Genomic DNA, 52,394 nt, shown 5'->3' on the forward strand with positions numbered 1-52,394 from the left:
AGCGCTTAACACGAACAGGCACTATTTCAGTTCCTGAAACGCTGGATTGCTTTCGCTGGTGATTCTGCACATCGACGGCGTGATTCATCATTCATCCCATCAGCGCGATGAATGCCTACGCAGACGTCCCGCCGTGCAGACCTCAACCCACGATCCGCCAGGAGCCTTCCAATGACTGCCATCACTCTTCACCACTTTCCGTTGTCCGGCCACTCTCACCGCGCACAGCTGATGCTGTCGTTGTTGGGCCTGGAGCCGCAGATCCAGTTCGTCGACCTGGCCAATGGCGCCCACAAAACCCCTGAATACCTGGCCATCAACGCCTTCGGTCAGGTGCCGGTGCTTGAAGACGGTGACACGGTCATCGCCGATTCCACGGCTATCCTGGTGTACCTGGCCAAGAAGTACGACACCACCGGCCAGTGGCTGCCTGCCGACGCCGACGCCGCTGCCCAGGTGCAGCGCTGGTTGTCGGTCGCGTCCGGCCAGATCGCGTCGGGCCCTGCGCGCGCTCGTCTGATCACGGTATTCGGTGCGGATTTTGACCCCAAGGACACCATTACCCGTGCCCACGCCGTGCTGCAGGTCATCGAAAAGCAGCTGACCGGCCGTGAGTTTCTGGTCACCGATCACGCCACCATCGCTGATGTGAGCGCCTACAGTTACATCGCCCACGCGCCGGAAGGCAATGTCTCACTGGAGGCGTATCCTAATATTCGCAACTGGCTGGCTCGCATCGAAAGCCTGAAAGGTTTCGTGCCGATGCCGACGACCAAAGCGGGTCTGGTGGTGTGAGGCGGTAAAGACCTCTTTTAACGCACCGGGGTGTGAAGCGATATCGCTTCACACCCGTTGGTGGTGGTACTGGAATCGTAGCGTCCTCATCCCTGGGAGCCTGCGCCATGAATACTGTCACGCTGGAAAAAAACTCGCCTTGGCACGCCGGTGAGCTGCACGTGCAAACCCATGCGGGCGTCGTCGAGCGAATGGATGCCGTGGGCCGCAGAGTGGTCCGCGACTTCATGCCGGATCAGCACCGCGAATTCTACGAGCACATTCCGTATCTGATCGTCGGTGCAGTGGACGGCGAAGGCTGGCCCTGGGCGAGCATGATGGATGCGCACGAGGGCTTCATCACGTCGCCCGATCCCAAACGCTTGGCCATCGGCTGGGCCCCGGACGCTGACGATCCGGTCGCCAGCGCCTTCGAACCCGGTGCGGCGCTCGGGCTGTTGGGAATCGACCTTCACACGCGTCGACGCAATCGCCTCAATGGGCATATCGAAGCGCGGACTGAGCGTGGCTTTTCCCTCGCCGTCGACCAGTCGTTCGGCAACTGCCCGCAGTACATTCAATTGCGCCCGCTGCAAAGCGGCAAACGCCCGTCCACAGCCCTGCGGCCGCCGGTTGAACGCCTGAACGCGCTGGACGAAGCGGCGGTGACCGCCATTCGCGGCGCCGACACCTTTTTTGTCGCCAGCTACGTCGACCTTGAAGGCGATCCTGAGCGTCGATTCGTCGACGTGTCCCACCGTGGCGGGCGCGCCGGATTTGTCCGAGTCGAAGGCGATCTCCTCACGATCCCGGATTTTGCCGGCAACCTGTTTTTCAACACCTTGGGCAATTTGCTCGTGAATCCCAAGGCCGGTCTGTTGTTTATCGACTTTGCGACCGGCGATGTGCTGCACGTCGCCGGGCACGCCACCGTCATCCTCGAAGGCCCTGAAATCGCAGCGTTCCAGGGCGCCGAGCGGCTGTGGCAGGTCAAGGTTCATCAGGTGCTTCGTCGGCCAGCGGCCCTGCGTTCCCGTTGGGGCTTCGAAGGATTTTCTCCCAACAGCCTGATGACGGGTGACTGGGATCAAGCGGCGGCCCGGTTGCAGGCGGAAACGTTGCGCGATCAATGGCGGCCCTTGCGGGTGGCGCGCGTTCATGACGAAAGCGAGGGCATTCGCTCGTTTTACTTCGAGGCCGTCGGTGGCGGGGGGCTGCCGGTCTACAAGGCAGGCCAGCACTTGCCACTGCGCCTGTCGTTGCCGGGGCAGGCGAAGCCGGTCATTCGCACGTACAGCTTGTCGAGCGCACCGTCCGATGACTTTTTCCGCATCAGCGTCAAACGCGATGGTCTGGTCTCCGGGCATTTGCACGACCAGCTCAAGGTGGGCGATGTGATCGACGCCCGGGCGCCTCAGGGCGGCTTCTTCGTCGAGCCGCTGGAGACGCGCCCGCTGGTGCTGTTGGGCGCAGGGATCGGGGTCACGCCCATGCTGTCGATGCTGCGGGAGGTGTTGTATCAGAACAAACGCAAGCGTCGTTCACGCCCGGTCTGGTTCATTCAAAGTGCACGTCGTCTGGTGGATCTGGCTTTTCGCGAGGAATTGGACACACTGATAGCCAACGCCGGAGAAGAACTAACGGTCGTTCGCCTGCTGAGCCAGCCCGAGCGCACGGCCCGCCCCCGCAAAGACTTTCACCTTGCAGGTCGCATTGACCTGAATCTGCTCAAGACGCTGTTGCCGTTCGATGACTTCGATTTTTATGTCTGCGGACCGGCCAGTTTCACCCAGGGCCTGTATGACGAACTGAGGGCGATGCACATCCGTGACGAGCGGATTCACGCGGAAACCTTCGGCCCCTCGACCCTCAAACGCACGCACGACCCACAGGCGGTGGTGCTGCAGCAGCCGCCTGCCGCCACCACGTCGGTGCCGGTGGTGTTCGAGCGGTCCGCCAAGGAGGCGCGCTGGCAGCCCGACGGCGGTACCTTGCTGGAGCTGGCCGAAAGCCGAGGCCTGGAACCCGAATACAGCTGCCGCAGCGGTTCGTGCGGCACCTGCAAGACCCGGCTCGTCAAGGGCCAGGTGCATTACCCCGTTCCGCCTGCGGAAATGCCGGCGGAGGGCGAGGTGCTGATCTGCTGTGCAATCCCGGCTTCAGGGCCGCTGGTGCTTGATCTCTAAGCTGCTTGATCTGTGAACATCCATGTGTCAACGACATGCTGTGACGGGAGGTGCCGAAATGAGTGAATGGCCTGCGTTCGAGAAAGAAGACGACCCCAATCTGTGCCATGCCAGCGAGCAGGAAGTGTCCTGGCTGTTGCCGCAATCATTGGCGTCCCTGGCGGGTGAGCTGGCCTCCGATCATGAGGAGCACGACAACCCCGCCACCTTGCGGCTGATCAGTTGGGTGCGTTCGGTGTCGACGTTCCATCGCCATCGGTGATTGTCATGCGCGTTTGAACGAAGCGCCCGTAAAGTGGTTGAAACAGCACGTGCGCAACGTGGATGATGTGCGTCGGTTCAAAGTCCTCACACACCGTCCTCAACCATCGAGATTTCGCATATAAAAGTCAGCGCGCGCAACGTATTCAAAGGCACCGTGAAGGCGATTCAGGAAGGCGCGGTCAACGCCGAAGTGGCCCTGACCTTGCCGGGCGGGGAAGACCTTGTTGCCGTCGTGACCCTGCAAAGCGTCAAGAGCCTGGGCCTGGCGGTGGGCAAGGAAGCGGTGGCGCTGATCAAGGCGCCGTGGGTCATGCTGATGACCGACGACAGCGGATTTCGTCTCTCGGCACGCAACACCCTGAAAGGCACCGTGACCCGCGTCAGCGACGGTGCGGTCAATGCCGAAGTGGTCGTCACCCTGGCTGGCGGCACCGAGGTGTTCGCCATCGTCACCCGCGAAGCCGTGACGGAACTGGGCCTGGCCACTGGCGTGAGCGCGACCGCGATCATCAAGGCGTCCCACGTCATTCTGGGCGTGCCTGCCTGACCCTTAAGGGTCGCCGAAGTGTGATGGTCGTCGTGGCAGACGGCGGCCGTTTCGGTGATCATGTCGTTCATCTGCCACAACAAGGACGTGCATTTTGATCACTCGCAGAACCCTCCTCAGCGCCTCGCTGCTCGCGGTGCCTTCGCTGTGGAGCCTGAAGGCTCTGGCCAGCGATGCCGACGGCTCATCCGACGCTTCCCTCCAGCAAAAACTTGCTGACCTCGAACACCGCCACGGCGGACGTCTGGGCGTGGCCATCCTCGACATCGGCAGCCAGCGCCTTGTCAGCCATCGCGGCGATGAACGCTTCGCGATGTGCAGCACGTTCAAGGCACTGGCAGCCGCCCATGTACTGGCCCGCGTCGATCGCAAGGAAGAGGAACTGTCGCGGCTGATCGTCTATGGCAAGGACCAACTGGTGCCGTATTCGCCCACCACCGAAAAACACACGGGGGAGGGTGGTCTGAGCGTGGGTTCGATCTGCGAAGCCGCCGTGACCCTGAGCGACAACACCGCCGCCAACCTCCTGCTCGACAGCTTCGGCGGGCCCCAAGGCCTGACTCAATGGCTGCGCTGGACCGGCGATGAGGTGACCCGACTTGACCGCCGCGAACCCGAACTGAACGAAAACCGCGCGGGTGATCCGCAAGACACCACCACCCCGATTGCCATGTTGCAGACCCTGCGCACATTGATTTTTGGCGACGTGCTGACCGGCGCCTCGCGGGATCAACTGATCGCTTGGCTGGTCAGCAACACCACGGGCGACAAAAAGCTGCGAGCGGGGTTGCCGAAGAAATGGCGGGTCGGCGACAAGACCGGCTCCGGCGCGAACAATGCCAGCAACGACGTGGCGATCCTCTGGCCCACACACCGCGCTCCGCTGATTGTAACGGTGTACTACAGCGAGTCACGGGCGACCGCCGAACAGGTCAACGCCGTCATGGCCGACATCGGCCGGATCGTGGCGGAGTTGTAAACCAGAGGCGTGTCGTGCCACGCCTTCAGTGACTGGGGTTGGCAGGAAGCCTTCATCCCACGATCAACGCCGTCCAATACATGCCAATCGCAAACACCACATGGCCCACGACGTTCTGCATGCGCGCCATGTTCGGGTTTGGCGCCTTATTGCACGCGACGCCGACGCCCATGCCCGGTTGCAGGATGTACCAGCCCGCACCGACGGTGACCAGGCCAACAATCAGTGCCGGAAAGAAGGTCGGCGAGTGCGCCCACTGCACGCCCCAGATCATCAGCAACACCGCCGCGAAGACGATGCCGACCACGTAGTGCATGGTCCAGCCGATTTTCAGCTCGTTGTGGACTTCAGGGGAGTTGCCAATGCCTCGGTGGTGCACGAAATGACCCTCGCGCATGCCCGCGAACCAGCGGCCCACCAAATGCCATGGCGGCGTTGGCAACCCAAACGCCTTTTTCAGAAACAAGGCCCAGAGGTCGAGCAGGGCCGTGCCACCGATGCCAATCAGTACAGCAAGAAAGATGAACTTGAACATGGCGTTCCTTACGTCTTGTCGTTGATCAATGGGTCCGCAGTGGCGGCCACGTTAGCAGTTTTGACGGGACAAGACGCCAGGAAAAAAGAAGACGGACGCGAAAATTCATCCGTCCGGATGCAGGGTCAGGCAGCGGTCCATTCCACGTGAGTCAGGCCCAGTTGCTCGGCTTGGCGCTGGGTCAGACGCGGCACTTTGTCGGAGCGGTACTTGGGAATCTGGCCAATACCGGCATCGACCGTCGCCCAGTGCCAGGCCTCACTTGCGTCCATGGCCGGGGAGTGGATATAGAACGTTTTATAACTGCCATGGATCAGGTAATCGATGCGGAAGTGGGTGCTGTTGGCCATCTCGGTTCTCTCACAAAAAGCTTTTTAAAAGGACGCATTGAAAGTGCTGCCTGAAAAAGAGAGTCCCCATCGCGGAGATAATTCAGCGAATCTGCTCGGCTGCTGCCGAAGGGTGTTCATCTTTCTGCAACATCCGGAAACATTCAGCCATGCCCGCAGGTCCATAGGACTTCTCCTCTCCAAGACGACTTCATGAAAACCCCTCGTCCCACGGCACGGCTGGAACCTCTCACTCAACTCCGCAACTTGAAAATGGCCCGTTCCGCCCACGCGTATGTGCGCGGCAGCACGGTGCAGTTTTACGAGTGGCTGCATTCCCAGCCCGGCAGACGCCTGCCCAGTGGGCCGCCGGTATGGATTTGCGGCGACTGTCACGCGGGCAATCTGGGGCCGACTGGCGACCTCAAGGGCAAGATCGACATTCACATCCGCGACCTGGACCAGACCGTCATCGGCAACCCGGCCCACGATCTGGTACGCCTGGCGCTGTCATTGGCCACGGCAGCCCGCGGTTCTGATCTGCCGGGAGTCGCCACAGCACGGATGCTTGAAGAAATGATGCTCGGCTACGAACAGGCCTTCGAAGCCAACGACGAGGAAGAACCGCAACGACCGGCGCAGGTGAAGGCCGGGATGCGCAGCGCCGTGCAGCGCACCTGGAAGCACCTCGCCCAGGAACGCATCGAAGACATGAAGCCGACCATTCCACTGGGCAAGCACTTCTGGCCGTTGTCCAAGGATGAGCGGAGTGCGTTGAAAACCCTGTGCGCGACGGACGAGATTCACGCGCTGGTGACCTCGCTGAAAGGCCGGTCGAGGGATGACCGCGTCGAGCTGCTGGATTCGGCCTATTGGGTCAAGGGCTGTAGCTCGTTAGGCCTGTTGCGCTATGCCGTGCTGATTGGTGTGGGCGATGACGACGATCAGGATTTTTGCCTGCTCGACATCAAGGAAGCCGTGGCCGCCGCCGCGCCGCGTACGGTCAGGGCGGGCATGCCTCGGGATAACGGCAAGCGCGTGGTCGAAGGCGCACGAAGCTTGTCACCCGGTCTGGGCAATCGCATGGTCGCGACGCGTATGCTGGACCACGGGTTTTTCATTCGCGAGCTGCTGCCCCAGGACATGAAGCTGGAGCTGGATCAACTCAGCCAGCCGGAAGCCATGCGTGCGGCGGGGTATCTGGCAAAAGTGGTGGGCGTTGCCCACGCGCGGCAGATGGACCTGGCGACCCGTGCCGCGTGGATTCGCGAACTGCAAGCCAACCGCACACAAACACTGGATGCGCCGTCGTGGCTGTGGTCCAGCGTCGTGCAACTGGTGGGCAGCCATGAGCAGGGCTATCTGGAACATTGCCGACGGTACGCGCTGCAGAACTGAACGGAAGCAGAGTCGTTCTCGGCAGGCCGCCACGCCATTCATTTCCGTGGGAGCAGCCGGAGCAGTGCGAAGGCCGCGAAGGCGGTGTTTCAGGCAGCCTTCAAGTCACTGACACACCGCATTCGCGGCCGTCGTAACTTCCTGCTGCTCCCACAGGTATCGGGATCGACGCTGAACGTGTGGGAGCTTCTGGAGGTTACGACAGTGGCGAAAGCGGCCTGCCTGACACACCGCTTTCGCGGCCGTCGTAACCTCCTGCTGCTCCTACAAATATTGAGATCGACACTGGACGTGTGGCCATGCCGCTAAAGACCCTCGCTCAATTCTGAATCGCCTGCACCGACCCGCCGTCGACGCGCACGTTACTGCCGTTGATGAACGACGCGCGATCCGACACCAGCAGGGCGATGGCCGACGCGACTTCCTCAGGCTTGCCCCGGCGTTTCTGCACGATGCCGGGACGTTCTTCGTCGAGGAAGCTCTTGATCGCTTCATCGAACGACACGCCCATTTCCTCGGCACGTTTTTTCATCATGCCGTCGGTCATGCCCGTTTCGATGAAGGCAGGCGCCACGGTATTGCACAGCACGCCGTCGGCCGCTTCTTTATAGGACAGGTTCTTGATGAACGCACCCAAGGCTGCCTTGGCCGTGTTGTAGACCGCCTCTTCCCAATAGGGCTGTACGGAGTTCTCCGACGTGATGCAGACGAAGCGCCCCCACTTGCGCGAACGCATCGCCGGAATCGTCGCCCGCGCCACCCGGACCGCCGAGAAGAAATCGGTGTTCCAGGCCTCTAGGTAATCGTCGTCAGACAGCTCCAACGGATCGCCCTTGGCCCCAGTCACCCCGGCCGTGTGCACGACAATGTCCACTTGGCCGAACTTCGCTTCACCGGCCTTGATCACCTTTTCGACCTCATCCTGACGGGTCAAATCGGCGGCGACGAATACGCATTCTGTCCCAAGGCCTGCGCAGGCCTTTTCCAGCTTGTCCTGGTCGATATCGCTCAGCACCAGCCGCACGCCTTCTTCGCTGAGCAATGTGGCGGTCGCCAAGCCGATGCCGCCACTGGCGCCCGTGATCAGTGCCACGCGGCCTTTGATTCCCAAATCCATATCCACCTCGATGGTTGTCATGACGAAAAAACAGGACCGGCGCGTCCGCGACGAACACGCCGGTGTTGAATCAGCCGCACTGTTGGCGGGCGAAGTCGAGCATCAATCTGGCCAGCGCCCTTGGCGTTTGCAGCGGCATCAGGTGCCCGGCGTCTGGAATGATTTCAAGCTGGCTGTGAGGGAAGGCCGCCAGCGTGGTGCGACGCTGTTCGTCCGGGCCAGGCACTTGCTCGTCAGCCTCGCCACACACCAGCAACACGGGGTAATCGAGCGTCCCGAGGCGCTCGCTCCAGTCCTCGCGACTGCCGTGATCGACCCACGCACGCCAGGCGTTCAAGTTGACCCGCTGTGCGTCGGCGATGGCCACTTCGCGAACATCGTCCGGCAGGCGAAACGCGCTGGATTCATCGACGAAGGCCTCGGCTTCCGGACGCGTCTTGCCATACGCGCGCTGCTGATCACGGTCCGCCTCGCTCATGGGTTGCGGGCCAGGTGGGGAGGGCGCCACCAACACCAGCCCTTTCAAATACTCGGGTGAGCGCGACGCCAGTACCACGGCCACTTTGCCGGTCATCGAGTGGCCGACCAGTACGACGTTTTGCAAGCCGAGGCCGCGAATGAAACGGTCCACGTGCTCGACCATCGCCTCGACGCTGTAACCCTCCACGTCGGCGGCGTCGCCAAAACCGGGGGTGTCCAGCGCCACGCATTCATGCTCGTCGTCCAGATACGGCAGGGTCGGAAACCATGTCCGATGCGAGCCGCCAAGGAAATGCATGAGCACGAACGTCACGGCGTCGGAATGTTGTCCGCGGCGTTGTCCGCGGCCTTGGCGACTGTGTGGAAGGCTGCTGTGGGATGGCATCGCAATCGCTCGCACTGGGTTTGCCAGTGGAGGGAGCGCACGCCGACAAAGTTCAACGGGATTGAAGGCCGGACGTGTATTTCGAATCGCCCCTACCACCGGTCGTCAATATCCGCGCACGCGCTGAACAATGGCAAATGGTCAGCAGTCATCTGCTGTGAGTTCGCTGAATCAGCGCGCGGCCACAGTGCGCGACGAGGCACCGAATCCCTACCGTGATTGAACCGATGATGAAGCGGAGATAACGCTGATGACCGAATTGCCTGTGACCCGTTTGCCGGTGGTGCCGCTGCCGTTCGAGCAGTCTTTCGAAGAGATCCCCGACGACGAGGCCGAGACCAGCAAAGAGTTGGCCGAAACGCTGCACTCGATCATGGAAACCACCTTCAAGGATGAAGGTCATGCCAACCGCAGCGTCCACGCGAAATCCCACGGGCTGCTGAAAGGCCGCCTGATCGTGCCGGAAGGTTTGCCGCCTCAGCTTGCCCAGGGCGCGTTCGCCAAGCCGGGCACGTTCCCGGCCGTGATGCGGTTCTCGACCAACCCCGGCGACATCCTCGACGACAAGGTCTCGACCCCACGCGGTCTGGCGCTGAAGGTCATTGGCGTTGAAGGCCCGCGCCTGCTGGGTTCGGAAGGTGACGTGACTCAAGACTTCGTGATGCAAAACGCCAAGGCGTTCACCGCTGCCAACCCCAAGGCGTTTTTGCGTACGTTGAAACTGTTGGCGAAAACGACGGACAAGGCGCCGGGCATGAAGAAAGCGTTCTCGGCGTTGTTGCGTGGCGTCGAGTCCACCATTGAAGCCATGGGCGGCGAAAGCGGGACCCTGAAAAGCCTCGGCGGCCACCCGCAAACTCACATCCTCGGCGAAACTTTCTACACCGTGGTGCCACTGTTGTACGGCCCGTATTACGCCAAGATTTCTGTCGCGCCGGTGTCGGACACCTTGACCGAGCTGACTAACAGACACGTCGATTTCGGCGGCAACCCCGATGGCTTGCGTCAGGCCGTGATCGACTACTTTACCCAGCATGGCGGGGTGTGGGAGGTACGCGTTCAGCTCGCCAGCGACCTGAAAAAAATGCCCGTCGAGGACGCATCGGTGGTCTGGCCGGAAGACGTCAGCCCCTACGTCACCGTGGCCCGCGTCGAGGTCGATCCGCAGCCTTCGTGGAGTCAGGAACACGTGCGCGAGATCGACGACGGCATGGCGTTCAGTCCGTGGCACGGCTTGCAGGCCCATCGTCCGATTGGTGGCGTGATGCGGGTGCGCAAACCGTCGTATGAGATGTCGTCGGGTTTCCGAGCAGCGCACAACGGTTGCCCGGTTCACGAACCGCGCTGATCCAGTAACGCCTTAGAGCTGATTCTGTCACGCCTTGGAACAGGGGTTCCCCATGCAGCTTCTTCATCCCGCCGCCCACTCGACCGCCCATTACCGGCCCTACACCTCCGCTTCGGGAGGCTGGGGGTCGGCGCATTCGGTCATGAACATCCTGTGGCGCGAGCAGGCGTACGCCAAGGCGCCCGCCGCGTTGATGCGGCAGAACAAACCCAAGGGTTTCGCCTGTGTCAGTTGCGCCTGGGCCAAACCGGGCAACCCTCATGCGCTGGAGTTTTGCGAGAACGGCGCGAAGGCCACGGCCTGGGAATTGACATCGCTGCGCACCGGGCCGGATTTCTTCGAGCAGCATTCGTTGACGGATTTGCGCACCTGGGCTGACCACGACCTGGAGCAACATGGTCGCCTGACGCACCCCCTGCGTTATGACACTGCGACCGACCGCTACCAGAAAACCAGTTGGGAAGAGGCGTACGCAGAAATCGGCGCGCAGTTGCGCCAGTTGCAGCCGGAAGAAGCGGTGTTTTACGCCTCGGGCCGGGCGTCGCTGGAAGCGTCGTTCATGTACCAACTGCTGGCCCGCGCCTACGGCAACAACAACCTGCCGGACAGCTCGAACATGTGCCACGAAAGCACGTCGGTGGGTTTGCAGGAGAGCATCGGCGTGCCAGTAGGCACGGTCACGCTGGCAGATTTCGAATACACAGACTGCATTTTTTTCTTCGGCCAGAACGTCGGCAGCAACAGCCCGCGCATGCTTCACCCGTTGCAGGAAGCCCGCAAGCGCAACGTGCCGATCATCACCTTTAACCCCCTGCGTGAACGCGGCTTGGAGCGCTTCGTCAATCCTCAATCTCCCCGGGAAATGCTCGGGCCGGCCTCCACGGTGATCAGCACTCAATACCATCAGGTAGCGATTGGCGGCGACACGGCCGCGGTGATGGGCATCGCCAAGGCGCTGCTGAACATGGACCGGGTGTCAGGTGGTTCGGTGCTCGATCATGATTTCATCGCCGAGCACACCGACGGTTTCGACACCTTCGTCGCTGACGTGGATCGGCACACCTGGCCGGAGCTGGAAAACCGCTCGGGCCTGAACCGTAGCGCGCTGGAAGCCGCGGCCACGGTGTACGCCCGCAGCGAGCGGGTGATGATCATCTACGGCATGGGCATGACCCAGCATCGTCATGGCGTCGAGAACGTGCAGATGCTGGTCAACCTGCTGTTGATGCGCGGCAATATCGGTAAAACGGGGGCGGGGATCTGCCCGGTGCGCGGGCATTCCAACGTGCAGGGCCAGCGCACCGTGGGCATCACCGAAGACCCGGCCAAAGTGCCGAAGGACAAGATCGAGGCGCTGTTCGGCTTCAAGGTGCCGGAGCGCAAGGGCCTGGCCACGGTCGATACGTGCGTGGGCATTCTCGACGGCAGCGTCAAAGCGTTCATCGGCCTGGGCGGCAATTTTCTGCGTGCGATTCCGGACACGGACCGCATGGAGCCTGCCTGGTCGCGGCTGGAAATGAACGTGCAAGTGGCGACCAAACTCAACCGCACGCACCTGTTGCCAGGCAAACGGGCGTGGCTGCTGCCGTGCCTCGGACGGATTGAGAGGGATATGCAGGACGGCGTCGATCAGGTTTACACCACCGAAGACAGCACCGGCTGCATCCGGGCGTGGCAAGGGCGGAGCGAGCCGGGCGGCGAACAGTTGCGCTCGGAAGTGGCGATCATCGCGGGCTTGGCGCTAGCCACGTTGAACGGCGAGGCGCGCATCCCGTGGGAAGCGTGGCGTCAGGATTACGCGAAAATTCGGGCGGCCATTGCCGAGGTTTATCCCGAGATTTTTCATGACATCGAGTCGCGTATGTGGGAACCGGGCGGCTTTCATCGCCCGTTGCCGGCGGCCCAGCGTCAGTGGAAAACCGAGACCGGCAAGGCCCGCTTCATCGCACCTCGGTGCCTGGATGAAGACGATGACGTCTCGCCGGGCCACGGCGCCCGCGATGCGATTCAACTGATGACCCTGCGCAGCAACGATCAATTCAACACCACGATTTACGGCTATGAAGACCGTTTTCGCGGGGTGTCCGGTACGCGCAGCGTGGTGTTCATGAACCGCAACGATGTCGTGCGGTTGGGCTTCGCGCCGGGTGAATGGGTCACGCTGCGCACCGCCATCGAACCTGAGGTGTTAAGGGAAGTGGGTCCGATGCAGATCATCGCCTACGACATCCCGGTCGGCTGCGCGGCGGCCTACTACCCGGAATGCAACCCGCTGGTCCCGCTGTGGCATCACGCCGAACGCAGCAAAGTCCCGGCGTCGAAGTCGGTGCCGGTGACCTTGCACAAGGCCCAGCCCGATGCCCGTGCGCGGGAGAGGGCATTGCCGCTGAAGGATCAGGTGGTGTGAGGCGGTGTGCTTGGTAAAGTCGAGGTATCTGCTTCTGCCTTGCTTTGCTTCTGCCGAAGGTGTGGGAGTTGGCTTGCCTACGATCAGTCCGGGGTCGCGTCCGACCGCAGCAGTCGTAAACCCGGTAAACGCGGTGTGCCAGACACAACCGAAGCGTTTGGTTTTGCCGCCGCTACGCGCCAGATCGTAGGCAAGGTGGAGCGCCACCCCGGCACTCCCACGCCTTCGGCAGAAGCGGAATTGAGGTGTGGTCGAGGCGTTTGATTCTGGCCGAAGGCCGTGGGAGTTGGCTTGCCTACGATCTGGCGCGAAGCGGCAGTCAAACCGGGCGGCGTGATGGAGCTGACACATTCGAGATGTCAGCTTACTCATTCCACCTTCCCATAACAAAAATTACCGTTTGGTCGCACAAAATGTCGGTTCAAATCCCCGCCCGCCTGTGCCTACACTCCGCACGATCAATCCGCCACACCTCGAATGACAAGGAAACCACATGCAGTACCGAAGCGGGGCGCAGGCCTTCTGGCAGGGGGTTCGTGCTCTCCTGCCACTGACACCGGGGGTCATTCCCTTCGGGCTGGTGACCGGGGTTATGGCGATTGGAATGGGCATGTCGCCAGGCACGGCCATGGGCATGACGCTTATTTTTTACTCCGGCTCCGCGCAACTGGTCGCGCTGCAACTGATGCAGACCGGCGTGCTCCCGGTCGCCATCGTGGTCACGGCGCTGATCATCAACCTGCGTTTCATCATGTACAGCGCGTCGCTTGCCCCGCACCTGAACCATTTGCCTCGACGCTGGACCTGGCCGGTCTCGTACATGCTCTCTGATCAGTCCTACGCGCTGTGCACGATGAGATTCGCGTCGGGCCAACTGTCCGGGCCGTTCGCGCACTGGTACTACGCCGGAACCGCGTTCTCCATGTGGCTGGCCTGGCAGGTCTCGGTGCTCGCGGGCGTGTTACTCGGCGCGAGCATTCCTGAAAGCTGGTCGCTGACCTTCGCCATACCGCTGTCCTTCCTCGCGCTGCTGGTGCCTGGTCTGCGCAACGTGCCGACCCTCGCGGCCGCAACTGTTGGCGGCCTGATTGCCGTGCTGGCGGTCAAGCTGCCTTACAACCTCGGTCTTGTTATCGCCTCGGTCGGCGGGATCGTCGCGGGCGTGCTGGCGGAAAACGCCCGTAGCAACGCCCCAGCGTCATCTCGCGATCAAGAAACGGAAGGGGAGGCGCAATGAGCGATCTGGTGATGTGGTCCGTATTCATTGCCGTCGGCGTGGGCACGTTTGCGATGCGCGTGTCGTTCATCGAGCTCTATGGCCGCTGGCGCATGCCTCCACTCTTGAGCCGCGCGCTGGTGTATGTGCCCGCGAGCGTGCTGGCCGCGCTGGTGCTGCCAGCAGTGGTGTACCCCAATGGGCACGGCGACTTCGTGATCAACAACCCACAGATCCCCGCAGCGATTATCGCCGCGCTGGTGGCGTGGAAGACCCGCAATACCCTGCTGACGCTGGGCGTGGGGATGGCGGTGTTGTGGGGGTTGAGGTGGGTGATGCCGAGTTGAATCCGGAAAGATGAACGCATCGGTCAGCGAGGCGGCCGAACCGATGCGCTCATCCGGAGGGTGTTACACGATGAAGTCCCAGTTCGCCGCCTGGACCACGTGCTGATTCATCTCTGCCCCCTGCACGAAGTTGTCGGCTACCTGTGCGAGCGTCATGCCATGGTTCATGGCGTCGGCCCAGTAAGCGAGGCCGGCTGAATCACTCTGACGTCCGTAGATCCCCTGATAAAGCGCTTCCAGGTCATGGGACGCCGTGCCGTTGAACGCATTGGCGCCGCCTTTCAAGCCTTCGCTTGAGTTGATCAGCGACACCGCGATGTCTCCCATGCTCACACCGTTCTTGGCCTCGACAGCCCAGTAGTCGAACCCTTTGTAATCGGCCTGACGCCCGAGCACGGATTGGTACAAGCCTGACAACTGCGTTTGTGCCGCGGTCGTCTGAACCACCAGACTTGCATCGCTGAACGTCAGCGTCTCGGCGTTGATCACCACCGCGTGGGCATCCGGCTGCGCTTTGGACGTCACGAGCGTGTAGCCCTCATGGTTTTCTACCACGTAGTCGGATTGGGCGCCGTTGAACGTCACGGTGTCACTGCCTTGGCCGCCGTGCAGAATCGACGTGCTGCCCCCGCTCGGGACACTGCTGGAAAAGCCGAAACTCAAGGTGTCGTTGCCGCCACCCGAGAAGACCGAGCCGGGTGTGGCGGACGACACGATGAAGTGCTGCGCGGCCGCATCCCCTGTGAGGATCTGACCCGACGTGTTGCCCGTGACATTAGCCGCGCCGACGATGGCGGCAAAGTCCACCCCATTCAACACCAGCGAACTGCCGCTGCTCACCTGCGATGCATCGATCACCAACGCGGTGTGTTGACTGTCGGTGCTGGTGCCGGTCAGGGTCAGCGCACCTGTGGGCGAAGTCTGGCCGGTGACCGGGGTCACCGTTTCCACCAGCAGCGGCGCCGAGCTGGCCAGTGTCTTCAGGAAGGTCACGCCATTGCCGGTGAGATGATCCTGATCGCCCACCGTATGGCCCGGTGTCGCTGCCAAAATCGCTTGAACCAGATGATCGTTCGACGTCCCGGCAGGCTGACTGACCCCGCCGGTCGCGGTGAGGCCAAAACCGGTCGTGAGCTGTGCCAGCAACAGTGTGCCGTTGCTGTTTACCACCAAGGGGATGTCGGCGGTCACGGCATTGCCCGAAGATTCGATACGGCTTGAATCGACAACCGGCACGACCACCTGTGTACCGCTGCCGCCGCCGGACAAGGTGACGGTTTGCTGAGTGACCGTCACGCCATCGACCGACGAAGAGGTGGTCGGCGGCGCAGGAGGCGCTGGTGGGGTTTCGATGGTCAGGGCCAGGGCCGCGCTGTCGGTCGAGACGTTGCCTGCCACATCGGAGGCCCGAGCGGTCAATGAGTGGTTGCCCACGGTCAGTGTCGTGCTGGTGATCGTCCAGTTCCCGAGACCATCAGCCACCACGGAGCCCAGCGAGGTAACGCCGTCTGTGTCGTACAGCGTGACGGTTGCGTTGGCGGTGGCCGTGCCGCTGATGACCGGACGGGCCACGTTGGTGATGCCGTCGCCCAGGGTACCGCTGTCGCTCGCGGTGGTCAGCGAAGGCGTGAACGGTGCGGCAGGAACGGTGGTGTTGATGGACACTGTTAGCCCGTCGCTGGCACGGGACACGTTGCCGGACAGGTCTGTCTGTTTGAAGGTGAGCGTGTGACTGCCCTGGACAAGTGTGCTGGTGACGATGCTCCAGTGTCCGGTGCCGTCGGCCGTCGTGGTGCCCAACAGCGTCGTGCCGTCAGTGTCGTACAGTTTGACCTTGGCGTTGGCTTCGACCTGTCCGGTGATCGTCGGCGTGAGGTTATTGGTGATGCCGTCACCGAGTGTGCCGCTGTCACTGCTGGCGGCCAGGGTTGGCGCGGAGGGTTTCGCGGGGGCTGTGGTGTCGATGGTCACGGCCTTGGCGTTGCTGGCCGCAGACTCGTTACCGGCAGCGTCAGTTTGTTTGGCGGTCAGGGTGTGAGCGCCTTCGCCGAGCGTGCTGCTGGTGATGCTCCAGTTGCCCGAACCGTTGGCGGTCGTCGTGCCAAGAAGTGTCGTGCCGTCCGTGTCGTACAACCTGACGGTGGCGTTCGCTTCGCCGGTGCCGGTGAACACCGGCGTGGTGTTGCTGGTAATGGCGTCGCTGCTGGAAGCGCCGGTATCTGTACCGGCGGTCATGGCGGGCGTGGACGGCGCGGAGGGTGTGGTGTGGTCCAGCGTGAATGTCTGACCTGCGGTGTAGCCGCTGAGAATCGCGTTCGAGCCGCCGTCCTGGATGCCGGTGCCGCTGCTTTTCAGATCGAGACGAAGCGTGCCGTCGCCACTCAGGCTATCGACCGTGAGGTTATAAGTGGTGCCGGAGCCGGAAATCCCGGTGATGCTGCCCGTTGCGGTGCCCGATGAGGTCAAGGTGAAGTCAGAGGTGTCCACGCCAGTGACAGCCTGGCTGAACGTCACGGTGTAATCCAGCGTGTTGGCCGAGCCGGGCAAGGTCGCGCTTGCACCTCCGGCGCGAACGATGGAGCTGACCTCAGGCCCGTTGACCACGTTGATGGTGAATATCTGGTACGCCTGGTTGCTCGCTGCGTCCGTGCCGTTCAGATAGAGGTGATAGGTGCCTGCCGCCAGGTTTTGAGCGGCGACAAGGTTGTTCCCGGAAATCGTGAACTTCCCGTTGTCGGCATCAATGACCCCGTTGCCTACGCTGAAACCATAGGTCACCGATGTCAGGTCGCTGGACGAGAGCGTCGCCACTGTCGAACCGTTGGTGGCGCTGGTCTGATTCACCTGAGTGGTGCTGAGGGCCATGTGTATCGGCCCAATGGTATCGAGGGTGTAGTCGAACCCGGCAGAAGCGACCGAGACGTTACCCGCCACATCGGTCTGTTTCGCCGTGAGCGTATGCGCCCCTTCGGTCAGCGCGCTGCTATTTATACTCCAGGCCCCGCCACCGTTGGCCACCGCCGAGCCGAGTACGGTGGTCCCGTTAGTGTCGTACAACGTCACCGTGGCATTGGCTTCGGCCTGCCCCTTCACGGTGGGCGTTGCTGAGTTGGTAATGCCGTCCCCCAGTGTGCCGCTGTCGCTGCCCGCATTCAGCGCCAGGCCGGTCGGGGCGGCAGCCGAGGTGTCGATGGTCACCGACAGGCCGGTGCTGAGCGGCGATATTGCGCTGCTTGCATCGGTTTGGGTCACCTTCAACGTATGGTTGCCGTCTCCCAGCGTGCTGCTGGTGATCGCCCAGGCGCCCGAGCCGTTTGCTGTCGTGGTGCCCAGCAGGGTCGTGCCATTGGTGTCGTAGAGTTTGACCGTGGCGTTGGCGTCTGCTGTGCCGGTTAGCGTTGGCGTAGCGACGTTGGTAATGCCGTCGCCTATGTTGCCGCTGTCACTGCTGCTTGCCAGAGCAGGCGTCGGCGGAGCGGCAGGTCCGGGTCTACTCATGGCCACGGTCGTGGTATGAGTGAAGCTTGCCGCATCGGCGCCATCCGTACCCTGAATGACAGACACGTCATTGCCTCCCGTCGGGTCGGTGTAGGTGAAGTCAATGACGTCGCCCGGCGTGAACGCTGAGCCTGAGACGCTGACCTGGACGGTTTTGGCCGCGCTGTCGACCGTCACTCCGCTGACGGTAACGGGGGTGCCATTGACTTGCACACCAAATGCACCAATAAGAGGAGGATTGGCCGCGTCCAGAGGCACATCGAAATGCAGTGTGAAGTAATGCTCGCTGGTGTAGGCATCAGCGCTTGAATAGGTAGGTTGAGACATTCCTTCGGCCCTCAAGACTAGAGAGTGGTAACGGTTCTGATTTTTTTACGACCGTTTACACTGTCTCGGCTTGTCCTGAAGGTTCTTTAAGGCCTCGCATCGGCGGGGAAATGTCTTTGTTCGGCTGCTGTTCAGCCGCGCTGTCGGACGCTCAAATCTGCTCCAGCAACCACCCCCGAAATGCCTGCAACGACGGCAGCATTTCATTGCGCGGCGGGTAGGTCAGGTAATAGCTGCGCTGGCTGGGGAAGGGCAGGTCGAGGGTGATCAGTTCGGCGCTGGCGATTTCGTCGGTGACCAGAATCCGGGGCACCAGGCCGATGCCGATGCCTGCCTTGACCGCCTGAATCAGATGCGAGGTCAGTTCGAAACTCGGCCCCAGGCGCATCATGCGGTGGGGCAGGTGATGGTGGCTGAACCAGTCGCCCCAGACGTTGGGGTTGTTGGCGACGTTGAGCAGCATCTGGCTGGCGATCTGTTCCGGCGTCCATGCCGCTTGGGCGTTCGCCACCTGCGGGGCGATGACCACCACCAGTTCCTCCGCGTGCAGGCGATGGCTGATCAGGCCTGGCAGGCCGGTGTGGCCGACGACGATGGAGGCGTCGATGCCACTGGTGTCGAAGTCCACGGCGTCGATGCGCGAATTGATGTGCACTAGCATGCCGGGGTGATTCGTGTAGAAGTCGTGCAGGCGCGGCAGCAGCCATTTCGAACCGAAAGTTGGAAGCGTGGCCAGACGCAGACTGCCGCCGCCGGATTGATAAGCGATGGCCTGTAAGGTGGCGCTGCGGATGCGACCGAGGGCGTCGCTCATTTCCCGCTGATACAGGCGTCCAACGTCGGTCAGTTGCACCTGTCGGCCTTCGCGGCGGAACAGCGTCAGGCCCAGTTGCTGCTCCAATGCCTGGACTTGACGACTGACCGCGCTTTGGGTCAACGACAGCTCGACCGCCGCGCGGGTGTAGCTTTCATGCCGGGCAGCGGCTTCGAATGCCAGCAGCAAGGACATGGACGGCGTGAGATGGCGGTAATTCATTCAGAAAAGTCATCGATAGCGGCAGGAATATCTGTTTGTTTCGCGCTGAAGCCTGCGGGATCATTGGCGCCCATAACGACCCGAGGCTGACCGATTAATGCTCGGGCGACAAGTGTTTTGCTGTTTTCCGTGATCAGACCGACAAGAGGCCATCCCACGATGATCGCCCAACTCTCGCCCGCATTGCCTGCGAGCCAGTACCCCGAATTTCTCGACGCCCTGCGCGCCAGCGGCTTCCGTGGTGAACTCAGCGCCGACTACGCCACCCGCACGGTGCTAGCGACCGACAACTCGATCTATCAGCGATTGCCCCAGGCGGCGGTCTTTCCGAAAGACGCCGAGGATGTCGCGCGCATCGCCACGCTGATGGCCGAACCGCGCTTTCGTCAGATCAAGCTCACGCCCCGTGGCGGTGGCACCGGCACCAACGGCCAATCATTGACCGACGGCATCGTCGTCGATTTGTCCCGGCACATGAACACCATTCTGGAAATCAACGTTGAAGAACGTTGGGTTCGCGTGCAGGCCGGTGTGGTCAAGGACCAGCTCAACGCCGCGCTCAAGCCACATGGGCTGTTCTTCGCGCCTGAGCTGTCGACTTCAAATCGCGCCACGGTTGGCGGCATGATCAACACCGACGCCAGCGGGCAGGGCAGCTGCACCTACGGCAAGACCCGCGACCACGTGCTGGAACTGCACAGCGTGCTGCTCGGCGGCGAACGCCTGCACAGCCATCCGATCTCCGATGACGAACTGGAAACCGCCTGCGCCCAGTCCGGCCGCATCGGCGAGGTCTATCGCACGGCGCGGCAGATTCAGGAAACCCAGGCTGACCTGATCGAGTCGATCTTCCCCAAACTCAACCGCTGCCTGACCGGCTACGACCTCGCGCACCTGCGGGACGAGGCCGGGCGCTTCAACCTCAACAGCGTGCTGTGCGGCGCCGAAGGTTCGCTGGGCTATGTGGTCGAGGCCAAGCTCAACGTGCTGCCGATCCCGAATTACTCGGTACTGGTGAACGTGCGCTACAGCAGCTTCATGGACGCCCTGCGTGACGCCAATGCGCTGCTGGCGCATAAGCCGCTGTCCATCGAGACCGTGGACTCCAAGGTGCTGATGCTGGCGATGAAAGACATCGTCTGGCACAGCGTCGCCGAGTATTTCCCGGCCGATGCGGACCGTCCGACCCTGGGCATCAACCTGGTGGAATTCAGCGGCGATGACGTGGACGAGGTCAATGGCCGGGTCGCGGCATTCATCGAACACTTGCAGGCCGACACCACCATCGAACGCCTCGGCCATACCCTGTCCGAAGGCGCGGCGGCGGTGAACAAGGTCTACACCATGCGCAAGCGTTCGGTGGGCTTGCTGGGCAACGTCGAGGGCGAGATTCGTCCGCAGCCATTCGTGGAAGACACCGCCGTGCCGCCGGAAAAACTGGCGGACTACATCGCCGAATTCCGCGCGCTGCTGGACGGCCACGGCCTGGCCTACGGGATGTTCGGCCACGTCGATGCGGGGGTGCTGCACGTGCGCCCGGCGCTGGACATGAAAGATCCCGCACAAGCCGCGCTGGTCAAGCCGATTTCCGACGCTGTCGCCGCGCTGACCCAACGCTACGGCGGCCTGCTGTGGGGCGAACACGGCAAGGGTCTGCGCTCCGAATACGTGCCGGCATTCTTTGGCGAACTGTACCCCGCACTGCAATCGCTCAAGGGCGCGTTCGACCCGCACAACCAGCTCAACCCCGGCAAGATCTGCACGCCGCCGGATGCCCCGGAAGGTCTGCTCAAGGTCAACGAAGTCACCCTGCGCGGTGACCTCGACCGGCAGATTGACGAGCGCGTCTGGCAGAGCTTCGGCACTGCCGTGCACTGCAACGGTAACGGCGCCTGCTACAACTTCGACCCGAACGACGCCATGTGCCCGTCGTGGAAAGCCACCCGCGAGCGTCAGCATTCGCCGAAAGGTCGGGCGTCGCTGATTCGTGAATGGCTGCGCTTGCAAGGTGCGGCGAACATTGACGTGCTGGAAGCGGCGAAAGGCAAAGCCAACTGGATCAAAGGCCTGCCCGCGCGCCTGAGCAACAACCTCAAGCGCTCCCGAGGGCAGGCGGATTTCTCCCATGAAGTCTACGACGCCATGGCTGGGTGCCTGGCCTGTAAATCCTGCGCCGGACAGTGCCCGATCAAGGTCAACGTGCCGGAATTCCGCTCGCGTTTCCTGGAGCTGTACCACGGACGTTATCAGCGTCCGCTGCGGGATTACCTGATCGGCTCGCTGGAATTCACCATCCCGTACCTGGCCCACGCACCGGGGCTGTACAACGCCGTAATGGGTTCGAAATGGGTGAGCGGCCTGCTCGAACGCCACGTCGGCATGCTCGACAGCCCGTTGATCCATCGCTACAACCTGCAAAGCACGCTGACCCGCTGCAATGTCGCAGTCGCCAGCGTGCCGGCCCTGCGTGAACTGAGCGACGAGCAGCGTCAGCGCAGCGTCGTGCTGGTGCAGGATGCGTTCACCCGTTACTTCGAAACCCCGCTGCTGGCGTCGCTCATTCAACTGGTGCATCAACTGGGCTACCGCGTGTTCCTCGCGCCGTACAGCGCCAACGGCAAGCCGTTGCACGTACAAGGTTTCCTCGGCGCCTTCGCCAAGGCCGCCGTGCGCAACGCTACCCAACTCAAGGCGCTGGCCGATTGCGGCGTGCCGCTGGTGGGGCTGGACCCGGCGATGACCCTCGTTTATCGCCAGGAATACCAGAAAGTGCCAGGCCTCGAAGGCAGCCCCTCCGTGCTCCTGCCGCAAGAATGGCTGATGGACGCGTTGCCGGAATCCGCCGCACAGCCATCAGCGGACACCTTCCGCTTGATGGCCCACTGCACCGAGAAAACCAACGTCCCGGCCAGCACTTCGCAATGGGAAAAAGTCTTCGGGCGCATAGGCCTGAAACTGGTCACCGAAGCCACCGGTTGCTGCGGCATGTCCGGCACCTACGGCCACGAAGCGCGCAACCAAGGCACGTCGAAGACCATCTTCGAACAGTCCTGGGCGACCAAACTGGACAAGCCGGGTGAGGCACTGGCGACGGGTTATTCGTGCCGAAGCCAGGTCAAGCGTCAGGCGGACCGGGAGCTGCGCCACCCGCTGGAGGTGGTGCTGGAGCGGTTGTTGGCGAAATGATGAGTGCATTGAGGGCGTGAGCTGCTCGCGCCATTGATGCTGCTCGTTGCCGACCGTCTGGGGGCTTTATGCGTTGTAGCCGCCGTCCGCGTCGATGATGCTGCCGGTGATGTACGACGCAGCGGGGCTGGCCAGGAACAGAATCGGCGCGACCACTTCTCGCAACTCACCGTAACGGGGGAAGCACAGTCGCGAAATGAACGGTGCCAAGGCATCCCGCATATGGGCGTTGAGGTCGGTCTTCATGAACCCGGCGTGCACCACGTTCACCGTGATGTCTCGTTCGGCCAGGTCTCGCGCCACGCCTCGGGCGTAGCCGTCTATCGCCGCCCTGAGCGCTGACAGATCCGACGCCCCTGCGAACCCGACCCGCGTGCCGAGATTCGAACCGATCATCACGATCCGGCCAGCGTCGCTGATGACTTTTGAGGCCGCGCGAACGGTGGCCATGAAACCGGTCAGGTTGGTCGCCCAGAAACGGTCGAAGGCTGCGGCGTTGCGCTCGTGGTCATCAACGGTCCCGACTTCATCGATGGAGGCGTTATTGATCAGAATGTCGAGACGGCCGAACCTCGCCATGACGTGATCGATCAATTGTTCGGCCGCCGTCACATTGGCCTGATCCGCCCTGAACGCTTCGCCTTGCACCCCCTGTGCCTTGATCCGGGCGACCACCTCCTGCGCCTTTTCTTGCGAGTTGGCGTAGCTGATGGCGACGTGGGCGCCTTGCTCCGCCAGGGCCTTGGCCGTTTCGGCGCCCAGACCGCGTGAGCCGCCCGTCACCAGTGCCACTTTCCCGCTCAATGTCTTCGTCATACTCGATCCCGCGATAGTTGAATGCATGCGCACGGTTGCGCTCGATCCAGCCTATCGGCGGGGCCCCGGCTTGATAATGGCTCGCGCTCCGATAAGCGTTATCGCGCTGGGGAATAAATCAATCCGCGACATCGCTCGGCGGGGCGGTGCGCAGATGGGCGGCCATGGCTTTCAGGCTGTCGCGTGTCGCGGCGAGAATCTGTTCTGAGCGTTGAGGGTCAGTGCGCTTGGTCGCCCGCGCCAAGGCAACGCTGCCGACCATGCTGCTCATGAAGAACAGCGCAATGCGGCGGGCGTCCTCGGGGGCGATATCTCCGACCAGCGTCTCCTCCAGCAGAGCCGTCATGTCGTCGAACCCGAGGGTGAAGATCTGTTGGGTGCCAGCGTCCTGACTCTTGATTTCACAGGTGTAGGCCGACATCGGGCAGCCGTCGGCGACGTTGTCGACATGCTCGGCGGACACGTAAGCGTCGATGAGGGTGCTCAAGTCGTCAGCGCCCGAGCCCTTCATCGCGACCCACTCATCGTGGCACCGGTCCAGCGATTGCTGACAGGCTGCCTGGGCCAACAGGCTCTTGGATTTGAAATGGCGGTAGAAGCCACCTTGAGTCAACCCGGCTTCCTCGCTGATCTGGGCGACCCCAGTGGCGGCAAAGCCTTGCGCTTGAAATAGCCGGGACGCAGCGGTCACCAACGCCTCACGATTCAAACCGGTTTGTGCTCTTGAGACTTTCACGCAGGCTTCCTGTGGGTATTTTTGAAAGTGATCACATTCAATAGCTAATATTGCGAGTGATCACTATCATAAATGCCGCTCGGCGATTCCCCCAACCTTCTTCTCAGGACATCTCACATGAAAGCGATCCAGATCACAGCTTACGGCGATCCCCTGTCGGGTCTCGAATGGGTCGACATGCCTGAGCCCGCCGCGCCGGGGGCCGGGGAAGTCTTGATCGGGGTCGAGTACGCTCCGGTCAACCACAATGACCTGCTGCTGTTCGGGGGGAAATTTCCGGTGCATCCGCCATTGCCCAGCGTGGTGGGTAACGAAGGCGTGGGCATCGTCCTTGCGGTGGGATCGGGCGTCGATCAGGTGAAGGTGGGCGACCGCGTCACGCCACCGCTGTACAGTTTCACCTGGCGTGAACGCATGGTCATTCCCGCCGAAGGGCTGTTTGCGCTACCCGTGGAGGTGGACCTTCAACAGTTGGCCATGTTGCGCATCAATCCCCCAACCGCCGCGTTGTTGCTGAGTGAATTCGTCGATCTCCAGCCGGGCGACTGGGTGGTGCAGAACTGCGCGAATTCCGGCGTTGGCAGGGCGGTGATCGCCATCGCCAAGGGCCGTGGTTTGCGCACGGTCAACTTCGTACGTCGCCACGAGCAGGTGGCAGAAGTGCAAGCAGCGGGCGGCGATATCGTGCTGGTGGACGAGGGCGACGCTCCTGAGCGCGTCCAGGATCTGGTCGACGGCGGCAATGTCCGGCTGGCCCTCGACGGCATCAGCGGCACCGCGAGCGCTCGCCTGATCAGTGCGCTCTCCACCGGTGCTTCGTTGGTCAATTACGCGCAGATGAGTGGCGACATGTCGGCGCCTGGTGACTTCCGCCCCCTCATGCGCAAAAGCATCACGCTGCACAATTTCTATCAGGCCAAGCCCGGTTATCGATCGAAGATTCCGGGCATCCTCCAAGAGGCCGTCGAGCTGATCCGCACCGGAAAACTCCACGTCCCGGTCTCGGCGGTGTATCCGCTGGCAGAAGTGAAGCAGGCCATCGAGCACACGCGCCGGGGCGGCAAGGTGTTGCTGGACATCGGCGGGGCACGCTGACGCCTTTCAAAACGGATGAAACGGAGGAACGTGAGCCGGGTGGACAGATTTGCAGCGCTGGAAATGTTTGCGCGAGTGGTGGAACTCGGCAGTTTTTCGAAGACGGCCATCGAGCTGTCGGTCAGTCAGTCGACCGTCAGCAAGCAGATGAGCGATCTGGAGAATCATCTCCAGATTCGACTGCTATCGCGCACCACTCGACGGCTGTCTTTGACCGAGGCAGGGGAGGCGTTTTATGCCGACGCCAAATCGATCCTCAGTCAGTACGCGAGGGCTGTGGGAGATGTCGTCCAGGCCGGACAAACGCCCTCTGGAACCTTGCGGATCGCCACGCCGGTCCTGTTCGGACGTAAGCACCTGACCCCACTGCTGCCGGTTTTTTTCGAGCGCTATCCGGAGATAGTGGTCGAGCATGTCCTTAGCGATTCAACGATGGACCTGGTGCGCGACGGGATCGATCTTTCCATTCACATCGGCGAGTTAAAGGACAGCTCTCACCATGGGCGCAAGCTAGGGATGTTGCAACCGGTGACCGTTGCCTCGCCCGCCTTTCTGAAAGACCGGCCAGCGATCCTGCATCCGCGTGACCTCGTGTCGGTACCGTGTTTGATTGATCTGGGCCAGATTGCGCCGTTCGAGTGGCCGTTCCGGGAGTCGACAGGCGAACCCTGCTTGATCGCAGTGAACGGCCCTTATCGTGTGGATGTTTTCGAGGCGCTCTGCGAGGCCGCGATCGCCGGGCTCGGTGTGCTGCGTGCGCCGCTGTCGGCCTGCGGCGAAGATCTCCGGGCGGGGCGTCTGGTTCGGCTCCTGACCGAGTTCGACCCTGGTTTCGTACCGATCCATGCCGTGATGCCCGCGTCATCGTGGATTCCGCAGAAAACCCGGGTCATGGTGGATTACCTGATCGAGACGTTTCCGCGCAATCCCTGGCTCAGATGCCCGGAGTGATCTTCGGGCTGTCCGGAAACGCTTGCATCGCCACCTGCACGATCTCCAGCAACTGCTCGGGCGTCGCGCCGTCCCTTGCGTGGACCGCAAGGCCTCGGGAGAGCGCGTTCAGATAACCCGCCAACGCTTGCACATTGGTGTCAGCAGGCACATCGCCTTCGTCGATACCGCGCTGGATGCGCTTTTCCATGGCTTGTCGCGCCGCAGTCCGATGCTGAGTCATCATGTCGCGCACCGATTGCAGCGCCGGGGGCACGTGCACCGACGCCACGGAAATCATGCAGCCAGCGGGCAGGTCGTCGCGGGTGAACTCTGACGCCGTGGTTTCCAGAAGGCGGGTGAAGGCCGCTCGCGCATCGGTGTTCTCGTTCAGTATCCCGATGAACCATTCTCCCGATGCGGTCAGATAGGCGTCAGTAGCCTCGGCGTAAAGCTGTTCCTTGCTGCCGAACGCGTTGTAGAAGCTCGACGCGCTGATCCCCATCGCTGTAATCAGGACATCGAAGGACGTGCCCTCGTAGCCCGACTCCCAGAACAGCCTCATCGCCCGCTGTACAGCCGTCGCCCGATCGAATGCAGAAGGGCGTCCACGGCTGCGTTTCTTCGGTTCCGCTATTTTTGGTTCCATCGCTCCAATATTCCTTGACGGGGAGAATTCCGAGGGCCTAGTATTGCATATCGGAGTGATCGCTCCAATAAATAACCATCCCTTATCCCGGAGTTGAAAAACATGATTGACGAAAACGGTCCGCACTACTTTGTCGCCTTCCAGACCCCTGGCCCGAACTGGGTCAAGGGCGTGAAATACAACGAACAACCCGAGTTCATGACTCACGTTGGCTACATGATGCAGCTTCAGGAAAAAGGCTTGACCGTTCTGAGCGGACCGTTCATGGAAAAGGCAGGCGGGCTGAATGGCGTGTTGGCCGATGGCGGCATGACTATCTTCAAGGCTGCAGACCTTGAAGAGGCGACCCGGATCGGTACGGAGGACCCTACCGTCAAGTCCGGCATGTTGAACGTGGAAGTGAAGATGTTCTGGGTGCCATTCCATACCTGAGCCGGGGCTCAGGACGGCAACAACGAAGAAAACAGCTCGGACTGGGTCTTGATTCCGAGCTTGCTGTAGATGTGCCGCCGATGGGTTTTTACGGTGTCCACCGAGATGTCCCGCAGGTCGGCGATGCGCTTGCTGGAGTGCCCGCTGAGCATCAGTTGGCAGATGTCGAATTCCCGTGACGTCAGGGTCGCCTTGAGGTTTTCCAGCCCTTGATGTGACGGCACCCGTGGCGGATGGGGATCGTGCTGGCCGTGAAGCAGGCGCTGGCGAATCAGCGCCTCCATCCACGGTTGAAACAGCGCCAGGTGCGCGACTTCGTCCTGAGTGATCGGCGTGCGCGAGCCGAACGACAGGCACACCAGCTGTCGGTCATCGATGCGGCAGTTGAACTGAATCTCGTCGGCGACCACGTTCAGGTGAAAATAGCGCTGGTAATACTCGGTTTGCTCGAAGCAGTCCGGCGCGACATCCCGCAATTGAAACAGCCCGCTTTGGGCCTGTTCGCAGTTGACCCGGTAGAACGGGTCGATCAGATAAATGCCCCCCAGATAATCCTGAAACAGCGGGTCCGGCCCGCCATCTTCGGCGGGCGACTCGTCGAGCAGGTAGGGGCGCCCGTCCTTGAACAGCAGCGCGACCCAATTATCGAACCGCAGCACGTCGCTGACCCGGCGCACCACCGTCTGCCAGAAATTCGGCTGGTCGATGGCGCCAATCAGGATTCCGAACGTGCGATGCCAGGCGATTTCCTGCAACGTGGGCGACGTGCTCATTGTCACTCCTTGGGATTACCCATGACGTGTGATTACCCCGTGGGCGGCGAGGGCTGATAATACCTGACGACAGGTGGTCGGCGGCGACCGGCATGCAGGAGTGAAAGATGAATGTAGAACTGGCCCAGGTCACGGGGCGTGACGGGGATGTGGCGTACAACCTTGAACGCACGTTAGCGTTGATCGAGGCGTGTGCGGCGGACACCGAATTGCTGGTGTTGCCGGAAACTTACCTCACCGGCTTTCCCACGAAAGACAACGTGGCGCAGATTGCCGAACCCCTCGACGGCCCGACACTGACGCGGGTTCAGCAGGCGGCGACGGCGCGGGGCGTTGCGGTGGCGGTGGGGTTCGCTGAAGTGCATGACGGGCGCTTTTACAACACCACGGTGCTGATCACCCCCGAGCAGGGCATCGCATTGCATTATCGCAAGACCCATTTGTGGTCCGGCGAGCGGGACGTGTTCGACGCCGGTGACCGGCTGTCCACGGTGATGTGGAAGGGTATCCGGGTGGGGTTGTTGATCTGCTACGACATCGAATTTCCCGAGACGGCGCGGGCGCTGGGCCAGCTCGGCGCGCAACTGCTGATCGTCACCAACGGCAATTTCGACCCCTACGGCCCCACGCACCGCACCTGCGTAATGGCGCGGGCACTGGAAAATCAAGCCTTCGCGGTGATGGTCAATCGCGTGGGGCAGGGCGATGACGGGCTGGTGTTCGCCGGTGGCAGCGCGGTGGTCGATCCCTTTGGCGACCTGCTGGTGGAAGCCGGTCGCGACGAAGCGACACTCAGGCTCACCCTCGACCTGAACCTGCTGGACAGGGCCCGCGAACCCTACGTCTACGACCGTCACCAGCGCATGCGACTGAGCGGTGACGTGATCGACAGCGGCGACCGGCGCGATCTGATCATCGGTTCATGATCCCTGACGGCCACGCCATTCCTTCCGGAGAACACCACTGACCTGCAACCGCTGACCCCCAATAATCATTAGCTGTCACTTTCTTTGCCACTGCCAAACATCCGGCGCCTCGCGCGCAAACGACTAAAAAGATAATCGGAGACGTTAATGGCTCATTTGAAACGCACTTTATCCCTCGGCACATTGGTCATCTTCGGCGTCGGCCTGATGACCCCCATCATCGTCCTCGGCACCTTCGGCATTCTCGCGCAATCCAGCGGCGGGCACGTGCCCATGGCCTACCTCGCCGCGCTGGTGGCGATGTTGTTGACCGCCATCAGTTACGCGCACATGGCCAAGGCCTTCCCGGTGTCGGGGTCTTCGTACACCTACGTGCGAAAGGCCATCGACGCCCGATTGGGCTTCATGACCGGCTGGGCGATCCTGCTGGATTATCTGTTCCTGCCGATGGCGATCTGGTTGATCGGCACCGCTTACCTCAATTCCGCGTTTCCCGAGGTGCCGCAATTCATCTGGCTGCTGGCGTTCATCGCCCTGACCACGGTGATCAACATCCTCGGCCTGAAACTGGCGACGGCCGTGAACATCCTGCTGTTGCTCCTGCAGGTATTGATTCTGGCGGCGTTCATCGTGCTGTGCGTTCACTACACGTTGGGCGATCCCACGAAACCCTTGTTCACCCTGGCGCCGTTCGCCAGCGGTGGCGTGCAGTGGTCGATGATCATGAGCGGCGCGGCGATCGCGTGTTATTCCTACCTCGGCTTCGACGCAGTGAGCACCCTGACCGAAGAAACCCACGATCCGGAACGCAACATGCCACGGGCGATTCTGTGGGTGACGCTGATTGGCGGACTGATCTTCGTTGGCACCTCGTACGTGGTGCAACTGGCCCAACCGTCGCTGCAATTCGCCAACGTCGATTCGGCGGCCTACGAGATCGCGAAAAACATCGGCGGCGACCTGTTCGTGTCGATCTTCCTGATCGGTCTGGTCATCGGACAATTCACTTCCGGCATCGCCGCCCAGGCCAGCGGTTCCCGCCTGTTGTACGTGCTGGGCCGCGACGCGGTGCTGCCGAAGGCGTTCTTCGGTTACCTGTCCCCACGCTTCGGCACCCCGGTCGGCTGCATCCTGCTCAGCGCCGTGGTGGCCTTGCTCGCGCTGAAAATGGACGTGACGACGTCCACCTCATTCATCAACTTCGGCGCGTTCCTGACCTTCATTCTGGTCAACCTGTCGGTGATCTTTCACTACTGGATCGCCCAGAAACGCCGAGGCCTGAGCGCTGTGTTGTTGTATGTGCTGCTGCCGCTGGCGGGGATGGTCGCTGACCTGTGGCTGATGTTCAGCCTGGACTCCAATGCGGTGGAACTCGGGCTGTCGTGGCTGGCGATCGGGTTCGTGTATTTGATGTATTTGACGGGTGGACTGCGTCGGCAGCCGCCAGAGTTGACCCTGGAAGAAGCGATGTGACCTGGATGGTTGGCTGTTAACGACCGGGGGGCAGTCGGTTTATGGGCCGTCTGGACCTCCGCTTCGCTGCCGTCGTGCCTCCGGCGGCTCCCACAGGATTTTCTTCGTGGCGCGCAGAGGGTAACGACACGACATCGCGTACGTGAGGGCGCCAACGAATCAGGGTTCAACGCGGTTTCTGTGGGAGCCGCCGGAGGGACGACGGCAGCGAAGCGGTGGGTCAGTTGGTTCAAAGACCGTCTGAGCCTTCGCTTTCGCGCTCAATACTCACACCCGTCCAGCCAGTGAGCATCCCACAACGGGTAGTCGTGTACCCGTTTGACCAATCCTGCTCTTATCGGGTTAGCAATGATGTAGCGGGCTACCGGCCGCACATCTTCATCACTGCGAAGCGCTCGGTCATGAAAGCCACGCTGCCAGAATTGCCCTGATCTGCCCAAATACCCATTGACCTGGCCCGCCGCCTGGCATTTGACCCTGTGCACCACCGCCGACAGCTCTCGGTCTTTGAGTTGCATGAGCCAGTGGAAGCGATCGGGCATCACGACCCATGCCAACGAATCCGCCAATCCAGCCCATTGCGCCTTGCGCAGTTGATGCACCAAGAGTCGAGCTGCTCGCCAGTCGCTGAAGAAAGGTTGTCGGTTGTGGGTCACCGCAGTGATCAAGTAGACCTGATCGATCAGAGAGCAGCGACCAAGGCGCAGTCTTCGGGATTGGGGGCGTGCGGACATTCTTCGTCTTCCTGATGTCAGGTGGGAAGGTCAAGGTTAGTGTCCACAGGAGGGTTAGAGCGTTGGAGTCTGATTCGGGATGTAAACGGGATTTTGTGTCGCCTGATCCATTGCCGTCGCTGCCGTCGCTGCCGTCGTGCCTCCGCCGTCTCCCACGAGATTTTCTTCGTGGCGCGCAGAGGGTAGCGACACAACATCGCGTACGTGAGGGTGCCAACGAATCAAGGTTCAACACGGTTTCCGTGGGAGCCGCCGGAGGCACGACGGCAGCGAAGCGGTGGGTCAGGCGTTGCACAACCGGCTGACCCACCACGGTCTTGAATCAAGGGCTGCCGAACCCGGCGCGCAGTTTTACAGCCGCCTGCTCAAACGCCACTTTCATCGCATCAATCACTTCATCCCCATGGTCGAACGAAATGTAGATCCGTCCATAGGGTGACGGCATCATCAGCACACCGGCTTCGCGCAGGGCGAGGTGGAGGGCTTTGGTGAAGGCGGGGTTGGCAACCTTTGAAGCTTCTTCATACGTGACAGGCGCAACGTCGGCGTGCCAGATTCCGAATACGTTGCCATACCCACTGGTCACGGCCTGAATGCCCTGGGCCTTGAAAATCCCTTCGACCGCCACACGCAGGTGCTCGCCGCGCTGCACCAACTGTTCGTAATCGCGTTGATCCAGCAACGCCAAGGTGCTGCTGACCGCCGCGCAGGCCAGCGGGTTACCGCTGAACGTGCCGCCACGGGCGACGCGGCCTTCTTCGAAGCCCTGCAAGATATGCGGCTTGCCGACGACCGCCGAGACCGGCACGCCGTTACCGATGGCCTTGCCGACGCTGGCCAGGTCCGGGTCCAGGCCCTCGCGCAGACCCGCCAGCCCGGCAAACAGACGAAAGCCCATCAACACCTCATCGCAGATCACCAGCGCGCCGTGTGCGTGCGCGATGTCCTGGACGTGCTTGAGGTAACCGGGCAGCGGCATGATGCAGCCCGCGTTGGCGAGCATCGGTTCAAGGATCACCGCCGCAATATCCCCGTCTTCCGCAAACAGCCGCTCGACGTCAGCGAAGTCGTTGAAGCGCAGCAGCGTGGTGCGTTCGGTCGCGGGGCGAGCGCCGTCTTCGAAACGCGCTTCGTTGGAGGTCACGTTGCCGAAGCTCACGTCATCGAACCAGCCGTCGAACCCCGCCGCCATCTTGGCGATCCTGCCGCGCCCGGTGTACGCACGGGCCGCTCGGCAGGCGAGGTGCACCGCTTCGCTGCCGGAGTTGGTGAACATCACTTTGGTCAATTCGCCGGTGTGCTTCGCCAGCGCCGTCGCTGCCGCGTGTTCGCGCACGTGGGCCCAGGACGGCGCGGCACTGTCGCTCAATGCGTGCGTCACGGCCTCGTTCACGGTGTCGTTGGCGTGACCCAACAGCACCGCGCCGAAACCCAGCGCGGTATCGATGTACCGACGCCCTCTGTCATCCCAGAGCCAGGCGCCTTTGCCTTTCTGGATGAACAGCTTTTCACCGTTCAGTTCCGGCAGGATACGCGCGGCGCTGGATACATCGCCCACTAAGTTAGCCATTCTCAACCTCTGAATCCGGACAGTCGTTTGCCGCCCCGGCGCACGGTCGGGGCGGCCTCACATGGTTTTTTTCAATACGTCCCGAACAAGGGACTGCCGCCTATTTATTGTTGTTTGACCTTCAATTTTTCGTTACGCCGCCGCAGCACCTCCAGCGTCAGCAGCATCAAGACCGACAGCACGACCATGATGGTGGCGACGGCGGCGATATTCGGGCTGATGTTCTCGCGAATCCCGGCGAACATTTGCAGCGGCAAGGTGCGTTGCGAAGGGCTGGCGAGGAACAGCGTCACCACCACTTCATCGAACGAGGTGGCGAAGGCGAACAGCCCGCCGGAGATGACGCCGGGCGCGATCAGCGGCAGCACGACGCGAAAGAACACCGTCAGCGGCGGGGCGCCCAGGCTCGCGGCCGCACGGCTCAGGTTGGTGTTGAAACCATGCAGAGTCGCGTTGACCGTGATCACCACGAATGGCACGCCGAGCATGGCGTGGGCCAGCACCAGGCCGAGGTAGCTGTTGAGCAACTGCAGCTTGGCGAAGAAGAAATACAGCCCCACCGCGACAATGATCAGCGGCACGATCATCGGCGAAATCAGGAACGCCATGACCACGCTCTTGCCGCGAAAGTCACCGCGGCACAGCCCGACCGAGGCCATGGTGCCGAAAACCATCGCCAGCAGCGTCGCACCGGGCGCGATGATGAAGCTGTTTTTGAACGCCTGCCGCCATTCTTCCGAAGACATCAGTTCCTGGTACCAGCGCATGGAAAACCCGTCCATGGGGTACGTCAGGAACGACGACGAATTGAACGACAGCGGGATGATCACCAGGATCGGCACGATCAGAAACAGCAGGATCAGGATCGACACCGAAACGAGTCCGAAGCGGGCGAGTTTTTCGGCGGGGGATGCGTAGGGTTGCAACATGTCGATTACCTCGCCTGAGTCGGGTTGGTGAGTTTGCCGTACACCACGTAAAGCAGCAGCGTGGCAATCAGCAACAGGCTGCCAAGGGCAGACGCCATGCCCCAATTCACGGTCTTGTTGGTGTAGAACGCGACGAAGTAGCTGACCATCTGATCCGCTGCACCGCCCACCAGCGCCGGGGTCACGTAGTAACCGATGGCGAGGATGAACGTGAGCAGACCGCCCGCCGCCAGGCCCGCGAAGGTCTGCGGGACGTACACCCGCCAGAACGCCACGAACGGATGCGCGCCCAGGGAAATGGCAGCCCGCACGTAGTTCGTCGGGATGCTTTTCATCACGCTGTACAGCGGCAGAATCATGAACGGCAGCAGCACGTGGGTCATTGCGATGATCACCCCGGTGCGGTTGAACACCAGTTGAATCGGCGCATCGGCGATGCCGAGAAACATCAGTGTGCGATTGATTAAACCGTCCGATTGCAGCAGGACGATCCACGCAGCGGTGCGCACGATCAGCGAGGTCCAGAACGGCAGCAGCACGCAGATCATCAGCAGGTTGCTTTTGCCCTCCGGCAAAATGGCCAGCCAGTAGGCCACCGGGAAACCCAGGATCAGGCACAGCACGGTGACGATGGCGCCGATGTAAAAGGTGCGGGCAAAAATGTCCACGTAGATCGATTGATTTGGCTCCGCCTTCACCAGATTGCCCGTGGCCGAATCCAGCCGATGATCGACAGACGCCAGCAGGTAATAGGGCGTCAGTTTCGACGAAGCCTGTTTCAGCGCTTTCCAGTACGCGACATCGCCCCAGGCTTTGTCGACGTCAATCAGCGCCTCGCGTTTCGATGCCGCGCCGTCGTCGGGCAACTTGCGCAGGGTTTTGGTGATGACGGTGCGGTAGTCGGGAATCTCGTAACTCAGGCGCTTGCTCAAGGCGAGGATCTGACCGTTTTCCTTGGCGCTGGCAAGGTCTTTGATCAACGCGGCGTAGGTGCTTTCGCCGGGCAGTTCGGTGCCTTCCCAGCCGCTCAAGGCAGCGGTGGTGGCGGGCATGGCAGTGTTGACTTCGGGGTTGTCGACGCTGCGGCTGAGCAGGGTGCCGATGGGGAAGGCAAAGCACACCAGCACGAACAGGAACAGCGGCGCGATCAGCGCCAGCGACTTCAGTTTATACGTGCGTTGCGACCTTCTGAGTTTGGCCCTCAGGTCGACGGTGTCCTCGTCACGGTGCAGCAGAACGGCGGTCTGACTCATGATCGGCGCCTCAGTGCTGGATGACGTCGAGCGCACGGATGTGCTCGGGCGCCCAGGACAGGGAGATGGAACTGCCGACGGTCCAGCTGCTGTCCATTTGGGTGGCGGGCAGTTTGATCATGAAGTCAGGTTGCCCTGCGATTTCAGTGATCATGCGCACGTGATCGCCGAGGTAGATGTATTCGCGAATCCGTGCGGTCAGGGGCGTACTGCCTGCACCGCTGACAAGGACGCGTTCAGGACGGATGCACAGCGCGACAGGTTCTCCCGGCTGCGCGCCGGTCACGGTGATCGCCTGAACCAGACTGCCGTCCTTCAAGCGAACGGTGGAGTGGGTGGCGTCCTGGGACAGCACAGTGCCGTGCAGGGTGTTGTTCTCACCGATGAACTGGGCCACGAAGCTTTTGGTCGGGGTTTCGTAGATCGCCGCCGGGGTGTCGATCTGTTGGATCACGCCGTCATTGAACACGGCCACGCGGTCCGACATCGTCAGCGCTTCACTCTGGTCGTGGGTCACGTAAACGACCGTCAGCCCCAACTGTTTGTGCAGGTGCTTGATCTCCAGCTGCATGTGTTCGCGCAGCTGTTTGTCGAGGGCGCCCAAAGGCTCGTCCATCAACACCAGCTTGGGCTCAAACACCAGCGCGCGGGCCAGGGCAACACGCTGTTGCTGGCCGCCGGACATCTGCGCCGGGTAGCGTTTGGCGAAGTCGTTGAGGCGCACCATGTCGAGGGCGCGGCGCACTTTCTCGGCGCGCTCGATGCGGTTCATCTTGCGCACTGACAGCGGAAACGCGAGGTTTTCCTCGATGGTCATGTGCGGGAACAGGGCGTAATTCTGGAACACCATGCCGATGTCACGCTTGTGCGGCGGCAGGTTGTGCAGCGGTTTGTCTTTCAGAAAGATCTCGCCCTGAGTCGGTGTTTCGAAACCCGCGAGCATCATCAGGCTGGTGGTCTTGCCCGAACCGGAAGGGCCGAGCAGGGTGACGAATTCTCCTTCGGCGATGTCCAGGTTCAGGTCTTTCACGACCGGACGAAAGCCGTCGTAGGTTTTCTGGATGTTCTTGAAGCTGACCAGGTGTTTCATGTCGCAGCCCTCATCAGGGTGTAGGCAGGTGCCGTCTTCGCTACTCATCTGCCTGTTCACGCAAAATGAAGAAGCAATCAGTGGCCGTCACGTCGCGCACGGGCGCGACATGGCGGAGGTTTGCAGGGTGAGCCGCCACGCTGGAACGGGTGGCGGAAAATGCGCCGGAATTACTTCTGGGCGATCCAGGCGTTGAAGCGCTCGGTCAGCGATTCGGTGTTGTCGACCCAGAACTCCACGTCCAGCGGCAGCGCGGCGGCGAGGTTGTCCGGGGTGGTCGGCAGGTCGGCCTTCAGGTCCGCGGGAACAAGCTCGTTGGCCTTTTTGTTCGGCAAGCCGTAGGCGATGAATTTCGGCAGTTTGGAGAGGTTTTCCGGCTTGCTGGCGAAGCTGATGAAGTCCATCGCAGCGGCTTTGTTTTCACTGCCTTTGAGCACGGTCCAGGAGTCGATGGCCGAAACGCTGCCGTTCCACAGGAATTTGAAGTGCTTGCCTTCGTTGCGGTTGAAACCGGTGATGCGGCCGTTGTAAGCCGAGCTCATCACCACGTCACCCGCCGAGAGCATTTGCAGCGGCTGCGCGCCCGCTTCCCACCAGACGATGCTGGACTTGATGCTGTTGAGCTTGTTGAACGCACGGTCCACGCCTTCCGGGGTGCGCAGGACTTTGTAAACGTCAGCGGGCTTCACGCCGTCGGCGATCAGGGCGAACTCCAGCGAGTATTTCGGGCCTTTGCGCAGGCCGCGTTTGCCGGGGAATTTCTGGGTGTCGAAGAAATCGGCCCAAGAGGTCGGAGCGGTTTTCAGCTTGTCGCCGTCCCACGCCACACCGGTGTTCCAGACGATGGCGCCCACGCCGCAATCGTTCACCGCTTCCGGAATGAAATCAGCCTTGTTGCCGACCTTGGCCCAGTCGATTTTTTCGTAGAGGCCGGTGTCGCAGCCCAGCGCGAGGTCTTCGGCTTCCACTTCGACCACGTCCCAGTTCGGGTTGCCGACTTTCACCTTGGCGTCGAGTACGCCGACGCCACCGTCCCAGCTCTGGTCGAGGACTTTTTTGCCGGTCTGTTCGCCGAATGGCTTGAAGAAAATCTCACGTTGCGCGTCCTGAAAGTTTCCTCCCCAGGAAACGATGGTCAGGTCACGGGCGCTTGCCGACTGTGCGGCGGCAAGTCCGGCAACGGTCAACGCGAGAGCGGCTAAAGCGTGGCACGGCTTGTGCTTCTTGTGCATGTGGAACCTCGACGCAGATGGTGTTGTGTGGTGGTGGTAAAAATATTTACCACCTGCAAATCTGCGAAGCAAGTTTTATTTTTCCGCGCCCCCGAAAACTGAAATCGCCCGGATGACCGGTAAGCGATTGTTTTTTCACGCCCGGCTTTTGCGATCAGGCCAGCCGTGAAGCTCACGCCGTTCGGGGCATCGAGCCCACGGCCACGCCCGCGTCCGGTGATCGGTCGTCAGCAGTTGTTACTTTTGCGCTTGTCAGCCGACGCCGGTTGGTGCGAAATACCCAACTTGGTGCACCGCGACCCTTTTCAGGCATCGACGGATGCACGCCGTCTCATCCGCGCATTCACGCGGCGTCGGCCCGTGACATGCCGAGTTCACTTGAGGACACAACCGTGACAGATTCGCCGGCGATCAGCCGTAACCCCCACGCGCCGGAAGAGCCCGTCGAAGACGAGGTCCCGAGCGAAGACACGGCGTCGGTCGGCGAACGGCTCAAGGCGCTGCGTCAGAGCCGGGGGTTGTCGATCCGTGGACTTGCCGAACTGGCGGGCGTTCCCCATGCCACGCTGTCGATCATCGAACGCGACAAATCGAGCCCGTCAGTCAGTATTCTCAAACGCCTGCTCAAGCCGCTGAACGTCACCCTGAGCGTGTTTTTCTCCGACTCGGCGGTCGTCGACCGTGCGGTGTTCTACAAGGCCAATGAACTGGTCGAACTGGCAGACGGCAAAATGCTGTCCTACCGGCAAGTCGGGGCCAACCTGACCAACAGCTCGATGATGATTCTTCACGAGCGCTATGAACCCGGCGCCGATACCGGCCAGGAAGGCGAAGAGCTGTACTCCCACGAAGCCGAGGAGGGCGGCATCATCATTGAAGGTCGTCTGGAAATGACCGTCGGCGATGAGGTCCGCATCCTTGCGCCGGGCGACGCCTATTACTTCGACAGCCGCTTGCCGCACCGCATGCGCAACCCGTTCGACGAAGTGTGTGTGGTGGTCAGCGCGGTTTCGCCGCCGACGTTCTGATCGGCGTGCTTATTCCCATGGATGTTCCTTCAGCTTGTCTTCCAGAAAATCGCGGAACACGCGGATTCTCGGGCTCAGGTGCTTCCTGTTCGAATAAATCAGGTAAATCGGCTCTTTATCTGCCAAGTTGAAGTCGCTCAGCAGCGGGACCAATCGACCCTGCCGGATGTCCTCACCAATATGGAACTGCGCCAGTTTGACGATCCCCGCGCCGCTCAAGGCCATCTCCCGCAGCATGTCCCCTTGGGCAAAAACGGCCTTGGGGGCAATCGGCAGGGTCACGATGCCGGCCTCGGCGTCGCCTGTCCCGGCACGAAATTGCCAGGTGTTCCAGGCGCTGTGAAAGCCGAAGTTGAAGCAGTCGTGGTTCAGCAAGTCCTGCGGTTGAGCAGGCGTCCCTTTGCGCGCCAGGTAATCCGGTGACGCGCAGGTAACCCACGCGCTTTCGCCGATCTTGCGCGCGATTCGCGAAGAGTCTGGCAGTCCGCCGCTGTGAATTGCCACGTCCAGCCCCTGATCGAACAGGTCCACGTATTGCGGCCCCACTTGCACATCCACCGTCAGGCCGGGGTAACGCGCCAGGAATTCCGGCAGCCACGGCAGGATCTGGTGTTTGGCGAACGTGGTCATCGTGTGAATGCGCAGCGCGCCGCTGACCCGACCGGGAAATGCTTCCGCCAGCGAGTCCGCTTCCGCCATCGCATGGATCACCGCCCGCGCACTGACCAGATAGGCCGAGCCTTCCTCGGTCAGGGTCAACGTGCGGGTGCCGCGCTGAAACAGCCGAACCTGCAAACGGTCTTCAAGCCGGGTGATCAGCTTGCTGATGGCCGAAGGGGTCAGGCCGTTGGCCCGCGCCGCCGCCGAGAAATTGCCATGTTCGGTCGCCCACATGAAGGCCAGCATCTGTGAGTAGTTATCCATCTGCACGCTCGCGACAGGCTACGGTGGGCGCAGCCTGCCAGCATTCGGGCACACGAACAAGCCACCCGCCCGTCGCCGGAGATCGGCCTGTCAGCGAATGAACTGCTCGATGTATTCGTCCGGCAGCCCCAGGGATTTGTAATGTTTGCGTGCGGTTTCGAGCTTGGTGAACACGTCCTCGTACCCCACGGCCACGCCTTGCGGGTCAACGTACGTGTAACCGCCCTGGACGTGGAACCAGGTGATCATTTCTTCCACGTCTTCCGGCACGAACAGGGTGTGGGTTTCCCCTGGAGGCTCGTAGGCGAAAGAACCTTCGGTGGCCACCCAATCGTGTTCGAGGTAATACCAGCGACCTTTAAGGACCAGCGCATGCACGCCGCCGCTGTGGCGATGACGGGACAGCACGCCGCTCTGGCGAACGCGCAACAGGTTGATGTAATAGCCGCCGGTGGTGCTGAGCAACAGGGGTTTGAACGAGACCGACGCGGTGACCGGCACCCATAGATTGTCGTCTTGCAGCCAGTCGGTGAGGACGCCAGCGTGCACCATGTCCGGCGTCATGAACGGCACTTGGGGCAGTTGATAAGGGATTGCGAGTTCATCTGGCTTGGGGGCTGTGCTCATCGGTCTCTTTCCACGGTCAGTGATCAGAATCCCCAGAAGCATGTGTGTCCGGGGTTGAGCACAGCGTAGGCGAGGGTTCCGGGCAATAAAACACCACAGATGGCACAGCCAGTGTGAATGCTCGTCACAGGTGGGCGCGTAAAAAATGAGTCAATGCAGCATGCGTCTGACGTCGGCCAGTCCATCCTTGAGAATGGCATTGAGTTCCCGCCAGGGGTAACGGGCTCCGGCCGCAGAGACCTCGCAGGTCTCGGTGTGTTTGAACGGTTGCTCGTTCAACGCGGGGCACTGCCCGGCACCACAGGACCGGCACACCAGTTTGTGGCCATGGATGATCCAGTCCTTGTTCCAGCAATCCAGGGTGAAAGGGGGACGTTTGCTCGACATACATACACCTCCCGAAGTGAACAACGGCATGGGTGATTCGGTTGATGGGGCGGGGATTGTCTGGGGGCGAGCGGACGGCTGGGCGTCATCCCCGAGAAAGACATCAAGAGTGTAGGAGGGTTTTGGAAGGTGAGCAGGCAACTGGTCGGATCGCCGCAGGGCCCGTGAATGCCCGACAGGACCTCAACGATCTGTTCGTTCTTCTGGATGACACAGTGGTGGTGCATGACCCCTGAAAGTGTGTCGTCGCGCGCCGCAGGCGCAAACCCCGCGTGAGTGAGCGTGGTTTGCGTCTCTACGCCTGTACACGCGCCGAACGGTGACGTTCTTAATCATGACAACGGGCAGATTTAGGTACTATCTGCGCACTGCGACCCGATGAAGGCGAGCGGCATTAGAGCGTCTGGCGGGGTTGATGAAGCATGCAGGGAACTGAAGAAAGTCTTGAGCAGAAGTCGTTCGCTCAATTGCGGCCGCTCAAGATATCCAGCGAGATTCTGGCCGCCGTGGCGTGCTGCGTGGTGTTGTTCGTGGCCAGCCGGACCCAGCCCATATCGCCCTGGTTGTATGGCTACTGCGCCATTGCCGGGGTCATCTGTTTTCTCACGTACCGCGCCCGCACCACACGGGAGCTGTGGCTGACCGGGCTGCTGCTGTTGTGCACCTGCACCGCGTGCCTCGGTTCACTGGCCATCGCCCTGGGCAATCCGCTGCTCTGGTTCCTGCCCATCGGGCTGGTCTTGAGCTTGCCGGTCTCGGCCATGCATTTTCATCCGCTGCAGGCCTTGAGCACCGGCGCGGCCATCTGGGCCACGCTTTTTTACACGGTGCAACCGGCCTTTGATCGGCAACTGGACCTGACCCTGACACTGATCCTCATCACCGGCAGCCTGCTGGTGGCCACGCTGGTGTGCCAGACGTTTTGCCTGATTCGCAAGGATGTGTTCGACCTGCAACATCAACTGCACGGCATGGCCTACAAGGACACCCTGACCGGGCTGCCCAACCGGCGCGCCTTCATCGAACGGCTCACCGCCACCGTGGAAGACGGAAGCGCCACGTCGCCGCTGTTCTTCCTGATGCTCGACATCGACGATTTCAAGAAGATCAACGACGGCTACGGTCACGACGTCGGCGACCGGGTATTGGTCGAAGTCGGCAGGCTGTTGAAGGACCGGAGCCAGGGCCATAACTTCGCCCGGCTAGGCGGCGAAGAGTTCGCCGTCGCGGCTCAATTGCACGACCTCGCGGCGGCACAAGTGCTGGCGCTGGCCATCGTCGAAGCCGTCAACACCAGCCCGTTATACGGCCTGACATTGTCGATCAGCGTGGGCGTGGCGGAACGTGAGCCGGGCGAGTCGATGTTCAGCCTGATGCGCCGCGCGGACCTGGCGTTGTACGACGCGAAAAGTGCGGGCAAGAACCGCTTCGCGATGGCCCCGTCGGAAGCGGCCAACGCCTGATCTTCACGGGTTTTACCGAGTCATGTGCGCAATCGTGGCTCGCTGTGAACGCACTCGACCAGAAAATCCATCACCGCCTTGACCGACGGCGAGCGCCGCAGATCGGGGTACACCGTCAGCCACAGATCACGGGCAGGCCCTTCGCTGTCGACCGTCAGGCGGCGTAGCGCCGGGTCGCCGTCGCCCACGGTGGTCGGCAGCACCACCGCACCCAATCCGGACCGGGCCGCCATCTGCTGGGACATCAAGTCGCTGGCGGCAAACACCACCGGGCGATGACGACGAATCTGGTGCAACCACGCCTGCTGCGGCAGGTGATCGCGGCTTGCGTCGTAGCCGATGAACGTCCATTGCTCGGCGGGTTGCTCGGCAAACGCAGCACTGGCGTAGAGCGCGAACCGCACCACGCCGACCTTGCGACGGACCAGCGCGTCCTCCTCGGGCCGCACCGTGCGCAGGGCGATGTCGGCTTCGCCTTTGTCCAGCGCCGCCAGCGACAGCGAGGGCAACAGTTCCACGTTCAAGCGAGGGTGCTGGCGTCGCAGCTCGGCCATGCGTGGCGCAAGCGTGTGAATGGCCAGCGATGGCGGCGCGCTGACCTTGACCGTGCCCGCCACGTCGATAGACGCCACCCGCGACAACTGCTGCACTTCACTGGCGATCCCGGGCATCGCTTCCAGAATCCGGCTCAAGGCCCGGCCGTCTTCCGTCAGCGGCCGGCTGCGGGGCAGACGGTCGACCAGACGCAGGCCCAGCGCTTTTTCCAGTGCGTCAAGGCGCCGTCCCACCGTCGCGTGCTCCACTTGCAATTCGCGGGCGGCCGCGGACAACGACTGCGTGCGGGCCAGCACCGAGAACACGTACAAATCCTGCCAGTCGAACATCGGGTTATTTCCGAACGGAGGGTGGGAGAGATTAGGGAATTATCGATCCGAACGCCGCGTTTTAACATGGATCGCATCAACGACGACAACCGTCCGGTATAGACCCAGGAGCGACCCACGATGAAAGGCATCATGATCCAGACCTACGGCGGACCTGAGGTTGTGCAATTGCGCAAAGACCTGCCAATGCCTCAGGCCACGCCCGGCCACGTGTTGGTCAAGGTCGCTTACGCCGGGATCAACTTCATGGACGTGCACACCCGTCAGGGCAAGTACGCGTCCTCCGCGACCTACCCGGTGCGAGCACCCTGCACGCTGGGCATGGAGGGCGCCGGGAGAATCGTCGAGGTGGGCGAGGGCGTTACGCACTTGACGGTCGGTGATCGGGTGGCGTGGTGCATTGCGTGGGGCAGCTATGCCGAGTACGCCAGCGTGCCCGCTGAAAAGGTCGCAAAAATCCCTGACGCCATTCCCTACGACCTGGCCGCTGCAACGATTTTTCAGGGCGCGACCGCGCATTATCTGGTGGACGACATCGCCCGATTGGGGCCGGAAAGCACGTGCCTGATTCACGCCGGGTCCGGCAGCATCGGCCAGTTGCTGATCCAGATGGCCAAGGCACGGGGCGCCGACATTTTCGCCACGGCCAGCAGTGAGCGTAAATGCGCGATTGCCACCGAGCGCGGCGCCCATCACGCGATGCGCTACGACGAAGGCGGTTTTGCGGATCGCATTCGTGAAGCGACACAAGGCAAAGGCGTGGACGTGGTGTTTGACTCGGTGGGCAAAACCACCCTGCGCGACAGCTTCAGGGCGTGCCGCACTCGCGGGCTGATCATCAATTACGGCAACGTCTCCGGCTCGGTCACCGACCTCGACCCCATCGAACTCGGGGAGGGCGGTTCACTGTTTCTCACCCGGCCCCGGCTGGCGGATCACATGGCCGACGGAGCCACGGTTCAGCGCCGCGCCGATGCCGTGTTCGGGGCCATTCTCGACGGAACACTGAAGATCGAGATCGAAGGTCGTTACCGGATGGAAGATGTCCAGACCGTTCACGCCCGGATCGAAGCCCGGGAGCAGATCGGCAAGTCGGTGTTGTGGGTGGCGGATGTGGATTGAGCGTCAAGGTCACCGCTTCTGTGCGCGATCAGTTGTCCGATTCAGTCTGCGGGCTCGGCTCGGCAGCGGCTTCAGCCTCAAGCTTTGCCCGGTCGGCCTTGCTGATGTACGTGGACTTTTTCTTGGGGGCCAGTTTGGCGCTGGCTTTTTTTGCCTTGGCCTTGAACAACTGTTGGAGCTTTTTCTGACGGTTCATCTTCGACTCGGCGCGTTCGGGCGGTGATGCGGAGGGAGGCGCATTGTAGCGGTGGCGCGCCCTGGCCGATAGCAGGCGTCCTGCCAACCGACGAGCCGACGCCCTCTGCTACTATCGCCAGCCTGTAAACGTCATCCCATGATCTTCGTGAGGCCGAGGAAATGAACAAGGATCAAGCCGATTTCGAGGGCTGCTGCCACTGCGGCACCGTGCGCTTTCGCGTCCGACTCGCCGATGGACTGCACACCGCCCGTCGTTGCAACTGCTCGTACTGCCGGATGCGTGGCGCGGTCGCCGTGACTGCCCGTCAGGAAGACCTGCAGATCGTGACAGGCGAAGACGCCCTCACGCTGTACGAATTCAATACGCGCACGGCCAGGCATTACTTCTGCTCCAAGTGCGGCATCTACACCCACCATCAACGCCGCTCCAACCCCACACAACTGGGGATCAATGCCGCGTGCCTGAGTGGCATCAGCCCGTTCGATTTTGCCGAGGTGCCGGTGAACGACGGGGTCAATCATCCTTCCGACAGAAAACGTGAAGGCGGGAGCGGCATTCTCGGGGTGTTGCGCTTTGAGCCTACGGAGGAAAAAGACCGCTAAGAAAGGGTCTGACTGTCGGACACATCCCGGCGCTGCCATCACCGGCTTGTATGATCAGCCCTGACGGTATTCCTTCGTGGTCTTGCCGGTCCAGCGCTTGAAGGCACGCCTGAAGTTGGTGGGCTCCGAAAAGCCGAGCAATAGGGCAATGTCATCAGTGCTCATCACGGTCGTCTTCAAGTATTCGACCGCCAGTGAACAGCGGACGTCATCGACGATGGCAGCGAACGACGTGTCTTCCATCTGCAGCTTGCGGCGCAGGCTGCGGGTGGTCATGTGCAGGTGCTCGGCCACTGCTTCCATGCTCGGAAACTCTCCTGGCGTCTGCATCATCATCTGATAGACCTCTCCGGCAATGCCCGCCGACACCTTCGCCTGCCCGATCAATCGTTCACAGGTTTCCTGGAGCACGGTCGCGGTCAGGCGATGGGCAAGGTGCGGCTTTTGATCGAGAATCGCGCTGTCGTAATGCAACTCGCATTGCGGGTGGTCGAACACGCACGGACACCCCAGATAGTCGGGGTAGAGGTGGGCATAGGCGGGCGCGGGGTAGGAAAAGCAGGCTTTGGTCGGCGGGCAGCTCTGGCCGAACACGTCTTGAAGATGAGTGACGTGCTGGGTGAATTGCTGCTCGATCCAGAACTGTTTGATTTCCCGGGACGGGCTCGGTGTAGAAGCATCGGGAAACGTCCACACCGCGCGGTCTTCGTATTCCTGCCATTCAATGGTCAGCGTCGGCGTGGCCAGCGCGTGGTATTTAACGCCCAGCCGAAAATAATCACGCAGTGACAGGCACGACATCAGCGCATATCCATACATGCCGTAGGCAGACAAGTGCAGGCGTGCGCCAGTCTTGAACGGGGTGGCCGGGTCTTTGGACAGCGACACGGCATTGCCGCACACGGTCGCGTATTGGCGGACCGAGGTGAGGGTAGTGGCGTCGTTGATCTGGTCTTCCGTTATGCCGCTGCCTTTCAGGCTGTCGGCAGGGGCGATCCCTTGTTCAGCGAGGACTTCCACCAACGCCGCAATCTTGTAAGGGGCATAGATGCGTTCGTTGAACAGCGGCAGTTTTCGTGACATTCGTGGGGCTCCGCTCAATGTCCTTCAGGGATTCTTTAGTGTCCGGTAAGGATCTTACTGCGAATGCGCAAACGCAATAAGCTGATCTCGACACGCGCCGCGCCTGCCTGACGTCATTCGCGATGGCGCCCACGCCAATAAAAACAAAGGTTGTCCTTCATGAGCTCGCCGAACCGAAAGGTCATCATTTCCTGCGCGATCACTGGCGCTACGCACACGCCGTCGATGTCCGAGTACCTGCCCCTGACGCCCGCCGAGATCGAACGACACGCCATCGAGGCCGCCGAGGCAGGCGCGGCGATTCTCCATCTGCACGCCCGAGACCCTGAAGACGGGCGCCCCACGCCCGATCCCGAAGTGTTCGCCCGATTCGTACCCGCGATTGCCCGCGCCACCGACGCCGTCATCAATATCACCACGGGTGGCAGCACTCGGATGACGCTGGCCGAACGTCTGGCGTATCCCCTGACGGCTCAACCGGAGCTGTGCTCGTTGAACATGGGCTCGATGAATTTCTCGATCCATCCGATCGCCCGCAAGATTGCGTCGTGGACGTATGACTGGGAGCGTGAACACGTCGAGGGCATGGAAGATGTGGTGTTCAAGAACACGTTCAAGGACATCCGCCAAATCATGCAGCAACTGGGCGAATGCGGCACGCGGTTCGAGTTCGAATGCTACGACGTCGGGCACCTCTACAACCTGGCGCATTTCGTCGAGCAAGGGCTGGTCAAACCACCGCTGTTCATCCAGTCCTGCTTCGGGATACTGGGTGGACTGGGTGCCGACCCGGAAAACATGCTGCTCATGCGCACCACTGCCGACCGGCTGTTCGGGCGCGAGAACTACGAGTTTTCAATTCTCGGCGCAGGGCGTCACCAGCTGCCTTTCGTGACCATGGGTGCGATCATGGGCGGCCATGTGCGGGTGGGGCTGGAAGACAGCATCTACCTCGCCAAAGGGGTCAAGGCCAAGACCAACGCCGAACAGGTGCGCAAGGTTCGGCACATTCTCGAGGAACTGTCATTCGAGATCGCCACCCCGCAGGAAGCCCGCCAGATGCTGGGCCTCAAGGGCCGTCAAAACGTGCACCTGCAGTGATGCGACGCGGCCAGATTATCGAGCAGTCAGAACAAAACAAGAAGAGGTTTGATCATGACGGTCATGTCCAACGCTGCGCAGCTCCATGCGCTCGCGACCCGGCGAGCGATGGTTCGATTGATACCGTTGATGTGCGCCATTTATTTTATGTCCTACCTGGACCGCACCAACGTTGCACTGGCGAAGGCGGCGCTCAATGCTGACCTGGGGATCAGCGCGGCGGCGTTCGGACTGGGCGCGGGCATTTTTTTCATCGGATACGCCTTGCTCGAAGTCCCCAGCAATCTGCTCGCCCACCGCATCGGGCCACGACGCTGGATTGCCAGGATTGCAGTGACTTGGGGCGTGCTGTCTTCGGCGATGATGTTCGTGCAGGGCGAGGCGTCGTTTTACCTGCTGCGGGTGCTGCTGGGCATCGCCGAGGCCGGTCTGTTTCCGGCCTTGATGTACATGGTGACCCTGTGGTTCGCACCCAAGGACCGCGGCATCGTCATCGGCTGGATTTACATCGCCCCGGCGCTGGCGCTGGTCATTGGCAACCCGATCGGCGGCGCGTTGATGCGGCTGGACGGGGTGAGCGGTTTGCACGGCTGGCAATGGATGTTTTTGCTGGAAGGCCTGCCGAGTGTTGTGGTTGGCGTGATTCTCTGGTTCAAATTGCCGGACCGGCCACGGGATGCGCGCTGGCTGAATGCGGCGCAGGCCCAGTCGCTGGAGACCCACGCGCTGTTGCCGGGGCAGGGTGAGCCTCATCGCTATTCCGGGCAGTGGATGAAGGCGTTGACGCGGCCGACCACGATCCTCATCGGCCTGATTTACTTCCTTAACCAAGTAGCGTTCGTGGGCCTGGTGTTCTTCACGCCGTCGATCATCCAGCAGATGCAGATCACCTCGCCACTCACCGTGGGCCTGTTGTCCAGCAGCGTCGGCTTCGGTTTTCTCGCGGGGGTTCTGGTGCTGCCTAGGGTGCATCGCGCCGTGGATCGCGACACGTATTGCCTGATTCTGTTCACTGTGGGGCTGATCGCCAGTTCAGTGGCGTTCACCCTGATCGATGACGCGATAAGCCGCATTGCGCTGTTCACGGCCACGTCATTCTTCGCCGGTGGCGTGCTGCCGACTTATTGGGCCATCGCGATGAAACGGTTGCAGGGCATCGAAGCGGCCGCTGGGCTGGCTTTCATCAACACGCTCGGTTTGCTGGGTGGTTTCGTCGGCCCGTTTCTGTTTGGCCTGGCGGAAAAAGCATCGGGACTCAGTTCATCCGGCTTTTATGTGATCGTGGCCGCCGCCGTGCTCGGCTTGCTCCTCGTACCCTTGTTGGGCATGGCGATCAACGCGCAAGCCGGTCGCCCATTGACTGAACCTGCCATTGAAGGAAGGGAAGCGCTGTGAAGATTGTCGATTTGCTCAAACCGCCCCCGGGTCTGAAAGTTTTGATCACCGGGGGCGCCGCTGGAATCGGTGCGGTCATTGCCAGGGCCTTCCATGAAGTCGAGGCCCAGGTGTATATCTGCGACATCGACGGCGAGGCCGTGGAACGGATGAAGCGCGAACACCCCGGCTTACGGGGCAGCGTGGCGGATGTTGGCGTCCGGCACGACGTGGACCGCATGATGGACGAGGCGACGTCATCGCTCGGTGGCGTGGACGTGCTGGTCAACAATGCCGGCATCGCAGGCCCCACCGGCAACCTCGAGGATCTGGATCCGGACGCGTGGGAGCACACCGTCTCGACCAACCTCAACAGTCAGTATTACGTGCTGCGCAAGGCAGTGCCCTGGCTGAAGAAGTCAAACTGCAACCCCCACATCGTCGCCATGTCTTCGGTCGCCGGGCGCCTTGGTTATCCCTTCAGAACGCCTTACGCCTCAACCAAATGGGCGATCATCGGGCTCATGAAATCGCTGACCGGCGAACTGGGGCCAGACAACGTCCGGGTCAACGCTATCTTGCCGGGCGTGGTGGCGGGCGAGCGCATGAACCGGGTCATCGATGCACGGGCGCAGACGCTGGGGATCGGCTTCGACGCGATGCGGGACCAGTATCTGGAAAAGATTTCCCTGCGCCGCATGGTGACCATGGAAGACGTCGCAGCGATGGCGCTGTTCCTTTCCTCTCCCGCTGCGGTCAACATCAGCGGCCAGGCGATCAGCGTGGACGGGAACGTCGAATACCTGTGAGCGTACCCCGCTAGCCGAGGGCTACGCCAACTGCTGTTCAATCGTCTTGCTCAACGGCGTCTCGACGTCGCCGGTGTGCAGGGTGTCCATCGGCTCGATCAGCACGATCCAGCATTCCTCGTCGGCCACCGGGTTGTGCATCACGCCTTTGGGCACGACGTGGATCGACCCGGCAGGCAACTGGGACACGCGGCCCCCTTCGTATTCGATTTTCAGGTGGCCGCGCAGGACGTAGAACAGTTCGTCCTGTTCCGCGTGGTTGTGCCAGACGAATTGCCCCAGCAATTTCGCTACTTTGACGTATTGGTTGTTCACTTGCGCCACGACCTTCGGCGACCAGTGTTCGGTGATGTCGTCGAAGCAGGCATTCAGGTCGAAGGATTCGGCAAACGGCAGGCTGAGCATGGTCAACTCCAGGTGGGAATGATGGACAAAACGAGCAGGGCGGCCATGGCCAGGTTGAACACTCGCCAGTGACGCGACGTGCGCAGCAGCCGCGCCAACAGCACGCCGAGCCAGCACCAGAGGGTCAGCGAGGCACACGCGGCGAGACCGAACGACACGCCCAATAACGCTGCGAACCCGGCCGGGTGGGTCGCCAGAGGTGAAAACGCGGCGGCCGCGCTGACGGTCATGGCCCAGCTTTTCGGGTTCAACAAGAGGAGCGGAATGGCGTTGGTAAAACCCAGCGGCTCATCCGATCCGGCGCCCGGTGCTGCGCCTGTAGAGGGCGCGCCGCTCCGGGCGATGCGCCACGCCAGCCACAGCAGATAGGCTGAGCCCGCGACCTTGACCGCGAGTTCCAGGCCGGGTTCTTGAGCGATCAGGTTGCCGAGGCCGAACGCTGCGATCGTGGCGACAAACGCCAGGCTGAAGGCGATCCCGAGAATCAGCGGCAGGGAACGGCTTAAACCGAATCGCGCACCGGAGGCGGTGGCGAGAGACGTCGCGCCGCCAGGAGACAGGGTCGAGGCGGCGACGAACAGAAACAGCGGCAACAGCGTGGGCATCGGCCTTTCATCCGGCAGTTGAATGCCGCCGACAGTACGGCTGGCTGGCGGATTAGAAAATCGAATATCTTTAATGCCTGACATTACTGATCGTAATCCCGCCATGACCCGAAACCTTGACCTCAGCCTGATTCGCACCTTCGTCGTCGTCGCCGATCACGGCAGCATGACCGCCGCCGCCAACGCGCTGTTCATGACCCAGGGCGCGGTCAGTCAGCAGGTGAAGCGCCTCGAAGAAACCCTCGGCTGTCAGTTGCTGATTCGCAAACCCCGGCAGTTGGAGCTGTCGCAACAGGGCGAGCTGTTTCTCGGCAAGGCCCGGCAGCTGCTGCAATTGAACGACGACATTTGGGCGGACACCGTCGAAGGGCCGATTCGCGGGCACCTGCGGGTCGGTGCGCCGCCTGATCTCATCAACTCGCTGGCGCCCGCCATGAAGGCGTTTACCGACGCGCATCCCCTGGTGGAGCTGTCGTTGAAATGCGAGCCGTCGCCGGTGCTGCACGAGGCCATCGACAACGGTCATCTCGACGTGGCGCTGATCGAGTACCTCACCCCCAACGCCCAAGGTCGGGTGATTCGCACCGAGCCGCTGGTGTGGGTGGGAAGTCGCAGCAGCGAGGTCTGGAAAACCCGGCCGTTGCCACTGTCATTGGTGGACGAGCGCTGCGTGTTTCGCCCATTGGTGTTGGGCGCGCTGGCGAAGGAGGGGATTGCCTGGCGGACCGTGTTCGAGAACGGCAGCTTCGAAGCCACCGCGTCCACCGTGCGGGTCGGTCTGGCGATTACCGCATGGCTGGCGTCCACCGTGCCAGAGGACCTGGAAGTGTTGCCGGATGACATCGGGTTGCCCGAACTGCCCGCGTTCGCCATTTGCTTGCGCTTGCCTGCAACCGTTCAGCCGGTGGCCGAGGCGTTCGCGCAATGCCTGTTGGACAGCTTGCCCCACGAGGACATCGTGCGGATCCAGGAACCGGCAATGGCCTGATCGCTCAGGTCATTGCCGGGACTGTTCTAGCGCAGGCCGCCCGACACGACGAGCAGTTCGCCGGTCACCCAACGCGATGCATCCGAGGCGAGGAAGGTCGCCACATCGGCGATGTCGTCGGGTTGTCCGGCGCGGCCCAGCGGCGTCAGCGCCACGAAGTGTTTCTCCATGTCGGAGCCGGTGATGCCGCCCGCGTGGGTGCCCTCGGTTTCGGTGTAGCCGGGGTTAATGGCATTGACGCGGATCTTGCGCGGCGCCAGCTCGTTGGCCAGCACGCCGGTGATGGCGTCCACGGCGCCCTTGGTGCCGGTATAGAGGGCACTGGTGGCGGGAGACAGCGAGGTCGCGCTGGAGCTGATGTTGATCACGCTCGACCCTTCGCCCAAGTGCGGGGACGCCGCTTGCGTTACCAGCAACAGGCCGAGAACGTTGGTGTTGAACTGGCGGTGAAACTCGTCTTCGGTGATCTCTTCCAGCGGCGAAAACGCATAGACGCCGGAGTTGTTGACCACGATGTCGAGGCGCCCGTAAGCGTCGATGGCGGTTTGCACGAACTTCTGCGCATCCGCCGCCTTGGTGACGTCGCCGCCGACCACGGTGGCCTTGCCGCCGCTTTCGACGATCTTCGCCGCCACGGCTTCCGCCGCTGACTGAGCGCTGGCGTAGGTCACCACCACCGCCGCGCCTTCAGCGGCCAGCGCCTTGGCAATGGCCGCGCCGATGCCTTTGGAAGCGCCGGTGACGAGTGCAACTTTTCCTTCTAACTGAGCCATGATGTTCTCGCATCTGAATGAAGCATTTAGGGAATGAAGCGACTGCGTTGGCCTCGTGGCCGTGTGGCCTCGGAGTGCCGGGTGAAATCGAAACGGGTCGTCAATGGCGGTCTATGAGTGAGTCCCGGATCTGACGCTCCTGAAAAGAATGAGAAATATTGTGCGTTCAAAGACAACAATTAGCGGCAAAAAAAATCACGGACCGTCTTCGATGGCGGTCACGATTTGAGAGAGGGTGTGTTGCGCAAGGCCCTGTTCGAATGACGTTTGCGCGCTGCACAGCACGCCTTCGAGGCAGCCTTTGATATTGCGACTGACGTGACAGCCCTCGGCGACGGCATACCCGTGGACCACATAGGCCTTGGGCGCGTCGCTGGCGTTGTAAATATCGAGCAAGGTGATCTCAGTGGCGGGGCGTGCCAGCATGCAGGACCCCATCTTGCCTCGGGTGGTGGTGACCAGACCGGCCTTGGCCAGCTTGGAAATCACCCGCCGCACAAAGCTGGGGTCGGCGTTGACGCTGCTGGCCAGATCGGACGAACGGGTGGGCTCGCCGGGGCGGACCGCCAGCGAAGCCATGATGTGCGAAGCGACTGAGAACTGAACGTTGGGCTGAGGCATATTGTGAAACTAATCGTCACAATTCTGTTTGTCAACTGAGGATTGGTCGTTGGGGGTTGAACTGGGCTGTGTTTGAAACCTTCGGTGTGTCAGGTACAGCGCGTTCCCCGTGTTTACGACTGCTGCTCAGCCGATCGCGGGCAAGCCGGCTCCTACGCCTTCGGCAGAAGCGGTCGCGGTTCGGTTGAGGCATTTGATTCTGGCCGAAGGCTGTAGGAGCGCCGCTTGCTCCGAGCTGCGGTCAGACGATCTGGCGGGCCGCGGCAGGCATCCAGACAACTCAGGACCCGGCTGCGCGCGCAGTCCTGTGGGAGATTCTATGGTTGAGGGCAATGCTTTTTAGCCCTCTTTCCTGCGTCATATTCGTCTTCGTTCTGCATCAGGGAAAATGCGACGCGGGCG

General features: G+C 61.7%; 51 protein-coding genes (1 of these 51 cut by a window edge). 25 read left to right on the forward strand and 26 right to left on the reverse strand.

Annotated features, from left to right (window positions below):
* The 6 genes from ACIQAL_RS27400 to bla form a co-directional block, all read left to right on the forward strand.
* On the forward strand, positions 1-9 hold the final stretch of the coding sequence (locus ACIQAL_RS27400; RefSeq protein WP_401150920.1) for a LysR family transcriptional regulator. The gene continues 894 nt to the left of window position 1, outside the view; only the last 9 of its 903 coding nucleotides appear in the window; its start codon lies beyond the left edge, outside the window; the stop codon is at positions 7-9.
* Positions 10-171: 162 nt separating this feature from the next.
* Complete coding sequence (locus tag ACIQAL_RS27405; RefSeq protein WP_401150923.1) at positions 172-795, forward strand: glutathione S-transferase; 624 nt, start codon at positions 172-174, stop codon at positions 793-795.
* 107 nt (positions 796-902) lie between these two features.
* Positions 903-2,960: a pyridoxamine 5'-phosphate oxidase family protein gene (locus ACIQAL_RS27410; protein WP_401150927.1), complete on the forward strand. Its 2,058-nt coding sequence runs from the start codon at positions 903-905 to the stop codon at positions 2,958-2,960.
* Between the two features lie 58 nt (positions 2,961-3,018).
* Positions 3,019-3,222 (forward strand): hypothetical protein, encoded by a 204-nt coding sequence (locus ACIQAL_RS27415; RefSeq protein ID WP_401150929.1) that lies wholly within the window; start codon positions 3,019-3,021, stop codon positions 3,220-3,222.
* Positions 3,223-3,342: 120 nt separating this feature from the next.
* Complete coding sequence (locus ACIQAL_RS27420; RefSeq protein ID WP_401151043.1) at positions 3,343-3,771, forward strand: molybdopterin-binding protein; 429 nt, start codon at positions 3,343-3,345, stop codon at positions 3,769-3,771.
* 94 nt (positions 3,772-3,865) lie between these two features.
* Entirely contained in the window at positions 3,866-4,750 is an 885-nt protein-coding gene (bla, locus tag ACIQAL_RS27425) for a class A beta-lactamase (RefSeq protein ID WP_401150932.1), read from the forward strand.
* A 52-nt stretch (positions 4,751-4,802) separates the two neighbouring features.
* On the opposite strand, the gene ACIQAL_RS27430 is transcribed toward bla, so the two are convergent.
* A complete protein-coding gene (locus ACIQAL_RS27430) occupies positions 4,803-5,285 on the reverse strand; it encodes a DUF2938 domain-containing protein (RefSeq protein WP_166597357.1) in 483 nt (160 codons plus the stop codon).
* A gap of 125 nt (positions 5,286-5,410) precedes the next feature.
* The gene (locus ACIQAL_RS27435) at positions 5,411-5,635 is read right to left on the reverse strand and encodes a DUF6555 family protein (RefSeq protein WP_166597358.1); all 225 of its coding nucleotides are present in this window, start codon (positions 5,633-5,635) and stop codon (positions 5,411-5,413) included.
* A 192-nt stretch (positions 5,636-5,827) separates the two neighbouring features.
* Between ACIQAL_RS27435 and ACIQAL_RS27440 the strand changes: the two genes are divergently transcribed.
* The gene (locus ACIQAL_RS27440; RefSeq protein ID WP_401150935.1) at positions 5,828-7,012 is read left to right on the forward strand and encodes a DUF2252 domain-containing protein; all 1,185 of its coding nucleotides are present in this window, start codon (positions 5,828-5,830) and stop codon (positions 7,010-7,012) included.
* Positions 7,013-7,331: 319 nt separating this feature from the next.
* Here ACIQAL_RS27440 and ACIQAL_RS27445 read toward each other — a convergent pair whose 3' ends face one another.
* Positions 7,332-8,129 (reverse strand): SDR family oxidoreductase, encoded by a 798-nt coding sequence (locus tag ACIQAL_RS27445; protein ID WP_401150938.1) that lies wholly within the window; start codon positions 8,127-8,129, stop codon positions 7,332-7,334.
* Between the two features lie 70 nt (positions 8,130-8,199).
* Positions 8,200-8,922 (reverse strand): alpha/beta fold hydrolase, encoded by a 723-nt coding sequence (locus ACIQAL_RS27450; protein WP_401150941.1) that lies wholly within the window; start codon positions 8,920-8,922, stop codon positions 8,200-8,202.
* 322 nt (positions 8,923-9,244) lie between these two features.
* Here ACIQAL_RS27450 and ACIQAL_RS27455 point away from each other — a divergent pair, with 322 nt between their 5' ends.
* The 4 genes from ACIQAL_RS27455 (at position 9,245) to ACIQAL_RS27470 (ending at position 14,312) form a co-directional block, all read left to right on the forward strand.
* Complete coding sequence (locus ACIQAL_RS27455) at positions 9,245-10,342, forward strand: catalase family protein (RefSeq protein ID WP_401150944.1); 1,098 nt, start codon at positions 9,245-9,247, stop codon at positions 10,340-10,342.
* Positions 10,343-10,394: 52 nt separating this feature from the next.
* Positions 10,395-12,749 (forward strand): FdhF/YdeP family oxidoreductase, encoded by a 2,355-nt coding sequence (locus tag ACIQAL_RS27460; RefSeq protein WP_401150946.1) that lies wholly within the window; start codon positions 10,395-10,397, stop codon positions 12,747-12,749.
* Positions 12,750-13,242: 493 nt separating this feature from the next.
* The gene (locus ACIQAL_RS27465) at positions 13,243-13,986 is read left to right on the forward strand and encodes an AzlC family ABC transporter permease (RefSeq protein WP_401150948.1); all 744 of its coding nucleotides are present in this window, start codon (positions 13,243-13,245) and stop codon (positions 13,984-13,986) included.
* Entirely contained in the window at positions 13,983-14,312 is a 330-nt protein-coding gene (locus ACIQAL_RS27470; RefSeq protein WP_166597365.1) for an AzlD domain-containing protein, read from the forward strand. Before ACIQAL_RS27465 ends, ACIQAL_RS27470 begins: the two co-directional genes overlap by 4 nt.
* Positions 14,313-14,375: 63 nt before the next feature.
* On the opposite strand, the gene ACIQAL_RS27475 is transcribed toward ACIQAL_RS27470, so the two are convergent.
* Both ACIQAL_RS27475 and ACIQAL_RS27480 read right to left on the reverse strand, forming a co-directional pair.
* Entirely contained in the window at positions 14,376-18,137 is a 3,762-nt protein-coding gene (locus tag ACIQAL_RS27475; RefSeq protein WP_401150952.1) for an Ig-like domain-containing protein, read from the reverse strand.
* A 151-nt stretch (positions 18,138-18,288) separates the two neighbouring features.
* Positions 18,289-19,173: a LysR substrate-binding domain-containing protein gene (locus tag ACIQAL_RS27480; RefSeq protein ID WP_401150954.1), complete on the reverse strand. Its 885-nt coding sequence runs from the start codon at positions 19,171-19,173 to the stop codon at positions 18,289-18,291.
* 159 nt (positions 19,174-19,332) lie between these two features.
* Between ACIQAL_RS27480 and ACIQAL_RS27485 the strand changes: the two genes are divergently transcribed.
* Positions 19,333-22,359, forward strand: coding sequence for an FAD-binding and (Fe-S)-binding domain-containing protein (locus ACIQAL_RS27485; RefSeq protein WP_401150957.1), 3,027 nt, complete (start codon positions 19,333-19,335; stop codon positions 22,357-22,359).
* A 66-nt stretch (positions 22,360-22,425) separates the two neighbouring features.
* Here ACIQAL_RS27485 and ACIQAL_RS27490 read toward each other — a convergent pair whose 3' ends face one another.
* Both ACIQAL_RS27490 and ACIQAL_RS27495 read right to left on the reverse strand, forming a co-directional pair.
* Complete coding sequence (locus ACIQAL_RS27490; RefSeq protein WP_401150960.1) at positions 22,426-23,175, reverse strand: SDR family NAD(P)-dependent oxidoreductase; 750 nt, start codon at positions 23,173-23,175, stop codon at positions 22,426-22,428.
* 118 nt (positions 23,176-23,293) lie between these two features.
* Positions 23,294-23,911, reverse strand: a complete 618-nt coding sequence (locus ACIQAL_RS27495) for a TetR/AcrR family transcriptional regulator (protein ID WP_401150962.1) — start codon at positions 23,909-23,911, stop codon at positions 23,294-23,296.
* Positions 23,912-24,028: 117 nt separating this feature from the next.
* Between ACIQAL_RS27495 and ACIQAL_RS27500 the strand changes: the two genes are divergently transcribed.
* The gene (locus ACIQAL_RS27500; protein ID WP_401150964.1) at positions 24,029-25,006 is read left to right on the forward strand and encodes a zinc-dependent alcohol dehydrogenase family protein; all 978 of its coding nucleotides are present in this window, start codon (positions 24,029-24,031) and stop codon (positions 25,004-25,006) included.
* Positions 25,007-25,036: 30 nt separating this feature from the next.
* Positions 25,037-25,957, forward strand: a complete 921-nt coding sequence (locus ACIQAL_RS27505; protein ID WP_401150966.1) for a LysR family transcriptional regulator — start codon at positions 25,037-25,039, stop codon at positions 25,955-25,957.
* Here ACIQAL_RS27505 and ACIQAL_RS27510 read toward each other — a convergent pair.
* A complete protein-coding gene (locus ACIQAL_RS27510) occupies positions 25,941-26,585 on the reverse strand; it encodes a TetR/AcrR family transcriptional regulator (RefSeq protein WP_401150968.1) in 645 nt (214 codons plus the stop codon). The genes ACIQAL_RS27505 and ACIQAL_RS27510 overlap by 17 nt on opposite strands.
* Positions 26,586-26,687: 102 nt before the next feature.
* Between ACIQAL_RS27510 and ACIQAL_RS27515 the strand changes: the two genes are divergently transcribed.
* Positions 26,688-27,017: a YciI family protein gene (locus ACIQAL_RS27515; protein ID WP_401150970.1), complete on the forward strand. Its 330-nt coding sequence runs from the start codon at positions 26,688-26,690 to the stop codon at positions 27,015-27,017.
* A gap of 8 nt (positions 27,018-27,025) precedes the next feature.
* On the opposite strand, the gene ACIQAL_RS27520 is transcribed toward ACIQAL_RS27515, so the two are convergent.
* Positions 27,026-27,790, reverse strand: a complete 765-nt coding sequence (locus tag ACIQAL_RS27520) for a response regulator transcription factor (protein ID WP_401150973.1) — start codon at positions 27,788-27,790, stop codon at positions 27,026-27,028.
* A 107-nt stretch (positions 27,791-27,897) separates the two neighbouring features.
* On the opposite strand from ACIQAL_RS27520, the gene ACIQAL_RS27525 reads away from it, so the two are divergent.
* Positions 27,898-28,716, forward strand: a complete 819-nt coding sequence (locus tag ACIQAL_RS27525) for a carbon-nitrogen hydrolase family protein (protein ID WP_401150976.1) — start codon at positions 27,898-27,900, stop codon at positions 28,714-28,716.
* Positions 28,717-28,863: 147 nt separating this feature from the next.
* Positions 28,864-30,189, forward strand: coding sequence for an APC family permease (locus tag ACIQAL_RS27530; protein WP_166597371.1), 1,326 nt, complete (start codon positions 28,864-28,866; stop codon positions 30,187-30,189).
* Between the two features lie 260 nt (positions 30,190-30,449).
* On the opposite strand, the gene ACIQAL_RS27535 is transcribed toward ACIQAL_RS27530, so the two are convergent.
* The 6 genes from ACIQAL_RS27535 to ACIQAL_RS27560 form a co-directional block, all read right to left on the reverse strand.
* On the reverse strand, positions 30,450-30,923 hold the full coding sequence (locus ACIQAL_RS27535) for an REP-associated tyrosine transposase (protein ID WP_401150978.1): 474 nt from the start codon (positions 30,921-30,923) through the stop codon (positions 30,450-30,452).
* A gap of 322 nt (positions 30,924-31,245) precedes the next feature.
* Positions 31,246-32,493: an aspartate aminotransferase family protein gene (locus ACIQAL_RS27540; RefSeq protein ID WP_401150981.1), complete on the reverse strand. Its 1,248-nt coding sequence runs from the start codon at positions 32,491-32,493 to the stop codon at positions 31,246-31,248.
* Between the two features lie 104 nt (positions 32,494-32,597).
* Positions 32,598-33,422, reverse strand: a complete 825-nt coding sequence (locus ACIQAL_RS27545; RefSeq protein WP_401150983.1) for an ABC transporter permease — start codon at positions 33,420-33,422, stop codon at positions 32,598-32,600.
* A 5-nt stretch (positions 33,423-33,427) separates the two neighbouring features.
* The gene (locus tag ACIQAL_RS27550) at positions 33,428-34,675 is read right to left on the reverse strand and encodes an ABC transporter permease (protein WP_401150986.1); all 1,248 of its coding nucleotides are present in this window, start codon (positions 34,673-34,675) and stop codon (positions 33,428-33,430) included.
* Between the two features lie 10 nt (positions 34,676-34,685).
* Positions 34,686-35,765, reverse strand: a complete 1,080-nt coding sequence (locus ACIQAL_RS27555) for an ABC transporter ATP-binding protein (RefSeq protein WP_401150989.1) — start codon at positions 35,763-35,765, stop codon at positions 34,686-34,688.
* A 170-nt stretch (positions 35,766-35,935) separates the two neighbouring features.
* Entirely contained in the window at positions 35,936-36,997 is a 1,062-nt protein-coding gene (locus ACIQAL_RS27560) for an ABC transporter substrate-binding protein (RefSeq protein ID WP_401150992.1), read from the reverse strand.
* Positions 36,998-37,389: 392 nt separating this feature from the next.
* On the opposite strand from ACIQAL_RS27560, the gene ACIQAL_RS27565 reads away from it, so the two are divergent.
* Positions 37,390-38,025: a cupin domain-containing protein gene (locus tag ACIQAL_RS27565; RefSeq protein ID WP_166595310.1), complete on the forward strand. Its 636-nt coding sequence runs from the start codon at positions 37,390-37,392 to the stop codon at positions 38,023-38,025.
* Between the two features lie 9 nt (positions 38,026-38,034).
* Here the strand turns inward: ACIQAL_RS27565 and ACIQAL_RS27570 are convergent, their stop codons facing one another.
* The 3 genes from ACIQAL_RS27570 to ACIQAL_RS27580 form a co-directional block, all read right to left on the reverse strand.
* The gene (locus tag ACIQAL_RS27570) at positions 38,035-38,949 is read right to left on the reverse strand and encodes a LysR family transcriptional regulator (protein WP_401150995.1); all 915 of its coding nucleotides are present in this window, start codon (positions 38,947-38,949) and stop codon (positions 38,035-38,037) included.
* A gap of 90 nt (positions 38,950-39,039) precedes the next feature.
* Positions 39,040-39,576, reverse strand: coding sequence for a 2,4'-dihydroxyacetophenone dioxygenase family protein (locus ACIQAL_RS27575; protein WP_166595312.1), 537 nt, complete (start codon positions 39,574-39,576; stop codon positions 39,040-39,042).
* A gap of 150 nt (positions 39,577-39,726) precedes the next feature.
* Positions 39,727-39,963, reverse strand: a complete 237-nt coding sequence (locus tag ACIQAL_RS27580; RefSeq protein WP_341964094.1) for a hypothetical protein — start codon at positions 39,961-39,963, stop codon at positions 39,727-39,729.
* A gap of 422 nt (positions 39,964-40,385) precedes the next feature.
* Between ACIQAL_RS27580 and ACIQAL_RS27585 the strand changes: the two genes are divergently transcribed.
* A complete protein-coding gene (locus ACIQAL_RS27585; protein ID WP_401150997.1) occupies positions 40,386-41,426 on the forward strand; it encodes a GGDEF domain-containing protein in 1,041 nt (346 codons plus the stop codon).
* Positions 41,427-41,446: 20 nt separating this feature from the next.
* Here ACIQAL_RS27585 and ACIQAL_RS27590 read toward each other — a convergent pair whose 3' ends face one another.
* Positions 41,447-42,310 (reverse strand): LysR family transcriptional regulator, encoded by an 864-nt coding sequence (locus ACIQAL_RS27590; RefSeq protein ID WP_401151000.1) that lies wholly within the window; start codon positions 42,308-42,310, stop codon positions 41,447-41,449.
* A 120-nt stretch (positions 42,311-42,430) separates the two neighbouring features.
* Between ACIQAL_RS27590 and ACIQAL_RS27595 the strand changes: the two genes are divergently transcribed.
* Positions 42,431-43,432, forward strand: coding sequence for a quinone oxidoreductase family protein (locus tag ACIQAL_RS27595; protein ID WP_401151002.1), 1,002 nt, complete (start codon positions 42,431-42,433; stop codon positions 43,430-43,432).
* A 28-nt stretch (positions 43,433-43,460) separates the two neighbouring features.
* On the opposite strand, the gene ACIQAL_RS27600 is transcribed toward ACIQAL_RS27595, so the two are convergent.
* Positions 43,461-43,628 carry a DUF2986 domain-containing protein gene (locus tag ACIQAL_RS27600; RefSeq protein WP_401151004.1) on the reverse strand — a complete coding sequence of 56 codons (168 nt, stop codon included), beginning with the start codon at positions 43,626-43,628 and terminating at the stop codon, positions 43,461-43,463.
* Between the two features lie 161 nt (positions 43,629-43,789).
* On the opposite strand from ACIQAL_RS27600, the gene ACIQAL_RS27605 reads away from it, so the two are divergent.
* Complete coding sequence (locus tag ACIQAL_RS27605; RefSeq protein WP_401151006.1) at positions 43,790-44,233, forward strand: GFA family protein; 444 nt, start codon at positions 43,790-43,792, stop codon at positions 44,231-44,233.
* A gap of 54 nt (positions 44,234-44,287) precedes the next feature.
* On the opposite strand, the gene ACIQAL_RS27610 is transcribed toward ACIQAL_RS27605, so the two are convergent.
* Positions 44,288-45,316 carry an AraC family transcriptional regulator gene (locus tag ACIQAL_RS27610; RefSeq protein ID WP_401151009.1) on the reverse strand — a complete coding sequence of 343 codons (1,029 nt, stop codon included), beginning with the start codon at positions 45,314-45,316 and terminating at the stop codon, positions 44,288-44,290.
* Between the two features lie 159 nt (positions 45,317-45,475).
* Here ACIQAL_RS27610 and ACIQAL_RS27615 point away from each other — a divergent pair, with 159 nt between their 5' ends.
* From ACIQAL_RS27615 to ACIQAL_RS27625, 3 genes are read left to right on the forward strand one after another with little or no spacing between them, the layout of a single operon-like run.
* Positions 45,476-46,417, forward strand: coding sequence for a 3-keto-5-aminohexanoate cleavage protein (locus ACIQAL_RS27615; RefSeq protein ID WP_401151012.1), 942 nt, complete (start codon positions 45,476-45,478; stop codon positions 46,415-46,417).
* 54 nt (positions 46,418-46,471) lie between these two features.
* Positions 46,472-47,812 (forward strand): MFS transporter, encoded by a 1,341-nt coding sequence (locus ACIQAL_RS27620; RefSeq protein WP_401151015.1) that lies wholly within the window; start codon positions 46,472-46,474, stop codon positions 47,810-47,812.
* The gene (locus ACIQAL_RS27625) at positions 47,809-48,600 is read left to right on the forward strand and encodes an SDR family oxidoreductase (RefSeq protein WP_401151018.1); all 792 of its coding nucleotides are present in this window, start codon (positions 47,809-47,811) and stop codon (positions 48,598-48,600) included. Before ACIQAL_RS27620 ends, ACIQAL_RS27625 begins: the two co-directional genes overlap by 4 nt.
* 21 nt (positions 48,601-48,621) lie before the next feature.
* On the opposite strand, the gene ACIQAL_RS27630 is transcribed toward ACIQAL_RS27625, so the two are convergent.
* Together ACIQAL_RS27630 and ACIQAL_RS27635 are read right to left on the reverse strand one after the other, a co-directional pair.
* Entirely contained in the window at positions 48,622-49,005 is a 384-nt protein-coding gene (locus tag ACIQAL_RS27630) for a cupin domain-containing protein (RefSeq protein ID WP_166595324.1), read from the reverse strand.
* A gap of 2 nt (positions 49,006-49,007) precedes the next feature.
* Complete coding sequence (locus ACIQAL_RS27635) at positions 49,008-49,610, reverse strand: LysE family translocator (RefSeq protein ID WP_401151022.1); 603 nt, start codon at positions 49,608-49,610, stop codon at positions 49,008-49,010.
* Positions 49,611-49,683: 73 nt separating this feature from the next.
* Here ACIQAL_RS27635 and ACIQAL_RS27640 point away from each other — a divergent pair, with 73 nt between their 5' ends.
* Positions 49,684-50,598, forward strand: a complete 915-nt coding sequence (locus ACIQAL_RS27640) for a LysR family transcriptional regulator (protein ID WP_401151025.1) — start codon at positions 49,684-49,686, stop codon at positions 50,596-50,598.
* Positions 50,599-50,624: 26 nt separating this feature from the next.
* Here the strand turns inward: ACIQAL_RS27640 and ACIQAL_RS27645 are convergent, their stop codons facing one another.
* Complete coding sequence (locus ACIQAL_RS27645) at positions 50,625-51,371, reverse strand: SDR family NAD(P)-dependent oxidoreductase (protein ID WP_401151027.1); 747 nt, start codon at positions 51,369-51,371, stop codon at positions 50,625-50,627.
* A 195-nt stretch (positions 51,372-51,566) separates the two neighbouring features.
* On the reverse strand, positions 51,567-51,992 hold the full coding sequence (locus ACIQAL_RS27650) for an Rrf2 family transcriptional regulator (protein WP_401151030.1): 426 nt from the start codon (positions 51,990-51,992) through the stop codon (positions 51,567-51,569).
* Between the last annotated feature and the right edge of the window lie 402 nt (positions 51,993-52,394).

The sequence above is a fragment of the Pseudomonas sp. NPDC088368 genome (assembly GCF_044753445.1).
In the GTDB taxonomy this organism is placed as follows: domain Bacteria; phylum Pseudomonadota; class Gammaproteobacteria; order Pseudomonadales; family Pseudomonadaceae; genus Aquipseudomonas; species Aquipseudomonas bambusae.

Excerpts from the sequence above, each read along its gene's own strand:
- ACIQAL_RS27405 (WP_401150923.1), top strand. The coding sequence starts at position 172 with ATGACTGCCATCACTCTTCACCACTTTCCGTTGTCCGGCCACTCTCAC.
- ACIQAL_RS27410 (WP_401150927.1), top strand. The coding sequence starts at position 903 with ATGAATACTGTCACGCTGGAAAAAAACTCGCCTTGGCACGCCGGTGAG.
- ACIQAL_RS27415 (WP_401150929.1), top strand. The coding sequence starts at position 3,019 with ATGAGTGAATGGCCTGCGTTCGAGAAAGAAGACGACCCCAATCTGTGC.
- ACIQAL_RS27430 (WP_166597357.1), bottom strand. The coding sequence starts at position 5,285 with ATGTTCAAGTTCATCTTTCTTGCTGTACTGATTGGCATCGGTGGCACG.
- ACIQAL_RS27435 (WP_166597358.1), bottom strand. The coding sequence starts at position 5,635 with ATGGCCAACAGCACCCACTTCCGCATCGATTACCTGATCCATGGCAGT.
- ACIQAL_RS27440 (WP_401150935.1), top strand. The coding sequence starts at position 5,828 with ATGAAAACCCCTCGTCCCACGGCACGGCTGGAACCTCTCACTCAACTC.
- ACIQAL_RS27445 (WP_401150938.1), bottom strand. The coding sequence starts at position 8,129 with ATGGATTTGGGAATCAAAGGCCGCGTGGCACTGATCACGGGCGCCAGT.
- ACIQAL_RS27455 (WP_401150944.1), top strand. The coding sequence starts at position 9,245 with ATGACCGAATTGCCTGTGACCCGTTTGCCGGTGGTGCCGCTGCCGTTC.
- ACIQAL_RS27460 (WP_401150946.1), top strand. The coding sequence starts at position 10,395 with ATGCAGCTTCTTCATCCCGCCGCCCACTCGACCGCCCATTACCGGCCC.
- ACIQAL_RS27465 (WP_401150948.1), top strand. The coding sequence starts at position 13,243 with ATGCAGTACCGAAGCGGGGCGCAGGCCTTCTGGCAGGGGGTTCGTGCT.
- ACIQAL_RS27470 (WP_166597365.1), top strand. The coding sequence starts at position 13,983 with ATGAGCGATCTGGTGATGTGGTCCGTATTCATTGCCGTCGGCGTGGGC.
- ACIQAL_RS27475 (WP_401150952.1), bottom strand. The coding sequence starts at position 18,137 with ATGTCTCAACCTACCTATTCAAGCGCTGATGCCTACACCAGCGAGCAT.
- ACIQAL_RS27480 (WP_401150954.1), bottom strand. The coding sequence starts at position 19,173 with ATGAATTACCGCCATCTCACGCCGTCCATGTCCTTGCTGCTGGCATTC.
- ACIQAL_RS27485 (WP_401150957.1), top strand. The coding sequence starts at position 19,333 with ATGATCGCCCAACTCTCGCCCGCATTGCCTGCGAGCCAGTACCCCGAA.
- ACIQAL_RS27490 (WP_401150960.1), bottom strand. The coding sequence starts at position 23,175 with ATGACGAAGACATTGAGCGGGAAAGTGGCACTGGTGACGGGCGGCTCA.
- ACIQAL_RS27500 (WP_401150964.1), top strand. The coding sequence starts at position 24,029 with ATGAAAGCGATCCAGATCACAGCTTACGGCGATCCCCTGTCGGGTCTC.
- ACIQAL_RS27510 (WP_401150968.1), bottom strand. The coding sequence starts at position 26,585 with ATGGAACCAAAAATAGCGGAACCGAAGAAACGCAGCCGTGGACGCCCT.
- ACIQAL_RS27515 (WP_401150970.1), top strand. The coding sequence starts at position 26,688 with ATGATTGACGAAAACGGTCCGCACTACTTTGTCGCCTTCCAGACCCCT.
- ACIQAL_RS27520 (WP_401150973.1), bottom strand. The coding sequence starts at position 27,790 with ATGAGCACGTCGCCCACGTTGCAGGAAATCGCCTGGCATCGCACGTTC.
- ACIQAL_RS27525 (WP_401150976.1), top strand. The coding sequence starts at position 27,898 with ATGAATGTAGAACTGGCCCAGGTCACGGGGCGTGACGGGGATGTGGCG.
- ACIQAL_RS27530 (WP_166597371.1), top strand. The coding sequence starts at position 28,864 with ATGGCTCATTTGAAACGCACTTTATCCCTCGGCACATTGGTCATCTTC.
- ACIQAL_RS27535 (WP_401150978.1), bottom strand. The coding sequence starts at position 30,923 with ATGTCCGCACGCCCCCAATCCCGAAGACTGCGCCTTGGTCGCTGCTCT.
- ACIQAL_RS27540 (WP_401150981.1), bottom strand. The coding sequence starts at position 32,493 with ATGGCTAACTTAGTGGGCGATGTATCCAGCGCCGCGCGTATCCTGCCG.
- ACIQAL_RS27545 (WP_401150983.1), bottom strand. The coding sequence starts at position 33,422 with ATGTTGCAACCCTACGCATCCCCCGCCGAAAAACTCGCCCGCTTCGGA.
- ACIQAL_RS27550 (WP_401150986.1), bottom strand. The coding sequence starts at position 34,675 with ATGAGTCAGACCGCCGTTCTGCTGCACCGTGACGAGGACACCGTCGAC.
- ACIQAL_RS27555 (WP_401150989.1), bottom strand. The coding sequence starts at position 35,765 with ATGAAACACCTGGTCAGCTTCAAGAACATCCAGAAAACCTACGACGGC.
- ACIQAL_RS27560 (WP_401150992.1), bottom strand. The coding sequence starts at position 36,997 with ATGCACAAGAAGCACAAGCCGTGCCACGCTTTAGCCGCTCTCGCGTTG.
- ACIQAL_RS27570 (WP_401150995.1), bottom strand. The coding sequence starts at position 38,949 with ATGGATAACTACTCACAGATGCTGGCCTTCATGTGGGCGACCGAACAT.
- ACIQAL_RS27575 (WP_166595312.1), bottom strand. The coding sequence starts at position 39,576 with ATGAGCACAGCCCCCAAGCCAGATGAACTCGCAATCCCTTATCAACTG.
- ACIQAL_RS27580 (WP_341964094.1), bottom strand. The coding sequence starts at position 39,963 with ATGTCGAGCAAACGTCCCCCTTTCACCCTGGATTGCTGGAACAAGGAC.
- ACIQAL_RS27585 (WP_401150997.1), top strand. The coding sequence starts at position 40,386 with ATGCAGGGAACTGAAGAAAGTCTTGAGCAGAAGTCGTTCGCTCAATTG.
- ACIQAL_RS27590 (WP_401151000.1), bottom strand. The coding sequence starts at position 42,310 with ATGTTCGACTGGCAGGATTTGTACGTGTTCTCGGTGCTGGCCCGCACG.
- ACIQAL_RS27595 (WP_401151002.1), top strand. The coding sequence starts at position 42,431 with ATGAAAGGCATCATGATCCAGACCTACGGCGGACCTGAGGTTGTGCAA.
- ACIQAL_RS27600 (WP_401151004.1), bottom strand. The coding sequence starts at position 43,628 with ATGAACCGTCAGAAAAAGCTCCAACAGTTGTTCAAGGCCAAGGCAAAA.
- ACIQAL_RS27605 (WP_401151006.1), top strand. The coding sequence starts at position 43,790 with ATGAACAAGGATCAAGCCGATTTCGAGGGCTGCTGCCACTGCGGCACC.
- ACIQAL_RS27610 (WP_401151009.1), bottom strand. The coding sequence starts at position 45,316 with ATGTCACGAAAACTGCCGCTGTTCAACGAACGCATCTATGCCCCTTAC.
- ACIQAL_RS27615 (WP_401151012.1), top strand. The coding sequence starts at position 45,476 with ATGAGCTCGCCGAACCGAAAGGTCATCATTTCCTGCGCGATCACTGGC.
- ACIQAL_RS27620 (WP_401151015.1), top strand. The coding sequence starts at position 46,472 with ATGACGGTCATGTCCAACGCTGCGCAGCTCCATGCGCTCGCGACCCGG.
- ACIQAL_RS27630 (WP_166595324.1), bottom strand. The coding sequence starts at position 49,005 with ATGCTCAGCCTGCCGTTTGCCGAATCCTTCGACCTGAATGCCTGCTTC.
- ACIQAL_RS27635 (WP_401151022.1), bottom strand. The coding sequence starts at position 49,610 with ATGCCCACGCTGTTGCCGCTGTTTCTGTTCGTCGCCGCCTCGACCCTG.
- ACIQAL_RS27640 (WP_401151025.1), top strand. The coding sequence starts at position 49,684 with ATGCCTGACATTACTGATCGTAATCCCGCCATGACCCGAAACCTTGAC.
- ACIQAL_RS27645 (WP_401151027.1), bottom strand. The coding sequence starts at position 51,371 with ATGGCTCAGTTAGAAGGAAAAGTTGCACTCGTCACCGGCGCTTCCAAA.
- ACIQAL_RS27650 (WP_401151030.1), bottom strand. The coding sequence starts at position 51,992 with ATGCCTCAGCCCAACGTTCAGTTCTCAGTCGCTTCGCACATCATGGCT.